General features: G+C 65.1%; 50 protein-coding genes (1 of these 50 running past the window's edge). 26 read left to right on the forward strand and 24 right to left on the reverse strand.

Annotation, left to right across the window (positions count from 1 at the left end):
• On the forward strand, positions 1–201 hold a 201-nt coding region (locus BI49514_RS08020; protein ID WP_145996179.1), incomplete at its 5' end, for a transposase.
• 172 nt (positions 202–373) lie between these two features.
• On the opposite strand, the gene BI49514_RS08025 is transcribed toward BI49514_RS08020, so the two are convergent.
• On the reverse strand, positions 374–1,045 hold the full coding sequence (locus BI49514_RS08025) for a metal-dependent transcriptional regulator (RefSeq protein ID WP_101545900.1): 672 nt from the start codon (positions 1,043–1,045) through the stop codon (positions 374–376).
• Positions 1,046–1,170: 125 nt separating this feature from the next.
• Here BI49514_RS08025 and BI49514_RS16310 point away from each other — a divergent pair, with 125 nt between their 5' ends.
• The 4 genes from BI49514_RS16310 (at position 1,171) to BI49514_RS08045 (ending at position 7,042) form a co-directional block, all read left to right on the forward strand.
• Positions 1,171–1,716 carry a hypothetical protein gene (locus BI49514_RS16310; protein ID WP_145996192.1) on the forward strand — a complete coding sequence of 182 codons (546 nt, stop codon included), beginning with the start codon at positions 1,171–1,173 and terminating at the stop codon, positions 1,714–1,716.
• Between the two features lie 175 nt (positions 1,717–1,891).
• Positions 1,892–4,150: a choline BCCT transporter BetT gene (betT, locus tag BI49514_RS08035; protein WP_101545904.1), complete on the forward strand. Its 2,259-nt coding sequence runs from the start codon at positions 1,892–1,894 to the stop codon at positions 4,148–4,150.
• 183 nt (positions 4,151–4,333) lie between these two features.
• Positions 4,334–5,452 (forward strand): hypothetical protein, encoded by a 1,119-nt coding sequence (locus tag BI49514_RS08040; protein WP_145996193.1) that lies wholly within the window; start codon positions 4,334–4,336, stop codon positions 5,450–5,452.
• A 3-nt stretch (positions 5,453–5,455) separates the two neighbouring features.
• On the forward strand, positions 5,456–7,042 hold the full coding sequence (locus BI49514_RS08045) for a lipase maturation factor family protein (RefSeq protein WP_101545908.1): 1,587 nt from the start codon (positions 5,456–5,458) through the stop codon (positions 7,040–7,042).
• A gap of 113 nt (positions 7,043–7,155) precedes the next feature.
• Here BI49514_RS08045 and BI49514_RS08050 read toward each other — a convergent pair whose 3' ends face one another.
• The gene (locus BI49514_RS08050; protein ID WP_244195306.1) at positions 7,156–8,424 is read right to left on the reverse strand and encodes an Nramp family divalent metal transporter; all 1,269 of its coding nucleotides are present in this window, start codon (positions 8,422–8,424) and stop codon (positions 7,156–7,158) included.
• Between the two features lie 85 nt (positions 8,425–8,509).
• Between BI49514_RS08050 and BI49514_RS08055 the strand changes: the two genes are divergently transcribed.
• The 7 genes from BI49514_RS08055 to BI49514_RS08085 all read left to right on the forward strand — a co-directional run bounded on the left by BI49514_RS08055 (position 8,510) and on the right by BI49514_RS08085 (position 15,097).
• Positions 8,510–9,163 carry a TetR/AcrR family transcriptional regulator gene (locus BI49514_RS08055; protein WP_101545912.1) on the forward strand — a complete coding sequence of 218 codons (654 nt, stop codon included), beginning with the start codon at positions 8,510–8,512 and terminating at the stop codon, positions 9,161–9,163.
• Positions 9,160–9,516: a DoxX family protein gene (locus tag BI49514_RS08060; RefSeq protein WP_101545914.1), complete on the forward strand. Its 357-nt coding sequence runs from the start codon at positions 9,160–9,162 to the stop codon at positions 9,514–9,516. Before BI49514_RS08055 ends, BI49514_RS08060 begins: the two co-directional genes overlap by 4 nt.
• Positions 9,517–9,686: 170 nt before the next feature.
• Positions 9,687–10,502, forward strand: a complete 816-nt coding sequence (locus BI49514_RS08065; protein ID WP_101545916.1) for a class I SAM-dependent methyltransferase — start codon at positions 9,687–9,689, stop codon at positions 10,500–10,502.
• 88 nt (positions 10,503–10,590) lie between these two features.
• Entirely contained in the window at positions 10,591–11,103 is a 513-nt protein-coding gene (locus tag BI49514_RS08070; protein WP_101545918.1) for a hypothetical protein, read from the forward strand.
• A 164-nt stretch (positions 11,104–11,267) separates the two neighbouring features.
• Complete coding sequence (locus BI49514_RS08075) at positions 11,268–12,449, forward strand: methyltransferase domain-containing protein (protein WP_180954366.1); 1,182 nt, start codon at positions 11,268–11,270, stop codon at positions 12,447–12,449.
• Between the two features lie 258 nt (positions 12,450–12,707).
• Positions 12,708–13,088: a VOC family protein gene (locus tag BI49514_RS08080; protein WP_101546056.1), complete on the forward strand. Its 381-nt coding sequence runs from the start codon at positions 12,708–12,710 to the stop codon at positions 13,086–13,088.
• Positions 13,089–13,582: 494 nt separating this feature from the next.
• Positions 13,583–15,097 carry a BCCT family transporter gene (locus tag BI49514_RS08085; protein ID WP_244195305.1) on the forward strand — a complete coding sequence of 505 codons (1,515 nt, stop codon included), beginning with the start codon at positions 13,583–13,585 and terminating at the stop codon, positions 15,095–15,097.
• Between the two features lie 49 nt (positions 15,098–15,146).
• Here the strand turns inward: BI49514_RS08085 and BI49514_RS08090 are convergent, their stop codons facing one another.
• The 6 genes from BI49514_RS08090 to hutU all read right to left on the reverse strand — a co-directional run bounded on the left by BI49514_RS08090 (position 15,147) and on the right by hutU (position 23,876).
• Positions 15,147–15,890, reverse strand: a complete 744-nt coding sequence (locus BI49514_RS08090; RefSeq protein ID WP_101545920.1) for an IclR family transcriptional regulator — start codon at positions 15,888–15,890, stop codon at positions 15,147–15,149.
• 3 nt (positions 15,891–15,893) lie between these two features.
• Positions 15,894–17,303 (reverse strand): formimidoylglutamate deiminase, encoded by a 1,410-nt coding sequence (locus tag BI49514_RS08095; protein ID WP_101545922.1) that lies wholly within the window; start codon positions 17,301–17,303, stop codon positions 15,894–15,896.
• Complete coding sequence (locus BI49514_RS08100) at positions 17,300–18,574, reverse strand: allantoate amidohydrolase (protein WP_101545924.1); 1,275 nt, start codon at positions 18,572–18,574, stop codon at positions 17,300–17,302. The genes BI49514_RS08095 and BI49514_RS08100 overlap by 4 nt, the downstream gene beginning before the upstream one ends.
• A 43-nt stretch (positions 18,575–18,617) precedes the next feature.
• The gene (hutH, locus tag BI49514_RS08105) at positions 18,618–20,294 is read right to left on the reverse strand and encodes a histidine ammonia-lyase (RefSeq protein ID WP_101545926.1); all 1,677 of its coding nucleotides are present in this window, start codon (positions 20,292–20,294) and stop codon (positions 18,618–18,620) included.
• A gap of 115 nt (positions 20,295–20,409) precedes the next feature.
• Positions 20,410–21,681, reverse strand: coding sequence for an imidazolonepropionase (gene hutI / locus BI49514_RS08110; RefSeq protein ID WP_101545927.1), 1,272 nt, complete (start codon positions 21,679–21,681; stop codon positions 20,410–20,412).
• Positions 21,682–22,154: 473 nt separating this feature from the next.
• The gene (gene hutU, locus BI49514_RS08115; RefSeq protein ID WP_101545929.1) at positions 22,155–23,876 is read right to left on the reverse strand and encodes a urocanate hydratase; all 1,722 of its coding nucleotides are present in this window, start codon (positions 23,874–23,876) and stop codon (positions 22,155–22,157) included.
• A 301-nt stretch (positions 23,877–24,177) separates the two neighbouring features.
• Between hutU and BI49514_RS08120 the strand changes: the two genes are divergently transcribed.
• The 6 genes from BI49514_RS08120 (at position 24,178) to BI49514_RS08145 (ending at position 32,832) form a co-directional block, all read left to right on the forward strand.
• A complete protein-coding gene (locus tag BI49514_RS08120; protein ID WP_101545931.1) occupies positions 24,178–25,071 on the forward strand; it encodes a LysR family transcriptional regulator in 894 nt (297 codons plus the stop codon).
• A gap of 268 nt (positions 25,072–25,339) precedes the next feature.
• On the forward strand, positions 25,340–26,563 hold the full coding sequence (locus BI49514_RS08125; RefSeq protein WP_101545933.1) for an acetyl-CoA C-acetyltransferase: 1,224 nt from the start codon (positions 25,340–25,342) through the stop codon (positions 26,561–26,563).
• Positions 26,564–26,797: 234 nt separating this feature from the next.
• Complete coding sequence (locus BI49514_RS08130; RefSeq protein WP_101545935.1) at positions 26,798–27,994, forward strand: CaiB/BaiF CoA transferase family protein; 1,197 nt, start codon at positions 26,798–26,800, stop codon at positions 27,992–27,994.
• Between the two features lie 93 nt (positions 27,995–28,087).
• Positions 28,088–29,224 carry an acyl-CoA dehydrogenase family protein gene (locus BI49514_RS08135; RefSeq protein WP_101545937.1) on the forward strand — a complete coding sequence of 379 codons (1,137 nt, stop codon included), beginning with the start codon at positions 28,088–28,090 and terminating at the stop codon, positions 29,222–29,224.
• A gap of 225 nt (positions 29,225–29,449) precedes the next feature.
• Positions 29,450–30,880, forward strand: a complete 1,431-nt coding sequence (locus BI49514_RS08140; protein ID WP_101545939.1) for a purine-cytosine permease family protein — start codon at positions 29,450–29,452, stop codon at positions 30,878–30,880.
• A 485-nt stretch (positions 30,881–31,365) separates the two neighbouring features.
• Positions 31,366–32,832 carry a lipase family protein gene (locus tag BI49514_RS08145; RefSeq protein WP_101545941.1) on the forward strand — a complete coding sequence of 489 codons (1,467 nt, stop codon included), beginning with the start codon at positions 31,366–31,368 and terminating at the stop codon, positions 32,830–32,832.
• Between the two features lie 216 nt (positions 32,833–33,048).
• Here BI49514_RS08145 and BI49514_RS08150 read toward each other — a convergent pair whose 3' ends face one another.
• The 6 genes from BI49514_RS08150 to BI49514_RS08175 all read right to left on the reverse strand — a co-directional run bounded on the left by BI49514_RS08150 (position 33,049) and on the right by BI49514_RS08175 (position 41,264).
• A complete protein-coding gene (locus BI49514_RS08150; RefSeq protein WP_101545943.1) occupies positions 33,049–34,389 on the reverse strand; it encodes an amidase in 1,341 nt (446 codons plus the stop codon).
• Positions 34,390–34,403: 14 nt separating this feature from the next.
• On the reverse strand, positions 34,404–35,738 hold the full coding sequence (locus BI49514_RS08155) for an MFS transporter (protein WP_101545945.1): 1,335 nt from the start codon (positions 35,736–35,738) through the stop codon (positions 34,404–34,406).
• A gap of 43 nt (positions 35,739–35,781) precedes the next feature.
• Positions 35,782–37,350, reverse strand: a complete 1,569-nt coding sequence (locus tag BI49514_RS08160; protein WP_101545947.1) for an amidase — start codon at positions 37,348–37,350, stop codon at positions 35,782–35,784.
• The gene (locus BI49514_RS08165) at positions 37,347–38,654 is read right to left on the reverse strand and encodes a M20 family metallo-hydrolase (RefSeq protein WP_101545949.1); all 1,308 of its coding nucleotides are present in this window, start codon (positions 38,652–38,654) and stop codon (positions 37,347–37,349) included. Before BI49514_RS08165 ends, BI49514_RS08160 begins: the two co-directional genes overlap by 4 nt.
• A gap of 159 nt (positions 38,655–38,813) precedes the next feature.
• On the reverse strand, positions 38,814–40,118 hold the full coding sequence (locus BI49514_RS08170; protein ID WP_244195304.1) for an MFS transporter: 1,305 nt from the start codon (positions 40,116–40,118) through the stop codon (positions 38,814–38,816).
• A gap of 234 nt (positions 40,119–40,352) precedes the next feature.
• The gene (locus tag BI49514_RS08175) at positions 40,353–41,264 is read right to left on the reverse strand and encodes a LysR family transcriptional regulator (RefSeq protein WP_101545950.1); all 912 of its coding nucleotides are present in this window, start codon (positions 41,262–41,264) and stop codon (positions 40,353–40,355) included.
• Between the two features lie 413 nt (positions 41,265–41,677).
• On the opposite strand from BI49514_RS08175, the gene BI49514_RS08180 reads away from it, so the two are divergent.
• From BI49514_RS08180 to BI49514_RS08190, 3 genes are all read left to right on the forward strand, one after another.
• On the forward strand, positions 41,678–43,945 hold the full coding sequence (locus tag BI49514_RS08180) for a DUF222 domain-containing protein (RefSeq protein WP_101545952.1): 2,268 nt from the start codon (positions 41,678–41,680) through the stop codon (positions 43,943–43,945).
• Between the two features lie 210 nt (positions 43,946–44,155).
• Entirely contained in the window at positions 44,156–45,076 is a 921-nt protein-coding gene (lgt, locus tag BI49514_RS08185) for a prolipoprotein diacylglyceryl transferase (RefSeq protein ID WP_167444003.1), read from the forward strand.
• 153 nt (positions 45,077–45,229) lie between these two features.
• Positions 45,230–45,772, forward strand: coding sequence for an acyl-CoA thioesterase (locus BI49514_RS08190; RefSeq protein WP_101545953.1), 543 nt, complete (start codon positions 45,230–45,232; stop codon positions 45,770–45,772).
• 147 nt (positions 45,773–45,919) lie between these two features.
• Here the strand turns inward: BI49514_RS08190 and BI49514_RS08195 are convergent, their stop codons facing one another.
• The 3 genes from BI49514_RS08195 to BI49514_RS08205 form a co-directional block, all read right to left on the reverse strand.
• Complete coding sequence (locus tag BI49514_RS08195; protein WP_101545955.1) at positions 45,920–47,119, reverse strand: pyridoxal phosphate-dependent aminotransferase; 1,200 nt, start codon at positions 47,117–47,119, stop codon at positions 45,920–45,922.
• A gap of 170 nt (positions 47,120–47,289) precedes the next feature.
• Entirely contained in the window at positions 47,290–47,838 is a 549-nt protein-coding gene (locus tag BI49514_RS08200; protein WP_145996194.1) for a hypothetical protein, read from the reverse strand.
• A 50-nt stretch (positions 47,839–47,888) separates the two neighbouring features.
• On the reverse strand, positions 47,889–48,137 hold the full coding sequence (locus tag BI49514_RS08205; RefSeq protein ID WP_145996195.1) for a hypothetical protein: 249 nt from the start codon (positions 48,135–48,137) through the stop codon (positions 47,889–47,891).
• Between the two features lie 179 nt (positions 48,138–48,316).
• On the opposite strand from BI49514_RS08205, the gene BI49514_RS08210 reads away from it, so the two are divergent.
• Together BI49514_RS08210 and BI49514_RS08215 are read left to right on the forward strand one after the other, a co-directional pair.
• Positions 48,317–49,771: an NAD(P)/FAD-dependent oxidoreductase gene (locus BI49514_RS08210; protein ID WP_101545960.1), complete on the forward strand. Its 1,455-nt coding sequence runs from the start codon at positions 48,317–48,319 to the stop codon at positions 49,769–49,771.
• Positions 49,772–49,973: 202 nt separating this feature from the next.
• Positions 49,974–51,164: a pyridoxal phosphate-dependent aminotransferase gene (locus tag BI49514_RS08215; protein ID WP_101545962.1), complete on the forward strand. Its 1,191-nt coding sequence runs from the start codon at positions 49,974–49,976 to the stop codon at positions 51,162–51,164.
• A 100-nt stretch (positions 51,165–51,264) separates the two neighbouring features.
• Here BI49514_RS08215 and BI49514_RS08220 read toward each other — a convergent pair whose 3' ends face one another.
• The 4 genes from BI49514_RS08220 to BI49514_RS16540 all read right to left on the reverse strand — a co-directional run bounded on the left by BI49514_RS08220 (position 51,265) and on the right by BI49514_RS16540 (position 53,006).
• Positions 51,265–51,915: a homing endonuclease associated repeat-containing protein gene (locus BI49514_RS08220; protein WP_244195303.1), complete on the reverse strand. Its 651-nt coding sequence runs from the start codon at positions 51,913–51,915 to the stop codon at positions 51,265–51,267.
• A gap of 93 nt (positions 51,916–52,008) precedes the next feature.
• Positions 52,009–52,446 carry a hypothetical protein gene (locus BI49514_RS08225; protein ID WP_244195302.1) on the reverse strand — a complete coding sequence of 146 codons (438 nt, stop codon included), beginning with the start codon at positions 52,444–52,446 and terminating at the stop codon, positions 52,009–52,011.
• The gene (locus tag BI49514_RS16905; RefSeq protein ID WP_244195301.1) at positions 52,443–52,679 is read right to left on the reverse strand and encodes a hypothetical protein; all 237 of its coding nucleotides are present in this window, start codon (positions 52,677–52,679) and stop codon (positions 52,443–52,445) included. The genes BI49514_RS08225 and BI49514_RS16905 overlap by 4 nt, the downstream gene beginning before the upstream one ends.
• Positions 52,680–52,856: 177 nt before the next feature.
• A complete protein-coding gene (locus tag BI49514_RS16540) occupies positions 52,857–53,006 on the reverse strand; it encodes a hypothetical protein (RefSeq protein WP_167444002.1) in 150 nt (49 codons plus the stop codon).
• 153 nt (positions 53,007–53,159) lie between these two features.
• Here BI49514_RS16540 and BI49514_RS08230 point away from each other — a divergent pair, with 153 nt between their 5' ends.
• Complete coding sequence (locus BI49514_RS08230) at positions 53,160–53,882, forward strand: haloacid dehalogenase type II (protein ID WP_208635000.1); 723 nt, start codon at positions 53,160–53,162, stop codon at positions 53,880–53,882.
• A gap of 54 nt (positions 53,883–53,936) precedes the next feature.
• Here BI49514_RS08230 and BI49514_RS08235 read toward each other — a convergent pair whose 3' ends face one another.
• Together BI49514_RS08235 and BI49514_RS16315 are read right to left on the reverse strand one after the other, a co-directional pair.
• Positions 53,937–54,152 (reverse strand): hypothetical protein, encoded by a 216-nt coding sequence (locus BI49514_RS08235; RefSeq protein ID WP_101545965.1) that lies wholly within the window; start codon positions 54,150–54,152, stop codon positions 53,937–53,939.
• A 54-nt stretch (positions 54,153–54,206) separates the two neighbouring features.
• A complete protein-coding gene (locus tag BI49514_RS16315) occupies positions 54,207–54,389 on the reverse strand; it encodes a hypothetical protein (protein WP_145996196.1) in 183 nt (60 codons plus the stop codon).
• Between the two features lie 371 nt (positions 54,390–54,760).
• Between BI49514_RS16315 and BI49514_RS08240 the strand changes: the two genes are divergently transcribed.
• Positions 54,761–55,225 carry an SRPBCC family protein gene (locus tag BI49514_RS08240; protein WP_101545967.1) on the forward strand — a complete coding sequence of 155 codons (465 nt, stop codon included), beginning with the start codon at positions 54,761–54,763 and terminating at the stop codon, positions 55,223–55,225.
• Positions 55,226–55,295: 70 nt separating this feature from the next.
• Here the strand turns inward: BI49514_RS08240 and BI49514_RS08245 are convergent, their stop codons facing one another.
• On the reverse strand, positions 55,296–55,595 hold the full coding sequence (locus BI49514_RS08245) for a biopolymer transporter Tol (protein ID WP_101545969.1): 300 nt from the start codon (positions 55,593–55,595) through the stop codon (positions 55,296–55,298).
• A gap of 72 nt (positions 55,596–55,667) precedes the next feature.
• On the opposite strand from BI49514_RS08245, the gene BI49514_RS08250 reads away from it, so the two are divergent.
• Positions 55,668–57,671: the 5' portion of a DEAD/DEAH box helicase gene (locus BI49514_RS08250; RefSeq protein WP_101545971.1), read on the forward strand. The gene runs 1,002 nt beyond the window's last position; only the first 2,004 of its 3,006 coding nucleotides appear in the window; the start codon lies at positions 55,668–55,670; the stop codon falls past the right edge of the window.

The raw sequence follows: 57,671 nt of genomic DNA on the forward strand, positions 1-57,671 counted from the left end.
ACGTTGAAGCGTCGAGCTGCTGATGTGCTCGCGTTCTTCACCCGACCGGGAACGTCGAACGGTCCCACTGAAGCGATCAACGGCAGACTCGAGCATCTACGCGGGTCCGCGCTGGGATTCCGCAACCTCACGCATTACATCGCGAGGTGTCTGCTCGAGTCCGGTGGCTTCAGACCGGTTCTACACTCTCAATTACGATGAGCCCCGAAACTCTTTCCCATACAACAGATGTTATCAACGGCAACGATCGGGGAATCCTGCTTTGCCGCAATACTTCATCAACACGAGAATTCTTTGCTCGCAATGGCCAGACGGGCCCATTGATCTCTTCAGAGGAGCCCGACATTGCAGCCCTGGCCGAGATCCGACTCGGTCAACTCGCCGAGGAAGCCGCGTCCAGATACACGGCCGCGGCGAGCGCGGAAGCGATCGTCTCCGGCTCCCCTCCGATGTCCACGGTCACGGCTTCGTCGGTGCGGTCGACGACGTCGAGCGCGACATCGGGCAGCACCCCCGCCTCGGCGAGCTTCCCGAGAACAACAGGATCGGCATCGGAGACCCGCAGCACCTGATAACGACCGGGACTCGCCTCGGCGAGCAGGGTGGGCGTGTGGGAATCCACGCGCCCGTCCGGTCCCGGGATCGGATCGCCGTGCGGGTCAGAAGTCGGGTGGCCGAGGAACGCGTCGATGCGGTCGATGAGCCGATCCGAGGCCGCATGCTCGAGGATCTCGGCCTCGTCATGAACCTCGTCCCAACCGTAGCCGAGCGACTTCACGAGGAACGTCTCGATGAGCCGGTGCCTGCGCACCATCGACAGGGCGATCGCCTTGCCCTGCTCGGTGAGCACCGGTGGCTTATATGGGACGCGAGTGATGAGACCGAGTTCGTCGAGACGCTTGAGCACCTCGGTGACATTGGCTTTCGTCGTGCCGAATCGGTTCGCGAGTTCGGTGGCCGTCATCGGGTCGCCGCCCCATTCCTGAGCCGACCAGATGGCCTTGAGGTAGTCCTGACTGACCTCGGAGACTTCACCTGCACGCATGCCCCCAGTATCCCATGGACGCGTCACCGCGCGTCGACACTTCACCCGAAGTCGGGCACAGATGTTCCCAAACGATTACGACCGACCCACCCCATCGCCGAGGCGGCCCTGCCAGAATCACATTCATGACCTCCCATTCCCTCCCCTCCGACTCGGTTCACCCAACCGACGACGCCGACCGACTGCGGTCTGCTCGCCCCGCCCTCCCCGACGACCCCTCCCCCACATGCGTCTGGTCCCCGTTCCGTGCGCTCCGCCGGTGGGCGAAGTCCCGCAAGCCGGCGTCCCGACCAACAGCACGGCGAGGGGCGCCCACCTCGGACGACCAGCAGGCACGATCAGGGAGCATCAACGCGGCAGGCTTGTTCCGCCCCGGAGAGATCGAGTACGCGCGGCTGCGGAGCCTGCCGCCGTTCGATACCGATCTGCTCATCCTCACCGACCAGCGGATCATGCGAGTGCGCACCGATGCTGGGGGCGCCGTCGCCCAGCTCTCAGAGGCGGCTGCTCGGCAGGTCGGCGCCGTCCGAGCAGAGGATTTCCGCGAACGCGCAACCGTGACTGTGGAGCTGCATGTCGGATCGTCGATGCGGTTGGAGGAGACCACCCCTACCGAGGCACAACGTTCCGTCGACACCCTCACCGATGTGGCCGCCCGCCTCCGTGCCTGACCGCACCCATGACCGACCCCGACCTCGCCCGTTCCCCAGGCGTGACTGGGCGACCCAGCGGCTTAGTCCGCTTCCTGAAAAGAGGGGGTACTGTCTTTGTGAAAATCCTCCAACCGTAGAATGGATCGGGCCCATTTTCGGGCCCAGTCCACTTTTGTCTACCGGAGGTCAATGCGTGCAGGATCCGAACGAAGAGACGTTGAAGCGCCCAGTCGTCGAACGCGAACGATTCGGCGGAACCGACCGGGCCACGAGAATCAGCAGGGACGTCGATCCTGAGAAGCGCGCTCCGATCGACAGCACAGAGATGAGCAAGGGCCCGGAGGAGCTCTCCGACGAACGCGGCTCCCGGGTCAATTGGCGAGTCTTCATCGTCGCCTCCCTCATCATCCTCGCGTTCTCCGTGTGGGCGATGATGATGCCCGACTCGGCTCAGTCGACGATGAAGACTGTCGTGGACTGGATTGCAGAGAACCTCGGCTGGTTCTATGTCGTCACCGTCACCGTCGTCATCGGCTTCGTCCTCTGGGTGGCGCTGTCCAAGGAAGGCAGCGTCAGGCTCGGCCCCGACCACTCTCGTCCGCAGTACAACCTCTTCACCTGGGTCGCCATGCTCTTCGCCGCGGGCGTGGGCATCGACATGCTCTTCTACTCGGTGACCGGACCGATCACCCAGTACCTCGAACCGGTCAACGCCACAGCCGAATCGGCCGCCGCCGCACAGGACGCCGTGGTGTGGACGATGTTCCACTACGGCATCGCCGGCTGGTCGATGTACTCGCTGCTGGGCATGGCCATGGGCTACTTCGCCTACCGGTGGGGCATGCCCCTGTCGATCCGTGCGGTCCTCTACCCGCTGCTGGGCAAGCGCGTGCGCGGAGCCACCGGTGATGTCATCGACATCTTCGCCCTCGTCGGCACCGTCTTCGGTGTGGCCACCTCGATGGGCATCGGCGTCGTCCTGCTCAACGTCGGGTTCGCCACTCTCTTCGGTCTCGAAACCGGACTGGCCCTGCAGATCGCGCTCGTCATCGTGGCCGTCGTCATGACTGTGGCCGCCTGCACCTCCGGCGTGGACAAGGGCATACGCCTCGTCTCCGAGCTCAACCTCTGGTCGTGTGCGGCGATGATGCTCTACATCCTCATCACCGGCAAGACCGCCTTCCTGCTCAACGCCATGGTCGAGAACATCGGCCGCTTCGTCTTCACCCTGCCCGAACGGACGCTGTCGACGTTCGCCTATGTCGACGGCGGATCCGAATGGATGGGCGGCTGGACCCTGTTCTTCTGGGCCTTCTGGCTCGCCTGGGGCCCCTTCGTCGGGCTGTTCCTCGCCCGCATCTCCCGCGGCCGCACGCTGCGTGAGTTCGTCATCGCTGCGATCACTGCCCCCGTGATCTGCGACTTCATCATCGTCTCGATCTTCGGCAACTCGGCGCTGTCCGAGGTCTTCAACGGCAACGACGAGTTCGCGAAGACGGCCATCGCCTCTCCGGAACAGGGCTGGTACGACCTGCTCGAGATGTTCCCGGGAGCGACGTTCCTCATCGGCCTGGCCACTCTGTCCGGACTGCTCTTCTACCTCACGAGCGCGAACTCCGGCGCCATGGTGATGTCGAACTTCTCCTCCTCGATTCCGAATCCGGAAGAGGACGGCGCCAAGTGGCTGCGCATCTTCTGGGCCCTGGTCACGGCGGTGCTCACGATCGCCATGCTCGTCGCCGGCGGCGTGACGACGATGGAGTACGCGACGTTGATCTTCGCCCTGCCGGTGACGATCATCGCCTATCTAGTCATGGCCTCGTTCTCGAAGGTGCTGCGCATGGAGCGCGCCGAACGCGAGGGCCGGATCCGTCGTCGCCGCACCACCGCCGCCCACGGCGGACGCGCTCCGGAGAAGACGTGGCGGCAGCGACTGGCGACCCTGCGTTCCTATCCGTCGAAGAAGTCCGTCGACCGTTTCGTCACCGAGGTGGTCGGACCGTCCCTGGAGGCCGTGGCCAACGAGTTCCGCGAACTCGGTTACACCGTCGAACACCTCCAGACGCTCGACGAGGACAACGAGATCATGTCGAACACGCTCAATGTCGACATGGGCGACCAACGCGACTTCCACTACGAGGCTGCGGCCGTCGAAGCGAATGTGCCCTCGTTCGGCGCCCGCAACGCCCCACGAGGTGACGACAAGTACTTCCGCATCGAGGTCTTCACACAGACCGGTTCGGAAGGCTACGACCTCATGGGTCTGAGCGCTCAGCAGATCATCGACGACGTGCTCGACCGGTATGAGAACCATCTGTCGTTCCTCGCCTACTCGCACGAGCACTCGTTCCAGTCGGTCGTCACTCCGCCGACTCCGCCGACCACGGATTCGATTCCGGCGGTGCCCACGGAAGCCGACGATGTCGAGAACATCGAGGAACCGAAGCACTGAGTGAAACCCCTCGCCGAGGCGGCCGTGCCCACCCGTGCACAGCCGCCTCGGTGACGGGGTGAGCACAGCGATCGAGGGAGCGGTGACCGATATGGTCACCGCTCCTTCTGCATTCATTCGGACGCAACGGATCCGGAACATCTCAGCGCCTTGTGTACGCAGAGTTCCTGCGAGGATGGAGGCATGACTAGGGACAGACGCTCCAGGGGCAGTACTACTCTCGTGTTCGGGATCGGGTTCGTCGTCTTCGCCTCGATTGCCTTCTTCTTGGCCAATGCAGGGATCAATCCGCTCCGCAACCACGTGTTCAGAGGCATCAATCCGGACCGGGCGCCGAGCATCGGGATACTGGTCCTGTTCTTCTTCTCTGCCATCGCGGCCTTCGCCTTCTACGAGGACGAACCGCTCGCCGGCAGCAGCGCCGCCCGTGCGCAACACGCCGCCGATCCTTATGGAGTGAAGCGCAGACAGCCGCCCACTGCCTTCGTCCGGAACCCATGGCCGCGGGTGTTCGCCGTCGGACCGGTGTGGGCCGTCTGCGGAGTCATCGCCGCATTCATCTGGCACGCCTTCGCGAAGGACTCCGGAATTCCGGGCACCGTCTGGGGCGGCCTGACATCGTCCCCTCTGCCGGCCATCGCTCTGCTGTTCGGGCTGTGGGCCACCGTCAACTTCAGCCTCGTACTCGGCGCGGTCGCCGATGCCTTCCACCGCACCCTTTGGGCGATCTTCCTCGTCGTCTCGGTGCTCATCGTGATTCTGGCAATCACCATCGGCGTCGTGGCCTCGAACATTCTCACGATGTCGCCGGTCGCGGCTCTGGCAGTGACCGCTGTCTGCCTCCTCATCGCCACCTCGGCCCTCTTCCCGGCCCGCCTGTTCGCCGTCGCTCGAGCCCGCGTCACCAACCGGATCGATGCCGCCCACGAAACTCGACTGCAGTCGCTGCTGACAGCCCTCGCCCCGGGTGAGAACCTCATGCTCCACTTCGCCGACAGGGAGAACCCGACCGGGCAGATCCTCGCCGCCACGAACCAGCGGCTCCTCCTGGCCGCGCCCACCAGCACCGGAACCAGACCCACCCGACCGGGGCAGGTCCGTATCCTTGACCAGGCTCATCCAGGACAGCTGCGCGGCGCCAGCACCAAGTTCCGCCCGACCGGACACACCACCTCGGTGCACTTCCGGGACCGCCCGGACATGGAACTCATCGGCGGGGACCCGAGCGAGGCAGACAAGTTCGCCGAGGCACTGACCTCTCTGGCCACAACCGGCCGTCTTCCGCAGGAGGAGGATACTTAAGCCATGGACCTCAGCCAGGTGGTCGCCCTGCTCACCGCCGACGACTACACGATCTCCCGCGAGATCATCCAACGCGGTACCGCGCTGCTCTTCCTCATCGCCTTCGCCTCCGCATTCAACCAGTTCCCGGCTCTCCTCGGCGAACGGGGACTCACCCCTGCTCCGCGGTTTATCGCTCTGACCTCGGCCCGGCAGGCACCGAGTCTCTTCCGGTGGAAGAGGTTTGCGTATTCGGACCGACGGCTGCGCCTCGTCTGCGTGGTCGGAATGGTGCTGGCCGCCTCGGCGATCATCGGTCTGCCCCAAGCCGGCCCCGCATGGGTGCCGATTCCGGTGTTCTTAGGCATGTGGGCGCTGTATTTCTCGATCGTGTCGATCGGGCAGCGCTTCTACGGATTCGGTTGGGAATCGCTGCTGCTCGAAGCCGGGTTCCTCATCGGCTTCCTCGGCTCCCACGATGTGGCCCCGACTCTGCCGATGATCCTGCTGCTGCGCTGGTTCGTCATCCGCGTCGAATTCGGTGCCGGAATGATCAAGATGCGCGGGGACTCGTCCTGGCGCGACCTCACCGCGATGGACTACCACCACCAGACCCAGCCGATGCCGAACCCTGTCTCCCGCCGCGCCCACCTCATGCCGGGCTGGTGGCACAAGAGTGAGACCTTGGGCAGCCATATCGTCCAACTCGCCGCACCGTGGCTTCTGTTCCTGCCCCAGCCGATCCCGTCGTTCGCCGCTGTCGCCATCATCATCACCCAACTCGCGCTCGTCATCAGCGGCAACTATGCGTGGCTGAACTGGGCGACGATCCTGCTCGCCTGCTCCGGAATCGGCGACACATTCTTCCGCTGGATCGTCGGCGGCCCGTTCCCAGACTGGGGATGGAATTCCGTGAACGCGGCGATCGCGAATCACACCAGCACCGAGGCGGCCGACTTCGTCGCTGTCCCCGATCCGGTCGAGGCGCTGCCGGTCTGGTGGCTGATCGTCGTCCTCGTATTCGTCGCGTGGCAGGCCTGGCTGAACGTGCCGGCGCTGCGCAACCTCTTCTCACCGAATCAGCTGATGAACGCGAGCTTCAATCGGCTCGGGCTCGGCAACGCCTACGGCGCTTTCGGATCGATGACCGAGACCCGGAACGAGATCATCATCGAAGGGTGGATCGACGACGGAGACGCCCCTGGCACAAGAGCCGACGATCCCGGCCACGATGACGCCGACGCAGGCTGGCGCGAGTATCGGTTCAAGGGCAAACCCGGTGACGTTCTTCGTCGCGGGCCCGTCGTCGCGCCCTATCATCTGCGCCTCGATTGGCTCATGTGGTTCGCCGCGCTAGGCGACTACCGGCAGACGTGGTTCACCGAGCTGCTGCGCGCGATCGGCTCCGGTGATCCGCAGATCCGCCGCCTCATGGGCCCCGACCCCTTCGACGGTGCCGCACCCGAGCTCATCCGCGTCCGCGTCTTCACCTACCGCTATGCCACCCGCACCGAACGGCAGGCCGCCGCCGCTGCCGGAGAACCGAAGCCGTGGTGGGTGCGCTCGGACCCGCGCATCCTCGTCCGCCCGATCGACCTGCGTCAGGGCTGAGGCCGCCCGGGAACGCGTCACCGTCACCCCCGACTGAACCGACCGACGATGTCCGCTTCCCAGGGAATCACCGCAGGGATTCTTCCCCGACCGACGACCCGCCCCGGCGAAGGTCAGTCCACGCCGAGCCCGAGCAGGACGATGAGGACGACGTTGAGGGCGATGATGAGCGCCGAGGCGGCCACCGCCATGATCGTGATCCACCGGGTGTTTGCGAATTCGCCCATGACCTTCCGGCTGCTGGTAAGCCTGACCAGGGGAATCATCGCGAACGGGATGCCGAGGCTGAGCACGACCTGGCTGAGCACGAGCGCCCAGGTGGGGTCGACTCCGATGGCGAGGACGACGAGTGCCGGGATCATCGTGAACGCGCGCTGCCACACGATCGGAAAGTTCACGCGCAGCAGTCCCTGCATGATCGACGCACCCGCATAGGATCCGACGGCGCTCGAAGCCAGCCCCGAGGCGAGGAGTCCGATGCCGAAGAAGAGGCCGACGACCTCGCCGAGGTTGGCCGTGACGACCGCGTGCGCACCTTCGATGGTGTCGGTGCCGGTCTGGCCGCGCAGTGCCGCGGCAGCCAGCAGCAGCATCGCGATATTCACGGAACCGGCGACGACGAGGGAGAGGACGACGTCCCAGCGGCTGGCGCGCAGCAGCTGCCCAGTCGTAGCGGTCGCATTGTCGCGATGCCGGTCCACCGACAGCGCTGAGTGGAGGTAGATCGCATGGGGCATGACGGTGGCGCCGAGCATGCTCGCGGCCAGGACCACGGAGTTCGTGCCCTCGAGCCGAGGCACGATTCCACCTGCGGCTTGCCCCCAATTCACATCCCCGACGAACAGGCCTGCTAGAAAGCCGATGGCGATGATGACCAGGAATCCGATGATGACGAACTCGAAGGGGCGCTGGCCGCGGGTGGATTGGATCGAGAGCAGGAACAGCGAGACGACGCCGACGATGACTCCGCCGAGCAGCAGCGGTAAGTCGAAGAGGATCTTCAGGGCAATCGCGCCGCCGATGACCTCGGCGAGGTCGGTGGCGATGGCGACGACTTCGGCCTGCCCCCAGTACGCCAGGCGGGACTTCGTGCGCAGACGATCGCCGAGGAGGCTCGGCAGCGACTGCCCGGATACGAGCCCGAGCTTCGAGGACAGGTATTGGACGAGAACGGCGATGAGATTCGCGGCCACGAGCACCCACACGAGCAGGTACCCGTATTCGGCCCCGGCCGTGAGGTTGGCCGCGACATTGCCGGGATCGACATAGGCGATGGCAGCGACGAAGGCCGGGCCGAGGAGCACTGCCGTGGAGATCTTCTTCCGGCCGTGCTTCTTCCGCCCGCGCTCGCGGGTGCGCACCGATGAGGAATCGACGTTCATAAAGTTAAGGTACATTAACTTTCCCGTTGCGGGCAACACGACACCGGGTCTGGAAAGTGAACACGGAAGGGCTTAGGGTTCGAGCATGGTCAGTGAACACGTTCAATCGAGGTCGGGAAAGCGCCAGAAGACCGAGGATCGGATCATCGGTGCCGCCGCCGAACTGTTCCTCGAACATGGTTTCAAGGCCACGACCATTCGGGCAGTCGCGAAAACTGCCGAGGTGTCGGTGGGCAGAGTGATGTCGGTCGGTGATAAGGACGTCATCCTCGTCCGGTGCTTCGATAGGTGGATCGGGCAGCTGCAGAACGGGACGTACACGCCACCGGCGCGACGCACGAGCCTGTCGCGTCGGGAAACGAACGCCGGCGCAACAACGGGCCCGCCCCGACCATCCTCGGCGGTGCAGCGTCACCTGCTCGAACTCTTCCTGCCCTTCCTCGAATTCTTCGCCGAACACGAAGACCTGTCCCGCGACTATGCGGCGGCGATGATGCGAGTCAAGGGCGAGCCCAAGGTGTTCAACGCTCTCGCCGTGGACCTGCAGAGCCGCCTGAGCGAGGCACTGGTCTCGATCGGGATCAATGAGGACCACGCACGGGCCAGCGCCGCGGCGCTCTACGACTCCTACCTGGGCATCCTCTTCCGGTGGGCGGCGACGACGATGGGTCTCGACGACGCCGTCGAGGCGATGCTCGCGAGCATCGTCTTCCATACGAGAGTCAGGAGCTCGCTGTGACGCTCCTGCCCGAACCGGTCTGGCCGGTTATCGTCCTCGCGGTCATCGTCTTCGGCGACGGCCTGCTCACCTTCCGTCCCCCGCGGGCGATCGCCGCCTGCCTCGACGGGGTCGGCTTCCCGCGGGAGTGGTGGTGGGTACTCGCCGTCGTGAAGTTCCTCGCCGCGGCCGGACTGGTGACGGGGATCTGGATTCCCGGGCTCGGCGCAGCAGCCGCGGCGGGCCTCGTCGTCTACTTCCTCTGCGCCGCTGCCGCTCACCTGCGAGCGAGGTATGTCGGTCGGGATTTCTGGCTCAATTGTCTGGGAATGCTCGTCGTCTGCATCGCGGTGCTCGTGTTCTGCTTCCTCTGAATATCCCATGTCTCAGTCCGGAGAATTCTTCTCCCACATCCCGCACCTCGGTCCCGTTTTGGCCTAGAGTCGAAGTACGGCACCGGCGCCTCCTTCGGCGCTGAGCCGTCCGGCAGAATTGCTGAACTGCTCGGCGATGGTGCCGAGCCTCCCGGCAGAGGAGTGTGGACATGCCCGAATATGCCGACAGCAGTCGCACGCGCGACGAGACTCCCCACGAACGCCATGAGCGATGGGCCTGGATCCATGAGACGGCGTCGATGACAGGGTGGGATTTCTCCCCGCTGTCCGGTCGCCTCGTCGCCGATGATCCGCCATGGGACTTCGATCAGATCTGCCTCGATGCGATGGCCGAGTCGAGCAGGTGCCTTGACATGGGCACGGGAGGCGGCGAGCGCCTCAGCGAACTCATCGACCGCCTCGACAAGGCTCGGCCGCCCGGCGAACCGACACCCGTGATCGCCGCGACCGAAGGGTGGGAGCCGAACGTCCCCTTAGCCACTTCGATGCTGGAGGACTACGCCGTGGAGGTCACCCGCTACGACAGTGATCACCACCCGGAGATGCCCTGGGGCGGCGGCGCGTTCGACCTCGTGATGAACCGTCACGAAAGCTACGACCTCGCCGAGGTGGCCCGTGTCCTCTCCCCGGGCGGGCTGTTCCTCACCCAGCAGGTCGACGGCACGGAGGCGCAGGAGTTCCGCGACCTCTTCGGCGGCGTGGTGGGCGATCTGCACCAGCAGCTCGAGCCGTGCGTCAGCGACGCCGAGAGTCAGGGCCTGTCGATCGAGGCGGCTCGCAAATGGCAGGGCACGATGCGCTTCACCGACGTCGAGGCGGTCATCGAGTACCTCGCCTATATTCCGTGGGACGTTCCCGGGTTCGCCGTCAGGTCCAACCTCGATGTCCTCAGACGCCTGGCCGAATCGAGTGAGCCGATCACCGTCACCCAGAAGAGATTCCTCATCGTCGCCCACAAGCCCTGACTCGCGCTGCCTGCAGGGTGGTTTTCCCGACCCCACTCTTGGGATAGCAGGGTGGGGCGCCGCCTTTCTGCGTCGATAGCGTCGAAGCATGACTTCGACGGACTTCTCGTACCCCCAGCCCACCGACGATGAGCTCGCGGCACAGCAGCCCCGAGTCCCCGCCCCTCCCGTCCATCCCGTCTATGCCTCGCCGCGGCCCGACGATCTGGCTGATACGCACAACGGCGTCAACACTCGAATGGATGGCGCCGCCTCGGTGAAGTCGCCGGCGTTGGGCAAGGTGGCCGTGGCGCTCTCGATCGTCGCCATGGCCCTGAGCCTGGCCGCCTCGGTGATCCTGGGCGTGACCGTCGGGCCGTCCGAGGCCGCGTCCGGCTACTACTTCACGGACACACCGGGTTGGTATCAGACCCTGGCGACCGTTCTCGTCGGAGTCCAGGGCTTGTGCACCTGCTTAGGTCTCACAGGCATCATCCTCGGCATCACGGCCGCGGTCACCGGGCGGGGCCGAACACCCGGCATCATCGCCATCGCGATTGCAGCGATCGCCCCGTTCGTCTCATTCGGCACATTCGTCGCCCTCGCCTTCATCGCCGCCTGATCTCCCGGCTCCGCCGAAAAACGGGCTGAGCGGCGACGCACGGGTGTGCGCGTGCGTTTCTCGACGCTCACCCCGTTTTTCGGCGATCTGTCCGAATTCCTCTACGGTGCCAGACGATCCGGGTCAACGATATTCCGGAGCCGATCGCGGAATAGAATGAGGGGATGACGACCTTGCCGCTGACCCCCGCCTCGGCGGATCATGGGCGCCTGCACTGCGGGTATTTCGAGCGCGGGGAATGCCGTTCCTGCGCGCTCATCGAGACGCCTTATGGGCAGCAGATCACGGACAAGGAGTCCTGGTGCCGGGAGACCCTCGCCGAGGCAGCGCCCCGGATTTGGCTGCCGACCTTCGCGGGCGGGGCACGGGATTTCAGAAATCGGGCGAAGCTCGCCGTCGGCGGGCCGGCCAGGCACGTCACCTTGGGCATCCTCGATCAGGAGTTCCACGGGGTCGATCTGCGTGATTGTGGAATTCAGGCCCCGGCGATCCGTGCGGTGATTCCGGTGCTTGCGGACTTCCTCGATGGCACCGGGCTCGAGCCCTACGATGTCTCTGCTCGCCGTGGGGAGCTGAAGTTCGTCCATGTCACGGCGGCGCCGTCGGGTGAGCTGATGATCCGGTTCGTCGTCCGCACTCAGCACGGTCTCGATGTGCTGCGGTCGCGGAAGGAATCATTCTTTGAACTCGTCCCCGATGCGTCCGTGGTGTCGGTGAATCTGCTGCCCGAGCACAAGGCCGTGCTCGAAGGCAGCCGCGAGGAAATGCTCCGTGGGGAATCGCTGCGGATGAACCTTGATCGGGTCGATCTGCATCTGCGGCCGCAGAGTTTCTTCCAGACCAATACCGCTGTCGCCGTCGGTCTCTACAACCAAGTGTCCGAGTGGGTGGATGCGGTGGAAGCGTCGAACCTGTGGGATCTCTACTGCGGTGTCGGCGGGTTCGCGCTCTACTGTGCGGGCCCGTCCCGTCGGGGCACCGGAGTAGAGGTCAGTGAGCAGGCGATCGAGTCCGCGAAGGTCAGCGCGGCCGAGCTCGGCATCGACGCCCGCTTCCTCGTCGGCGATGCCACGGAGTTCGCTGAGGAGAACTTGGCGGCATCAACCGGCGTCGAACGACCGGACTGCGTGATCGTCAACCCGCCTCGGCGAGGGATCGGTGCACGTCTGTCGGCAGCCCTGGAGAATTCCGGCGTCGAGCACATCGTCTATTCGAGCTGCAATCCCGTCTCTCTGGCGAAGGATCTCGCGCGGATGCCCGCATATGAGGTGGCTCAGGCACGGATCTTCGACATGTTCCCGCACACGAAGCATCTCGAGGTCGCGGTCCTGCTCCAGAGGCGGTGAGCACGCCTGCTCGTCGCTGGATTCTGCAAAAACGGTATCGCTTCGAGCCCGCAGGTTGTCGGCTCGTTGCCGATGACCGGACAGGCATATAGCCGCTCACGGATCGGTAACCCGGTCGACGGTTGAGCCGCAGAGGTCACGAGCGTTCTGCTCGCGGTCCTCCTCATGATGAAGTCATTTCTCAATTCTCAGTTCACCATGCCCGAAAACATCTCGGGCTATCAGCGAACCACCCTCCATCCGAAAAGGGACTTCATCATGTCAGCAACCTTCAACCACACCATCGTCGCCGCAGCCGATCCAGCCGCCTCGGCGCAGTTCTATGTCGATATTCTCGAAGCCGAGCACACCCAGTCCTGGGGACCGTTCGCCAACATCATGCTCTCCGGCAGGGTCATGCTCCAGTTCGCCTCGCCCCCTCCTGGATACGACATCCGGCCCGTGCACATTGCCTTCCTCTGCTCCGACGACCACTTCGATCGAGCTCTTGACCTGCTGAAACGGCGCGGGTTCGGCTTCTGGGCGGACCCACAGCGCACTCGCCCGCAGGAGACGAACACCGAGCACGGGGGCCGCGGGGTCTACTTCCTCGACCCGTCGGGAATGTATCTCGAACTCATCACCCGCCCCTACCTCTGAGCAGCTGCTGCCCCTCGCCGACCGATCGAGCCAGCGTCCACCGCTCGCCGCATAACTCGGCACAGCGACGACAACTCGAGCTGTCAGCGGGACCCACCAGCGTCAGTGCTCCACCGCGAGAAGACTCACACTCTGCCGTTTCTGCGCTCATACATGTGGCGATTCGGCGGCGAGCGCATAGACTCGTCAGTCGCACGGCCCCACGAACGACCCAGTTCGCGGGGCCTGTTGTGTAATCTGCCCGATCCCACCCGCTGAACCGACGATTGCTCATGCCCGCCACCGAGGCGGCTGCGAGTCCGGAGACCACGATGACGATGCTGAACTCACCCACCCCCGAACCCGCAAGCAGCATTGCAGGCGGTTCCGAACGCTCAACCGCGTCCGCTTCCTCGAGCGGGTCAGACGACCCTCCTCCTGCCGGCGGGGCCGGATCCGCACTTGATACGGCCGACTCCCCTACGGCACCCGATGCAGCCCCACACTCCAACCGAGTGGGGAAAGTCTTCGTATGCTCGGTCGCCGTCGTCATCGCCTTCATGGTGTGGGCGACGATCGCACCCGATGCGCTCTCTGACCTCATGACACGGGCGATGACGACGGTGTCCACCGGGTTCGGCTGGATCTACCTCGTCGTTCCGTTCGCCGCGATCGCGATGCTCGTGTGGTTCGCCGCCAGTCGATTCGGTCGCCTCCGCCTCGGCTCGCAGGACTCGCGTCCCGAATACCGCACGATCACCTGGCTCGCGATGATCCTCGCAGCTGTGATGGGAATCGGCCTGGTCAGCTACGGAGTGGCCGAACCGATGTCGCACTTCATGACCCCGCCCCACGGACTGGCCGAGCCGGAGACCATGGACGCGGCGATTCGCGCGATGCAGTTCTCCTACCTCGACTGGGGCTTCCAAGCCTGGGCGATCTTCGGCGTCTTCGGACTGGCGATTGGCTACTCCACCCACCGAAAGGGCCGACCGGCACTCGTATCCACGATGCTGCGCCCCGTCCTCGGCCGCTTCGTCGACGGCTGGGTCGGCAACGTCATCGACATCCTCACCATCATCGCCACACTCTTCGGGACGACGACGTCCCTGGGGCTCGGCGCCTCGCAGATCGGAGAGGGACTCAACACCGTCCTCGGCGTCGATTCCACCATCGTCATGCAGATCATCGTCATCACCGTGCTCACCCTCCTCTTCACCGGTTCGGCACTGACCGGAGTGAGCCGAGGCATCAAGTACATCTCGCAGATCACGCTGACCATGGCGACTCTGCTGGGGCTGTTCGTCTTCATCACCGGACCCAGCGGCTTTGTCTCCAACCTGTTCGTCCGGTCCGTCGGAGCCTTCGCCGGAGACTTCATCGAACTCAGCTTCATGACACCAACGAATGCCGAAGACAGCGAATGGATGCTCGGCTGGACCTACTTCATGATGGCGTGGTGGCTGTCCTGGAGCGCCTTCGTCGGCATCTTCCTGGCCAAGATCTCGAAGGGCCGGACCATCCGGGAGTTCGTCGCCGGCGTCCTGCTCGTGCCCAGTGCCGTGTTCTTCGTCTGGTTCACCGTCATGGGCGGTTCGGCGATCAAGTTCGACATGGACGGCGCCCGAATCGGTGACGCCACTCAGGACAACCTCGACACCGCGTTCTTCGGCCTCCTCGATCAGCTGCCGCTGTCCATGCTCGCCTCGGTCTTCACGATCATCATGGTCACCCTGTTCTTCGTCTCCTCCGCAGACTCGAACACCTTCGTGCTCAGCTCGCTGTCCTCACACGGGTCCTTCGCTCCCCGGCGTCCCGTGATCGCGACCTGGGGGTTCCTCACCGGAGGCTGCGCGGTGGTCCTGCTCCTCGTCGGTGGACTGCAGGCCCTGCAGCAGGCGGCGATGCTCTCGGCGGTGCCGTTCACCGTCATCGTGGTCGTCCTCGGCATCGCGCTGATCAAGGAGCTGCGCAGCGATCACCAGATCGTCGAGGAGGTCGCGCGCGAGCGACGAGTCCTCGGGCTCTGACGCTCGGCCCGACCGCGCCGAAAAGTCGGCGCAAGCGGACCGGACACATTCACCGCAGCTTGGCGGTCACCTCGGCGGCGGCGGCCTTGACCTGGTCGACGATCGGATCGGTGTCCTCGGGCAGGGTCTCGGTGACGAATGAGAGGCCGATGGCTGCGATCGGGCGACCCAGCACGTCGAACACCGGTGCCGCGAGCGTCGAGATGCCGGGGGTGACTTCGCCGTGTTCGATGGCGCAACCGGTCCGACGCTCCTGGGCGAGCACTGCATTGAGCGCCTTCACGGAGGTCGGTCCTTTGCCCGTACGGGTGACGAACTCGGTCTCGGACTGCAGCATCGCGAGCACTTCGGATTTCGGCAGCTGAGCAAGAATCGCCCGCCCCGTCGCCGTGAGATAACTGGGCATGCGCACCCCGGTGGCCGTGATGACGGCGACGGACTTCAGCGCCTGTTCTTTGAGCACATATTCCGTCTCCCAGCCGCGGATCACGGCGAGCTGCGCAGTCGTGGCAGTCTCCTCGGCGAGCTGGCGCACGATCGGCTGCGCCAGCCGCTGCAGAGGGTTCGTCCGCAGGTAGGACGCCCCGAGCTCATGCACACCGGCTCCGAGCACATACCCGGACTCCGTGCGCGCAACGAGCCCGAGCTCCTCCAGAACGCCGAGGATGTCGTAGGCACTCGACCGGGGAATCTCGAGCGACCGGACCAGGGCACCGGCCGAGATCGACCGATTCGACGAAGCCATATGCCGCAGTATCGCGATCGCCCGCCGCAGCGCAGGAACCTCAGCCACGGCTCAGTCCTCCATCTCCAAGGCGGCGAATGCCTGCCGGTAGAGGTCCGCGATATCGCCGAGCTCGGCATGCACTCCGTCGCGCACGCGGACCCTGCCGCCGCTGACGGTCAGGTGCACATCGCTCGCGCTGGCCGTGAGGATGATCTGCTCGTCCAATGACCCCAAAGTGCGCATACTGTCGGTGCGCAGGGCCACGAAATCGCAGGCCTTGCCGACCTCGAGGGCGCCGACCGGCAGGTCGAGGCTGTGCGCCCCGCCTGCGGTGAGGGCAGTGATGAGTTCAGCCGGAGAGAACCTTCCGCGCTGGCCGGAGCGCAGTCGCTCCCCCGCCTCGAGGCCCTGGGTTTCGCGGAGGGCATCGAGGACGACGTGCTGGTCGGAGCCGAGCGAGATCACAGCACCAGCATCGGCGAGCTCGCGGGCCGGGCCGATGCCGTCGGCAAGGTCCGCCTCGGTACAGGGACACATGACGATCGTCGACCGATTGCCGCCGAGGATCGCAATGTCCTCGTCGCTGAGATGAGTGGCATGGACGGCCGAGAGTCGTTCGTCGACGACTCCGGAGCGGGCGAGCACCTCGGTGGGGCTGGCGCCATAGGCCTCCTGGCACGCTTCGTTCTCTGCCGGCTGCTCGGACAGGTGCACGTGCACGGGTCCGGTCAGTTCGGCGAAACGCGGCAGATTCGCTGCCGGGACCGCGCGGATCGAATGGATCGCCGCTCCGACCTGGACGAAGCTCTCACCTGGAGCGTTGACGGGGAATTCCTCGGCGAACGTATCGATGAGGTCCGCGTGCCGGTCCATGTATCCGTCGATCGTGCCATCGCCGAATCGGGCCTGTTCGGCCGAGAGCTCAGCGTCGATGGCACCGGTGAGGTAGCACGTGTCGAGCAGTCGGATTCGGATCCCCGCCGAGGCGGCCGCCCGTGCCAGCGCCCGTTCCATCGCGTGAGCGCGAGAGGAATCGAGTACGCCGTCAGAAGCGTCTTCCGCGTCCCCGCAGGGACGCTCACTGCCGTACGGTGTCCCGTCCTGTGCGTGGTGGACATAGTGGAACTCGCCGACCGAGGTGTATCCGCCAGCGAGCATCTCGGCGAAGACGGCGCGGGCGACGGATTCGTACGATGCAGGATCGAGTTTCGCTGCGACGGAATACATGACTTCGCGCCACGTCCAGAACGTTCCGCCGTCACCGTGGGTGCGGCCGCGCAGCATGCGGTGGAAGGCATGGGAATGAGCATTGACCCCGCCGGGCAGGACGAAGCCAGGAACCGCCTCGGCGTCGGAGGGTGCGGTGTCGATTCCGGTTTCGACGGCGGTGAGTGTGCCGGTGTCGTCGGCGGTCAGCAGCACCCCGTGGGCGGTCGCCCCGTCGACCCAGGCGGATTCGCACCAATAGCGGGTGCTCATCGTGCACCCCCTGCCGTCGGACCACCTGCAGCGCTGGCGGCGAATGCCTCTTCGATGCGGAGTTCGCGGGCCAGCACCTTGGCCAGAGCCATGACCCCGGCGCGCTGGTCATCGGCTTCGCAGGCTTCTTCCGGAGCGTGCGAGACGCCGGTGGGGTTGCGCACGTAAAGCATCGCTGAGGGCACATGCGGGGCAAGGATTCCCGCATCGTGTCCGGCGCCCGAGGGCAGCAGCGGAGCATCCGGCAGCACCGAGGTCAGCCGTGAGTTGAGTTCAGCGGTGAACAGGGTCGTCGGCGAATAGGACTCTTGGGAGATGGTCACCTCGACCCCGGAGTCGGCGCTGTGCACTTCGGCGCGTTGGCTGATCGCCTCGAGCACCTGTTGGACGACGGCATCGTCGGGGTGGCGAATGTCGAGCCAGAAGCTCATGGCCGAGGCGATGACATTCGTTCCGCCCGGGTGGATGAGGGTGCGACCCACGGTCGCCACGGCACCCGCGTCAGTGGCGGCCGTTAGGGTCGGAATATCACCGATCACACGGGATGCGGCGACAACGGGGTCGGCGCGATGGCTCATCGGCGTCGTCCCCGCATGGTTGCCCTGGCCCGAGAACGCGAAGTGCCAGCGGCCGTGACCGATGATCGACGACCCGATGGCAACGGCCTGGTCAGTGTTGATCAGACCGATGCCCTGTTCGACATGGAGTTCGATGAAGGAACCGATTCCGGCCAGCCGAGACTGGTCACGCCCGATCCGTTCAGGGTCGAGGCCATAGCCACGGGCGACGTCGGCGAAGGTGTCGCCGGCAGCGTCCTTGAGCCCGAGCGCCCGGTCGACCTCGATGGCGCCGGTGAGCAGACGGGAGCCGAGGCAGGCGACGCCGAAGCGTGAGCCCTCTTCCTCGGGGAACACGGCCAGGGCCAGTGGCCGAGCGGCTTTCTCAAGAGCGCCCGATGCCTTGAGTTCATCGAAGGCCGCGAGCGCCGAGGCGACACCGAGGGGTCCATCGAACTCACCACCGCCGGGGACGGAGTCAAGGTGGGAGCCGGTGACGACGGCATCGTCTCCGGGCGGAGTGGCCCACGCCCAGGTGATGCCGTTGGCGTCGATCTCCGTGTCGAGGCCGCGGCGGGCCGCTTCGGCGAGGAACCAGTCACGCAGGTCCCGCTCGACGGCAGAGAATCCAGGCCGCTGGTAGCCGGGTCCGCGGGTATCGCGGCCGGTGCCCTCGATCTGGCGCAGCAGTGAGACGACACCGCTTGTGCTCATGTCACTCCGTTCACTCTCAAGTGGGACTGATCCCGAGCCGGATTCAGTTCTGGCGGGTGGTGGCGGCCGCGGTGCCCGAGGCTTCAGCGGCGGCGTCGAGGTTGCCCAGTGCCGTGAACTCGGGATCGTCGACGGCGGGTCCTCCGCCGACCGGCTGCCAGGTTCCGGCCGCCTCGGTGACGGTGTGGGTCAGCGGGGTGACCGACTCAGCGGCCGCGACGAGGGATCCGTCCTTGACCTTCGCGATGGTCTCGGCGAGTTCGGGCGAGAGGAAGCGGTCGGGGCCGGGCCCGGGCACGGTCTCACGGATGGCCGCGATCACGGCGCCGGTCACCGGCGCCGGGGCCGCCTCGCGCATATCGCAGGCGCGAGAGGCGGCGTAGAACTCGATGCCGATGACCGAAGCGAGGTTGTCGACGACCTTCCGCAGTTTGCGTGCCGCTGACCAGCCCATGGACACGTGGTCTTCCTGCATGGCGGAGGACGGGATCGAATCCACCGAGGCGGGGCTGGCGTTGCGCTTGGCCTCGGAGACCATGGCCGCCTGCGTGTAGTGGGCGATCATCAGTCCCGAATCGACGCCGGCATCATCGGCGAGGAATGGGGTGAGATTCTGATTGCGGGCGACATCCATCATCCGGTCGGTGCGGCGTTCGGACATCGAGGCGACGTCTGCGGCGACGATGGCGAGGAAGTCCAGGGCATGGGCCAGGGGCGCACCGTGGAAGTTGCCGTTCGAGGACACCATTCCGTTGGTGAGCACCACGGGGTTGTCGATGGCGGCACGCAGTTCGCGTTCGGCCACCTGGGTGGCGAAGGCGACGGCATCGCGAGCGGCACCGTTGACCTGCGGGGCACAGCGCATCGAATACGCGTCCTGAACGAGGTGGGTGGAGTCACGGTGGCTGGCGGTGATGTCCGAGTCCTTGAGCGAGGCGAGCATGTTCGCGGCCGAGGCGGCCTGACCGTCATGCGGGCGCAGTGCGTAGTGGAGCTCGGGGGCGAATACGGCGTCGGTGCCGAAGAGTCCTTCGATGCTCATGGCCGCCGACACGTCGACGGCAGTGAGCAGGTTCTCCAAGTCGGTCAGGGCCATGATGAGCATGCCGAGCATGCCGTCGGTGCCGTTGACGAGAGCGAGGCCTTCCTTCTCGGCCAATGTCACCGGGGTAATTCCGGCGGCAGCGAGGATCTCGTCGGCCGGCCCGGCCACTCCGTCGGGTCCTTCGGCCACGCCTTCGCCCATGACTACGAGTGCGCATGCCGACAGTGGTGCGAGGTCACCGGAGCAGCCGAGCGAGCCGTACTCGTGGACGACCGGAGTGATACCGGAGTTGAGCAGGTCGACGTAGGTCTGGAGGACTTCAGCGCGGACGCCGGCCCGACCGGTGGCCAGGGTGCGGGCGCGCAGCAGCATGAGGGCGCGCACGACCTCGCGTTCGACGGGTTCGCCGACGCCGGCGGCGTGGGAGCGGATGAGGGACTTCTGCAGCTGGGTGCGCTGTTCGGCGGGGATGTGGCGCTGCGCGAGCGCGCCGAATCCGGTCGAGACTCCGTAGACGGGCTTCTCCGCCTGAGCGAGGGCGTCAATGGCCTCGCGGTACTTGTTCACCCGGGCCAGGGTGGCTTCGGACAGGGAGACCTTCGCGTCGTTGCGGGCGACGTCGACCACCTCGGCGAAGGTCAGCGTATCGGGGTCGAGATCGATGAATGTGGTCATCGTGTGCCTTTCTGTAAGTGCGTCAGTGTGATGTCTGAGTCGTGGATGAAGTTCTCATACGCCGGCGCCGAGGTGGTTCCTCGCCGTCGACGCGCTGTGCTCGTGCGTAGGTGGTTCAGTCGCGGGGTCGATTGTCGACGATGAGCTCACCGCCGGAGTAGACGCGTTCGACCAGCTGCACACCGGGCCGGTAAGCCAGGTGGCGGTAGCTGGGTGCGTCGAGGATGGCCAGGTCGGCGCGGGCCCCCACTCCGAGGTGGCCGACATCGGTGCGCTGCAGGGCGTTGGCGCCGCCGGCTGTCGCTGCCCACACCGCCTGTTCGACGGTGAAGTGCATGTCCCGGACGCCGATGGCGATGACGAACGGCATGCTGTTGGAGAACCCTGACCCGGGATTGCAGTCGCTGGCGATCGCAAGCCGCACTCCCGCGTCGACGTAGCGGCGCGCATCCGGGTAGGGCTGGCGGGTGGAGAATTCGATGCTCGGCAGCAGGGTGACGACGGTGCCCGCCTCGGCGAGGACGGCGAGGTCCTCATCGGAGGCGAAGGTCGCATGGTCGACGGACACGCAGCCGAGTTCCGCGCCGAGCTTGAGCGCCCCGCCTTCGGTGAGCTGATTGGCGTGCAGCCGCGGTTTCATGCCAACGGCTCTGCCGGCTTCGATGATCCGCCGCGCCTGGTCCTCAGTGAAGGCACCGGTTTCGCAGAACACGTCGATCCACTTTGCCTTCCCGGCCGCGGCCGGGATGATCTCGTCGATGACGAGGTCGACGTAGCCTTCCGGGTTCTCTTTGAATTCAGGCGGGACGACGTGCGCGGCGATGAGGGTCGATTCCTCGGTGTGCCGGTTGATGATGTCGAGTGCCTGGATCTCGTCGGGCACGGTCAGCCCGTAGCCGGATTTGATCTCGAACGTCGTCGTTCCCTGCCGCTTGGCCTGATCGAGCAGGTGGACGAGGTTCGCCTCGAGTTCGGATTCCGTCGCTGCGCGGGTGGCGGCCACGGTAGTGGCGATGCCCCCGGCCGAGTACTTCTGCCCGGCCATCCGGGCCGCGAATTCCTCGGACCGATCACCGGCGAAGATGAGGTGGTTGTGGCTGTCGACGAAGCCGGGGATGACGGCTTTGCCGCCGAGGTCGATCGTTTCGAGTCCGCTGAGGTCATTCGCCGAGGTCACTTCCCCGTTGGCGATGTCATCGTCGTTCAGATTCGGTCCGGCACCCTCACCGAGGTAGTTCTGCACCGCCGTGTCCGCCTGTGCGGACGGCCCCGACCAGACGATCCGACCGTTGTCGATAAGCAGCGCGGCATCGGTGATGATGCCCAGCTCGCCGAGGGTGTCGAGGTCGTTGACGACGAGTTCGCTGATGCCGGTGATGAGCTGCATGGCGAGTCGGGCCTTTCCGATCGAGAATGATTCCCTCTCAGTATGGACCGCTCGGTGGAGGGGCAGAACCTCTCCCGCAGATAATTGTCCGATATTTCGGACAGTGGGTGAGGGCAGCTGCCTGGCACGAAGAGGTTCAACGCCACCGCACGCGATCTGCCGTCCGGCGCAACAGACCAGCGGTGCACGCGATCTGCCGACAAGCAGAGCGGCGGCGCACCTCGCGACTCGCGGTCGGCAACCGCCCGCGGCACACAAAAAGTCGAGCAGCACTGTTTCAAATCAGTGCTGCTCGACTTTTCTCGAGCTATTCGGCGCCCTTACTGCAGCGCGGATTCCACGTTTGGTACACCCTGTCCTGAAATGCCCACCGAGGAACGTGAGCAATTCAGAACAGCCCGTACCAAAGTGCCCGCTTCAGCCGCGACCGCGCCCGTCGACGCAGCGCCCGTCGACGCGACGCCGCAGACTGCTCACTGTGCGGCGGATTCCTCGTCACGCTTGTCGAGCTCGGGGATCATCGGCACGCGCTGACCGCGCTCCTCAGCCACCTCGGAGGCGCGCTCGTAACCGGCATCGACGTGGCGGATGACGCCCATGCCCGGGTCGTTCGTGAGCAAGCGTGCCAGTTTCTGAGCGGCCAGCTCGGTGCCGTCGGCCACGGAGACCTGTCCGGCGTGGATGGAGCGGCCGATGCCGACGCCGCCGCCGTGGTGGATCGACACCCAGGTCGCCCCCGAGGAGGTGTTGACCAGGGCGTTGAGCAGCGGCCAGTCGGCCACGGCATCTGTGCCGTCGAGCATCGATTCGGTCTCGCGGTAGGGGCTGGCGACGGAACCGGAGTCGAGGTGGTCACGGCCGATGACGATCGGGGCCGAGATCTTGCCTTCGGCCACGAGCTGGTTGAACAGCAGACCGGCCTGGTGGCGTTCCTTGTATCCGAGCCAGCAGATGCGGGCCGGCAGGCCTTCGAACTCGACGTATTCGTTGGCGGCGTCGAGCCAAGTGTGGAGGTGTTCGTTGTCGGGGAAGAGCTCTTTGAGAGCCTGGTCGGTGACCTCGATGTCCTTCGGGTCGCCCGACAGAGCCACCCAGCGGAACGGTCCGAGTCCCTCGCAGAAGAGGGGGCGGATATAGGCGGGGACGAAGCCCGGGAATTCGAAGGCACGGTCATAGCCGGCTTTGCGAGCTTCGTCGCGGATCGAGTTGCCGTAGTCGAAGACCTCGGCGCCGCGATCCTGGAATTCGACCATGGCCTTCACGTGCTTGGCCATGGATTCTTCGGCGCGGATGGTGAACTTCTCCGCATCCTGCTCGGCCTCTTCGTGCCAGTCGTCGACGCTCACGCCCACCGGCAGGTAGGACAGCGGGTCGTGGGCCGAGGTCTGGTCGGTGACGATGTCGACTTCAGCAGCCTCGGGGCGGTCGAGGATGAGCGGGAGGATCTCCGCGGCGTTTCCGACGAGTCCGACGGACAGGGCCTGCTTGTTCTTCTTCGCTTCGATGACCTTGGCAAGTGCGGTGTCGAGGTCGGTTTCGACTTCGTCGAGGTAGCGCTTGCCCTTGCGGCGATCGAGGCGGGTCTTGTCGACGTCGATGATGAGGCAGGCGCCGCCATTGAGGGTCACGGACAGCGGCTGGGCTCCGCCCATTCCGCCGCAGCCGGCGGTGATGGTCAGGGTTCCGGCGAGGGTGCCGTCGAAGCGCTTGCGGGCGATGGCGCCGAAGGTCTCGTAGGTGCCCTGGAGGATGCCTTGGGTGGCGATGTAGATCCAGGACCCGGCGGTCATCTGGCCGTACATCATCAGGCCTTCGGCTTCGAGCTCGCGGAAGTGCTCCCAGTTGGCCCAGTCTCCGACGAGGTTGGAGTTGGCGATGAGCACGCGCGGGGCCCATTCGTGGGTGCGCATGACGCCGACGGGCTTGCCCGACTGGATGAGCAGGGTCTCGTCGTCCTCGAGGTCGTCGAGGGTGCGCACGATCGCATCGTAGGCTTCCCAGGAGCGGGCGGCGCGACCGGTGCCGCCGTAGACGACGAGGTCCTCGGGACGTTCGGCGACCTCGGGGTCGAGGTTGTTCATGAGCATGCGCTTTGGTGCTTCGGTCTGCCAGGACTTCGCGGTGATCTCGGTTCCGCGGTCGGCACGGATGACGCGGGACGGGTCGTGCTGGGTGAACGACGGCTTGGTGGTCATGGGATTCTCCTTGTCGCTGTGTCCGACAACGCGGATACTGGTCTGCGGGTTCGGCAGGAAACCGACTATCGGCCCGTCCTGCGCTGTCTGCTCTGACTACACATCCCATTCTGGCGGCTGGAGAGGATCGCGGAAGTGGTCCGGATCAAGTTCTGTCCGATATTTCGGACGCGCTCGAGTATGCGCCGCACACCCCATTGCCGACCGCTATAAAACAGCTCAGGCATTGATTACCCAGCATGCAATAATGATGGCCACCCGCATGTCCGACCGCTCGAACGCCTGACGAGGGAGATCGTCCATGGAGCTGCAGCAGATCCGCGCCTTCGTCGCAGTCGCCGAGGAACTCCACTTCGGCCGCGCCGCCGAACGCCTCGGCATGGCCCAGCCCCCGCTGAGCCGCACCATCCGCTCTCTGGAGACCGACCTCGGCGCCTCCCTGTTCCAACGCACGACCCGCTCGGTCAGCCTCTCCCCCGCAGGCGAGGCCCTGCTCGAGCCGGCCAAACACATGCTCGCGACCCAGCAGGCCGCGATCGAATCCGTCCACCGCTCCTCCAGCGGTGAGGTCGGCCGGGTTCGCTTCGGGTATTCGCACCCGTCTTCCCGCGACCTGGCAGCCACCCTCGTGGCCGCCTCACACGAACGCAGTCCGGGAATCACCTTCCACCTCGAGTCGACCGTCTATGCCGACGAGGGTCTCGAGAGGATCATGGACGGCACGCTCGATCTCGCCCTTGTCCGTTGGCGCCGGCGGCCCCCGCTCATCGCCGGACGCCCCGTCGCGATCGAGCGCCCCTGCGTCGCCATGCCGAGTTCGCACCGACTGGCGAAGCGAAAGAAGATCGGCGTCGCCGAGCTCGCCGATGAGCCCTTCGTCCTCCTGCCCGCGCGGCCGAATTCGAACCTACGCGAGACCGCCATGCGCCTGTGCCTCGATGCCGGGTTCAGTCCGCGCACGGTCCAGGAAGCCCCCGACTCGCAGTCGATCTCCGCGCTCGTGGCCGCCGGGATGGGCGTGACGATCACGTTCGACTCCGTCGCCGCCGGCTACGATTCGCGGGTCTCCGCGGTGCCGCTCGACCTGCCGAATGAGGCCACCCAGCTGCACCTCGCGTACCGCCTCGACCAGCAGGATGCAGCCCTGAATACGGTCCTCGATGTCGCCGAGACGGTCCTGCCGACCGTCCGCTGAGCTCGGCCGGTCTCACCGCCGTTCGGAAAACCTCCACGTCCGTCGCCGACGCGACCGACCCCACCTTTGTTCGCCGCCCACGCGCCCGCCGACCATCTGATGCGCGTCCGGATACCCATTCATTGAGACGACCTCTTGTCTCGGGCGATCTATTCAGTTATGTTCATAAATCAGAATGTATTGATATCAGCATCGGCAGTGATGCCGAAGGGATCGATGCCCCACCGCCGCGGCAGGAGGGCTCGATCACAACCCAAAGGGAGACTCCGTGTCCGAAGACATCGTCATCTGCGAACCTCTCCGCTCCCCCGTGGGCGGATTCGGCGGACAGTTCAAGGACGTTCCACATGAGGAACTCGGCCGGCAGGTGCTCACCGCGCTGCTCGAGAAGACCTCCCTGCCCGGTGACGTCATCGATGATGTCGTCCTCGGCAACTGCTATCCGCACATGGAGACTCCGGCGATCGGCCGCGTCGTCGCCCTCAATGCGGGACTGCCGATCACCGTTCCCGGCCGCCAGGTCGACCGTCGCTGCGGCTCCGGCCTGCAGGCGATCGCCGACGCCCACGCGATGATCTCAACCGGCTTCGCCGACCTCGTCGTTGCCGGCGGCGTCGAGTCGATGAGCCGCGCACCGTTCTTCAACGAGGACATCCGGTGGGGTGTCAAGGGCGGCAACATCGAGCTCAAGGACGGTCTCGTCCGCGGCCGCCTCACCGCAGGCGGCAACGACTACCCGGTGCCCGGCGGAATGATCGAAACCGCGGAGAACCTGCGTCGGGAATACAAGATCTCACGCGAGGACCAGGACGCCTACGCGGTCGAATCGCATCGTCGGGCCGCCTCGGCGACGGAAGAAGGGAAGTTCGCCGACGAGATCGTGCCGATCACGCTGCCGGCCACCCGGAAGACCCCCGAACAGGTCATCACGACCGACGAACACATCCGCCCCGGCTCGACGGTCGAGAAGCTCGCGAAGCTCAAGCCGATGCTCGGGAAGTCCGACGATGAGTCCACGGTGACCGCGGGCAATGCCTCGGGCCAGAACGATGGTGCCGCCCTGTGCATCGTCACCACCGCGGCCAAGGCCGCCGAGCTGGGTCTGCGGGTCTTCGCCCGCATGCGCAGCTGGGCGGTGGCCGGAGTGCCGCCGAAGACGATGGGCATCGGTCCGGTCCCCGCGACCGCGAAGGCACTGCAGCGTGCGGGTCTCGAACTCGGCGATATCGACCTCATCGAACTCAACGAGGCATTCGCGGCGCAGGTGCTCGCCTGCACGACCGAATGGAAGCTGTCCGAATCCGACTTCGCCGAGCGTCTCAACGTCAACGGCTCGGGCATCTCACTGGGCCACCCGGTCGGCGCGACCGGTGGCCGCATCCTCGCCACCCTGCTGCGCGAGATGGATCGCCGCGAATCGCGCTACGGCCTCGAGACCATGTGCATCGGCGGCGGTCAGGGAATGGCCGCCGTCTTCGAACGCGTCGCCTGAGACTCACCCCTCCTGAGCCTGATCTTTTCAAGGCAGAACTGAGTTCCGGACGTTCCGTGCGGGAACAGACACCCATTTCCCGCACGGAACGTCCGGAACTCTCCTCGACTCCGGCGACCGAGACCGTCGCGACTCCAGCCCAGCCCAGACTGCGTACCCGTCCGTCCGACACCTCGGACGAATTCCGGGGAGACCCCGTTGTCTTCGCCCAGGTGAGCGCCGAGGATGAGGATCATGAACGCAACGAAGCAGCTGCTGACCGGGGTTCGGGTCGCCGATTTCTCCCGAGTCCTCGCCGGTCCCTACGCCACGGCGATGCTCGCCGACCAGGGCGCCGAGGTCATCAAGATCGAGATGCCCGGCCACGGAGACGATTCCCGACATCTCGGACCCTTCACCGATTCCGGGTCGACGTACTTCACCGGACTCAACCGCGGCAAGCGCTCGATCGAGGCCGATCTCAAGGACCCGGAAGACCACGCTCACCTGCTCGACCTCATCACGACCTGCGATGTCGTCGTGGAGAACTTCCGTCCCGGAGTCGCCGCAAAGCTCGGCTTGTCCTATGAGGACCTCAGGGCCGTGAAGCCCGATATCGTCTACGCGTCGATCTCCGGCTTCGGGCAGGCCGGCAGCCAGGCGGGACGTCCCGCCTACGACACGGTCATCCAGGCCCTTAGCGGCCTCATGGCCTCGACCGGCTTCCCCGACGGCTCCCCCACCCGAGTCGGAGAATCGATCGCCGACGTCTCCGCCGGAGTCTTCGCCGCCTTCGGCATCTCGTCGGCGCTCTTCCACCGGAAGATGACCGGCGAAGGCGCCCATATCGACATCCCGATGCTCGACGTCATGCTCGCCATGCAGCCGACGAACGCCTCCATCCACTCCGCCGGATCCGCTCCCACCCGGGTCGGCAACCGCCACCCGGTCTCGGCGCCCTTCGACACCTACCGCGCAGCCGATGGGCTGCTCGTGATCGCTGTGGCCAACGACCGACTCTTCGGCACGCTTGCCCGCACCCTCGGCAAACCGGAACTGGCCACCGATCCGCACTTCGCCACCGACGGGCAGCGGTCGGAGCACGCCGAAGCGCTGCGCGTCGAGATCGAAGAGTTCACCCGCAGGCGCACCGTGACCGAGCTGTGCGAGATCTTCGATGCCGCCGGGATCCCGAATTCCCCCGTCCTCGACTACGCCGAGGCGGTCGACGGACCGATCGGCGCCGACCGCGGGCTCACCGCCGCCGACCCTCGCACCGGCCATGCCTACCTCGGCCATCCGCTCCTCGTCAACGGAGCGCGGCCCGCGTCCGTGCTTCCGGCGCCCCGCCTCGGCGAGCACAATGCAGACTTCGCCGAGGCGGGGCGGACGAAGCCGTCGGACCCAACGGATTCGACGGACTCGGCCGAACCGACCGAGTCGGCGAACTGAGCCGCGGGCCGAAGGATTCGGCTCCTCCCGCGGACGCCTCCCTCCACGCACATCCTCTTCACCTCACGATCACCCCACCTCCAAGGAGCACTCATGGCCTTCGACATCACCGCCGACGAACAGGAACTCGTCGACGCCGTCGCCCAGATCAGCAAGGACGTCCTCGCCCCGCAGGCGGCCTCCGCAGACGCGAACGAACGCGTCTCCGAGGAAACCCTGAAGACCCTCGCCGAGGTGGGGGTCATGGGGCTCAACCTGTCCGAGGAATTCGGCGGACCCGGAGTCGGATCGGTGGCGATGAGCCAGATGGTCGCCGCCATCACTGAGGCGTGCGCGTCGACAGCGTCGATCGTCACCGCGCAGTTCCTCGCCACCGATTCGATCCTCCTCGGCGGCACCGACGCCCAGCGCGAAGCGTGGCTGCCGCGGGCCGCTGCCGGCGAGGTCATCGGAGCTTTCGGACTCACCGAGCCGGGAGCCGGGTCCAACCCGGCAGAGATGTCGACGAAGGCCACACGGGTCGACGGCGGTTGGCACCTCAAGGGCACGAAGTGCTTCATCACCAACGCCGGCTTCGCGGACTTCATCATCGTCTACGCGAAGACCGACGTCGATGCCGGCCACAAGGGAATCAGCGCATTCATCGTCGACACCGCGGCCGCCTGGGCGGGGTTGGACTTCAATCCCCCGGAGAAGACGATGGGTCTGCGGGGAAGTCCAGTCTACGAGTTCGTCATCGACACGATCGTGCCCGAGGACGCCCTCCTCGGGGACGCAGGTGAGGGCTTCACCACAGCCATGCGCGTGCTCGACCGTGGTCGCATCGAGGTGGCTGCGATGAGCCTGGGAATCGGCAAGGCCGCCCTCGACGCCGCCGTGGCGTGGGCGGGCGAGCGCAAGATCAGCGGGAAGCCGCTGGGCCGCCTGCAGGGCATCGCATTCAAGCTCGCGGACATGTACACGAAGTACCGGTCGGCGTGGCTGCTGACGATGGATGCCGCCGAACAACGCGACGCCGGAGTGGACTTCACCCGCTCCTCGGCGACGGCGAAGCTCGCCGCCTCCGAAGCCGCGGCCTTCATCGCCGACGAAGCCCTGCAGATCCATGGCGGCTACGGCTTCACCAGGGACTTCCCGCTGGAGCGCTATGTCCGCGATGCCCGGATCTACCGCATTTACGAAGGCTCCTCGGAGATCCAGCGGACGATCATCGCGCGCTCTCTGTCCTAACCAGTCGGTTGAAACAAGCCGGAGAATCCAGCGAAACAGAACAGAAATCCGTCCGAGATTACGATCGGGGCGGGGCTGAGGGGCAATTCACTCGCCGTTGAGCCCCGCCGTTCATTCCACCCCGCAGATGTTCCGAAATATCGGACAGAATATGTGATTCGGGTCTCGTCTCTCATCGCCTTGGGGTGTTGACTGAGTCTGATTCATCACTCAAAGGAGAAAATCATGGCAAGTACGACCAGTTCGGGGATCGAGAAGCGGTCCATCGAGATGGTGCCTGACGCCGAGCGTCACGGAACGCCACGGTCCCAGTTCACCCTGTGGTTCGGTGCGAACACCCAGATCACCGCCATCGTCGACGGGGCTCTGGCCGTCGTCTTCGGCGCCGATGCACTGTGGGCCATCATTGGCCTGCTCATCGGCAACATCATCGGCGGCATCGTCATGGCTCTGCACTCGGCGCAGGGGCCGCAGCTGGGTCTGCCGCAGATGATCTCCTCGCGTGCGCAGTTCGGCATCATCGGCGCGATCATCCCGCTCGTGCTCGTCGTGCTCATGTACATCGGCTTCGCCTCGACCGGCGCGGTGTTGTCCGGTCAGGCCGTCAACCTCATCATCGGCGCGCAGACCCCGTGGATCGGCATCGTCATCTTCGGCGCGCTCACCGCTCTGGTGGCTCTTCTGGGGTACAAGTACATCCACGTGCTCGGACGGATCTCGTCGGTCACGGGCCTGCTCGGATTCCTGTTCATCACGTACTGCGTGATCACTCAGGTCGACGTCCCCGGACTGATCTCAAATTCCTCGTTCGCCTTCCCCGCCTTCCTCTCCGCGATCGCTCTGTCCGTGGGCTGGCAGCTGACCTACGGCCCCTACGTCGCCGACTATTCGCGGTATCTGCCGCGCTCGACCCCGGCAGCGAAGACCTTCTGGTTCACCTTCGGCGGTTCGGTCATCGGTTCGCAGTGGTCGATGACCCTCGGCGCGCTCATCGGTGCGGCCGCCATGACGGAGTCCGGCAACGAATTCGTCGAGAACCAGGTCGCCTACGTCGGTGACATCGTCGGCGGCGGCGTGTTCGCATTCCTCATCTTCATCGTCATCCTCCTGGGCAAGCTCACCGTCAACACCCTCAACGCCTACGGTGCGTTCATGTGCACGCTGACGATCCTCACCTCCTTCGGCAACAAGGCGACCATCCGCCGCTGGACCCGCGCCGTCTTCGTCATCGGCATCGTCGCGCTCACCGTGCTGGTGGCGCTGGCGGCCTCAGCGGACTTCCTCGCGAACTTCAAGAACTTCGTGCTCGCACTGCTCATGGTCTTCACCCCGTGGAGCGTCATCAACCTCACCGACTACTACCTGATCTCGAAGGACCGCTTCGACATCCCCGCATTCTATGACCGCCATGGTCGCTACGGTGCATGGAACTGGCGCGCGCTGGTCGCCTACGGAGTCGGCGTCGTCGTCCAGATCCCGTTCCTCGCGCAGTCCTTCTACACCGGTCCGCTGGTCGCGAAGCTCGGCGGCGCGGACATCTCGTGGCTCGTGGGCATCGTGGTCACCTTCGTGCTCTACTTCCTGCTCATCCGCAACCACGGAGTCGCCCCGAAGGAGACGATCTACCCCAGCCTCGAGGAACTCGAGCGCAAGTGAGCCCCACCCTCACCGAGGCAATCCTGCCCTCCGCGGGAGGGTGAACTTGGCGGGTGGTCCGGTTCCCGCATCGGCGGGGGTCCTCCCCCCTCGGCGGGTGGTCCGACCTTCTCCCTCAACTGGGAGGACCAACCAGCTCAACGGCCGTCGGTCGACAGCGTGCTTCGCTGTCGACCAACGGCCGTCGGCGTGTCTCCTGCGGGTGCATCCGCCTCGATCTCAGCGCGGATTTCGAGGTGGATCCACCTGCAGGAGACATCACCCGCTCCGTCAGCCCGGCACTTAACTACCGCTCGGTCCTACTATCGAGTAGTGTGTGTGGTGCCCGTCACAATCAGGGCGTCCAACGGTGAACACTCTGGCCGGCGGCACCCCGTCGCGACGCTGCTCTCACCGTCACGCTGCACACCGCTGCGGTCTGCACCGACACCGCTGTCCCGCACCTTCTCATTGTCGAGAGACATGGCAGAACAGGACTACCGCCTATGAGCACGCCAACCACAGCACTGTCGACCACATCCGCCACCGGGCCGCGTCGCCGCATGCGCCGAACCGGTATCCTGAGCGCCGCAGCCATCGCCGGCTTTGCACTCACTTTGGGCACGACGACAGCTCCCGTCCAGGCCGCCGAACTCGTCCCGCAGACCGAATCCGAAGCCGAGCAGCTCATCGAAGACCGCGCGGCAGAGGACCCAGATGCCCTCGACCGCGACAGCGTTCCCGAAGGTGTCAGCGTCGAGCAGGCGAAGAAGGCCGTCGGGAAGACCGACGAGCTCACCGCTGCCGACGTCGAATACGCCGCTGCGCAGGAAGATCTGCCCGCATCAGGGGTCCCGGGTGACTTCTACAAGACTCCCGCCTCGCTGCCGGACGAGGACGGAGCACTGGTCAAGCAGGCTGACTCGGATTTCTATCTCGATCCCGTCAAGCTCATCAAGCATGACGCGAAGTCGACAACGTTCATGTACAAGACCACCGACGAGGCGGGCCAGGCGCGTGCCGCTACAGCCACTCTGCTGACTCCGAAAGGTGACAGCGGCGACGCTGACAATGCCGTCGTCATCGCGCCGGGGACCCAGGGCATCGCCGACCAGTGCGCGCCCAGCCGTCAGATGGGCATGGGCACCGAATACGAAGGCCTCTCCGTCGCATCTGCACTCGCATCAAAGCGCCCCGTGGTCATCGTCGACTATGTGGGCCTCGGCACCGAGGGCACCCACCACTTCGTCAATCGCGTCGAAGAGGGCCGGTCGGTCCTCGATGCGGCACGTGCCGTCCAGCAGGTCGATGGCAGCGAGATCGATGAGGACACCAAACTCCAGCTGCGCGGCTACTCGCAGGGTGGTCATGCCACGACGGCTGCCCTGGAACTCCAGAAGGAGTGGGCACCCGAGCTCAACATCGCCTCGGCTTCGGCCGGCGCAGTGCCGGTCGATCTGCACAAGACCGTGTCCGGGCTCTCGAGCGTCTACACGGCATTCGCGCTCTACGGTGTCGTCGGGTTCGCCGAGCAGGCCGACATCGATACAAGCGACTTCCTCAACGAGAAAGGGCAGAAGATGGTGGCCGAAACAGCGGACAAGTGCACCGTCGAAGCCCTGCTCTCGACAGCTTTCACAGATGGGAAATCGCTGACGAAGAACGGCGAGTCTTTCACCGACATCATCGACGAGCACTTCACGGACATCGTTGACCGGCAGCGGCTGGGCAAGGCCGAGGTGCCGGATGTTCCGCTCCTGGTCAACCACAGCCGCCTCGACGACGTCATCTCGTTCGATCAGGGCAAGGAACTCGCCTCGACGTGGTGCCGAGCCGGCCACAAGGTGGCGTTCGAGGACAACCTCGGGCCCACGCATGTCGGCGGCTACGTCGCCGCGCTCCCGCGCATCGAAACCTTCACCACCCGCACCTTCGCGGGCAAGGCTCCGCTCGACAGCTGCTGGAGGCTGTGATCTCCACCCTCACCGAGGAGGTCCACCCCGTTCCGGTCAGATGGCCGTGACGATGTGGATCCCCTCCCCGCGGATGCTCCAGCACAACACAGCGGCCCACCCTGAAAAGGGTGGGCCGCTGGTTGTTTGAACCCAGCTCGGCCGAGAGGCAGTTCAGCCCCGTCGGGAACCCGTTCAGTCCAACCGAGAATCAGTTCAATCTAACCGAACGGCAGTTCAGCCCAGCCGAGAGGCGAACGCGAGGAGAGCGCGATCCGCGCCGGGGCGTCCGACGAGCTGCACCGCCCGCGGTCTTTCCGCGGTTCTGGCATCGGATCCGTCATGCGCCGAGCCGCCCCGGGCAAACCCGCCGTTCGGCAGCGGGATCGTCAGCGCCGGCCAGCCCAGGACATTGAACGGCATCGAGTACCGCATGAACTTCGCTGCCGAACCGGAGTCGATCTCGTCCCACCGGATCACCGGTCCGTCGATGGCCGGAGTGAGCAGGAAGTCCGTGGTCGCGAAGATGCGCTGCGCCTGTTCGCGCAGGTCAGCAAGGGCGTTCAGCTGCTGCCGATAGTCTGCCTCGGTGAGGTTTCGGCCGGCTTCGATCTTCTTCGCCACGCCCGGCTGGTAGTCCGCGGCATGCGCGGCGAAAAGGTCCCGGTGCACCTGGAAAGCCTCGTACAGGCGGATGAATTCGTAGATCGGCGCACACGCGTCGAGGAGTTCGCTCAAGGCCTGACCGTTCACCGAGGTGACCGTAAGGTTGGGAACCTCAGTGAGCAGATCGAGCGCACGATTCGCCCGATCGCCGAGGAGGCTGACATCGATCGTCCGCCCCGTCCGCCCGATCCCGCTCGCAATGCCGTCCGGCACACCAGCTGCTGCATGCGCTTCCGATTCAGCCCCCGCAATCACGTCGAAAGCCGTGGCCAGCAGACCAAGATCTGAGGCAAAGAGCCCGACCGTATCGAAGGCTGGCGAGAGCGGGAAGACTCCGTCCACGGGCACTGTCCCGAAACTCGGCTTGAACCCGAACACACCCTGGCAGGCGGCGGGCACCCGCACGGATCCGGCTGTGTCCGTGCCCAACGCCAACGGCACTGCTCCGGCGGCCACGAGTGCCGCCGATCCGGAGCTCGACCCGGCTGTGCACAGCACTGGATCGACGGGGTTGATGACACGGCCGAAGGCGGATTCGTCGCCGAGGATTCCATAGGAGTACTCCTGGCAGTTCGTCTTCGCCACCGGGATCGCCCCGGCCTCTTCCAGCACGGTCACGGTCGGCGCCGAGGTGGCCGCCGCCTCGGCGAGGGACACTTTCGATCCCATCGTCGTCGGGTATCCGGCGACGTCGATGACGTCCTTGATGGCGAAGGGGATCCCTTCGAGCCGCCGCGGCGGCTGCCCGGAATCCGCGCGCTTCATCGACTCGGCGGTGAGGGCATTCGCGCGCTCATCGGTCATCGCTGTGACCGCGTTGAACTGCGTTCCGGCACGCGCCACCTCGGCAAGGGTGTGCTCGTCCATCCGATGCGCCTGTCCCGTCGTCGGCTGCGATTGCCCGTCCATCATGTGTCTGCTCCTGCTCACTGGCTCAGCGCCTTGTTCCTCGTATCGAAGAGGACGAAGATCCCTGCCAACAGGTTAGCCGCAGCGAGATAGAGCGCGACGGGCACCCACGAGTCGAATGTCGTGAAGAGGAGAACGGAAATCATCGGAGCTGGGGCGGAAGAGATCAGACCGCCCACCTGATAGGAGATCGAAGCACCGGTGTAGCGGACTTCAGGGTCGAAGAGCCCGGAGATGAAGCCCGAGGAGGTCGCGTAGACGATCGAATGTGCAATCGGGAAGGCGATGATCATCGCCAACACTGCGCCGAGGAAGGTTCCGGTGTTCATCGCCCAGAAGATCGGCAGCGCAGCGACAGCCGTGACTAGGCTGCCGACGAGCATCATCGTGCGTTTCCCATGACGGTCGGCGAAGATCGCCACGAGCGGGATGGCAATGACGTCGAAGGAGGCGCCGATCGCGATGGCCAGCAGCACCTCACCGCGAGTCAGTGCAGTCGCCTCTGGGGCATAGGAGAGGAGGTAGACGCTGGCGATGTAGAACAGGGTGTTCGAGCCGACGAGGCAGAAGATGCCGATGAGCAGGGACTTCTTCGAGGTCTTGAACAGTTCGAAGAAGGGCAGGCTCGCGACCTTCTTCTCTTCCTTGACCTCATTGAGTTCCGGGGATTCAGTCAGGCGCAGGCGGATGAACAGTCCGATGAGGACAAGGACGGCGGAGATGAGGAAGGGGATCCGCCAGCCCCACGACATGAACTTCTCGTCGGGCATGAGCTGGACGAGGAAGAACACGAGGCTCGAGAGCACGGAGCCGGCAGGCACTCCGGCCTGTGGCCACGCACCGTAGAACGCTTTCTTGTGCGGTGGAGCGTGTTCGACCGCCATCAGCACAGCCCCGCCCCATTCACCGCCGACGCCGAAGCCTTGGACCACGCGCAGCAGCACGAGGAGGACTGGAGCAGCCACGCCGATCGTGTCATAGCCGGGCAGAAGGCCGATGAGGAAGGTTGCTATACCCATCATGAGCAGGGACAGCACGAGCATCGATTTGCGGCTGAGCCGGTCGCCGAAGTGGCCGAAGATCACGCCGCCCAGAGGGCGAGCGACGAAGGCGACGGCGAAGGTCGACAGTGAGGCCAGCTGGCCAGCGAAGGGGTCGAGAGAGGGGAAGAACTGCTCGTTGAGCACGAGCACTGCAGCGGTGCCGAAGAGGAAGTAGTCGTACCATTCGACGGTTGTCCCGATGAAGCTCGCGAAGGCGACCTTGCCCGGATTGGTGCTGCTCGGATCGGCTGAATGCGTGGTGGTTCCGACGGGGTCGTCGAAGCGAACCGATTGTGGATCAGACGTCATTGTGGGTCCTTCTTGCTGTTTCAGGGGTTCCGAAGTCGGGTTCTCACTGTGGCGCGAGACCGGCCCATGGGCGCAGCGCTTCGATGGCGGCGGCGACATCGAAGGCGCGGGTGTCGTCGTACGGGTGAGCGACGACCTGGACGCCGGTGGGGATCCCGCAATCGGCCATGCCGGAGGGCACGTTGACGATCGGCACGCGGTTGCAGATGTTGAACGGCATCGTCATATGCGACTGCCAGTAGTGCTCGAGCCGGACGCCGTCCCCGCCGTCATTCCCGCTCGCACCACCTGACCTGGCATCTTCACGTCCGACGCCGTCGGCGCCGATCGTGATCCCGTCGAGGTAGCTGGCCCCAGCTTCCAATCCCGCCACCGCCGAGGTGGGCGCCAAGAGCACATCGAAACCGTCCATGGCTGCGGCGAGCTCCGCCTGGATCTGTGCTTCCATGGCGAGTCCGTCGTAGAAGGAGCGGCGGGAGGCGACCGCCTCGGCGTCGGCCATGAACCGCAGCGTGTATTCGGCCAGGGCGTCCTCGTGGCCGCGGGTGGCGGCGCGCATGGCGGGCGCGAGGAGATTCCCGAAGTGGGTGAACGCGGTCTCGAAGATCCGCTCGGCCGTCCACGGCAGTTCGACCTCCTCCACGTGTGCCCCGGCCGATTCCAGCGCCGAGGCGACCGCGCGGGTATTCGCTTCGATGTCCTTCCCGACGGGGAAGTCCCCCAACCGGACGCACAGCGCGACCCTGCGCCCGCGGAGTCGGTCGGCTGCCTCGGCGGGGTCGAAGTCATCGAGGAACCCGGGCGAGGCGATCGTCGCATGATCACTCGGATCGACCCCGACCATGACCTTCGCGAGCAGGGCGGCGTCGGCGACGGTGCGCGCCATCGGCCCGTCCCCGCGGTACCAGTCCGCGGCCAGAGGCTGGGCGCCGGGGATCCGGCCGTAGGGGGCTTTGTACCCGACGGTGCCGGTGAAGGCGGCGGGCAGCCGCGTGGATCCGGCGATGTCGGAGGCCGTGGCCAGGGGCGCGAACCCGGCTGCCAGCGCAGCACCGGACCCGCCGGAGGACCCGCCCGGTGAGAGGTCCGGGTTCCACGGATTGCGGGTCACGCCCCACATCGGCGAGTGCGTGATCGTCGCGCAGCTGAACTCCGGAGAGGTGGCGCGCGCATGGACGTAACCGCCGGCGGCGCGGATGCGGGCGATGATCGCGGCGTCATGGTCGGCGACGGTGTCGCGTTCGTGGAGCAGCCCTTGAGTGAGGCCGCGGCCGGCGAGCGCGTGCTTCTCCTTGGCGATCACGGGAAGTCCGAGCAGCGGACGGGTGACGGCCGCCTCGGCGAGGTCATCGCTGGTTGCGTTCGCGTAGAAGTCCTCGGCTTCCCGCGCCGAGGTGACCGCCTCCTCGACGACTTCGGTGACCGCATTGATGCGCTCATCTTCGGCGGTGATGCGGCCGATGAGGGAGCTCAGGTGGTCGACCGGGGACAGGTCCTTGGAGCGGAAAGCGGCGAGCACCTCGGTGGCGGACAGGGTCCAGGGTTCGGCTGTCGAACTGGTCGGGACTGCGGCCGAGGCGGCGACGCTGGGGCGCGGGTCGACGTTGCTCATGCGCGCACCTCGGCGACGGAGGAACCGACCCAGACGGCACCGTCACGGACATCGGCGAGTTCACCGCGGACGAGCTCGCGGGCCACCGAGGTGAGGACGCGGACGCCGCGGAGCATGTCGTCGTCGGTGGTGAATTCGCGTTCGCAGTGGGAGACGCCGTCGACGCTGGGCACGAACATCATCACGGCGGGCACGCGGTGATTCATCGCCACGGAATCGTGACCGGCCATCGTCTCCAGCCGGCGGATGCTCAGACCTTCGTTGGCGACGGCTTTCTCGGCGAGTTCGACGCCCTCGTTCGGGAAGTGGCGCTTGTCGCGGATGTCGAAATCCTCGACGTTGATGGTGATGTCGTGGGCGCGGGCGATCTCGGCGATCTGCGTCTTCAGCGAGCTGCGGGCGGCTTGGACGATGGCGGGATCGGAGGATCGGAGGTCGGCGACCATGTGGACGCGGCGGGGGACGACGATCGGCGAGTTCGGTTCGACGACGTGCTGCCCGACCGAGGACACGAGGGCTTCGTCATCGAACTCGCTGACCACCTCGGCGACGGCGAGGACGACCTTGGCCGCGGCGACGACCGCGTCGTGGCGGTCGGCCATGGCGGTCGCTCCGGTGTGGGACTGTTCGCCGAGGACGTCGATGTCGAGCTTCTGCGTGTACCAGCTGGACTCGACGACGCCGATGTCCGTGGCTTCGCGTTCGAGGATTCGGCCCTGTTCGATGTGGATCTCGGCGTAGGTGATCGCCTCGGGCGGGGTGTCGGTGCCGGCATAGCCGATGGCTCCCAGCGCCTCTGCGACGGTGGTGCCTTCGAGGTCGGCGACGGCGAGCATCTCATCGAGGTCGAAGAGCCCGGCGTAGACGGAGCTGCCCATGATCGACGGGGCGAAGCGACCGCCTTCTTCGTTGAACCAGTTGACGACTGCGAGGTTGAAGGTGGGTTTCAGGCCAGATTCGGCGAGTTCCTCTTTGACGCGCAGGGCCGCGAAGAGGGCGGCGATAACTCCGTAGGCGCCGTCGAAGCGACCGCCGAGCGGCTGCGAGTCGAGGTGGGAACCAACGAGGACGTACGGGGCATCGGGAACGAACTCGAGGCACGCGAACATGTTTCCGATCGCATCGACGCGCACGTCGAAGCCTTTGTCCGTCGCCCACCCGCGCATCCAGTCGCGCGCCTGCTTGTCTTCGGCCGTCAGCGCCTGCCGGTCGACGCCGTTGTTGTCGGTGGCACCGATGGTGGCGACGAAGTGGAAGTCTGCGAGGAAGGCCGCGTCGGAGGATGGGGGTGCCTGTTGGTTCATTGCTGATCGCTTCTCTCATGAGGGTGGGTAGTGGTTTGCATGGGTCTGGGGCGCGGGTGGGGCTCGCACATCGCTTTTCGTTCAGTTCATCGCTTTTCATCCCGATGATCTGTACAGAATGTGATGTGAAAGTGGACGAAACTCGATGTCAATGCAGGCTCACCCCAGCCGTCCGCGGGTCTCGGGGAGGCGCGTGACGAAGATGAGGACGAGGCACACGGCGGCCGCAGCAGCCATGTAATAGCCGGGCGCGGTGTTGACGCCGGTGATGTCGACGAGCCACGTGCCCACGAAAGGAGCGGTTCCGCCGAGCGCCGCGTAGGAGATGTTGTAGCTGATGGCCGCCGAGGTGAACCGCGTCTTCGTCGAGAAGCGCTCGCAGAAGAAGGTGTAGCAGCCGCCGCCGTAGCAGCAGAGCGCGAGGACGAAGATCGTCTGCCCGAGGAATGCGAGCCCCATATGTCCGCTGGTGACCAGCCCGAATGCCGGCACCGAGGTGACCGCGAGCAGGATCGCACCCGCGATGAGCATGGGCCGACGTCCGAATCGATCACCGAGGTGGCCGGCGATGGGCAGGAAGATCGTGTAGCTGGCCATAGCGATCGCGTTTGTCAGCAGCGACTGTTCGCGACTGAGGTCGCCGGTGGTCTGGATGTAGGTGACGAAGTACGCCGAGAGCATATAGAAGCCGAGCGCGGTGACGCCGAGGACGAAGAAGACCTGGAGCATTCCGACCCAGTTCTCGCGGAAGCTTTCGCGGATCGGGCTGAACTCCTTGGGCCGTTCGGCAGCGGTCTTCTTGAACAGCTCGGATTCGTCGGTCTTCGACCGGATCCACAGTCCGACGGCCGACAACGGCAGCGCCAGGAGGAACGGCACGCGCCAGCCCCATGAGTCGAATGAGGCGTCGCTCATCACCGTCGACAGCAGGAGGATGAGGCCGCCGGCGAACACCGAGGGCAGGGCGGTCGCAGCCAGAGTGATGTTGATCCACAGTCCGCGCTTGGCAATCGGAGCGTGCTCGTAGACGAAGGACGGTCCGCCGACGGATTCACCGCCGGCAGAGAAGCCCTGGCCGAGTCGGGCGAGGATGAGCAGGATCGGCGCGAACCACCCGACCGTGTCGAAACCGGGGAGGATGCCGATGAGGGCTGTGCAGGCTCCGACGAGGAAGATCGTGATGGTCAGGGTCTGTCGCCTGCCCACCTTGTCGCCGAGAGCTCCGAAGAAGAGTCCGCCGAGGGGGCGCATGACGAAGGCGACTCCGAAGGTCGCGAAGATGACCAGCAGACCGGTGATCCGGTCGCCGTCGGGGAAGAAGTACTCGGACAGGATCACCGCCGATAGACCGTACAACGTGAAGTCGTAGAACTCGACGAACTGGCCGATGCTGCCGCCCAGGAGCACCTTCCGCTGCATCTTCGTCGACGTGGTTCGCTGCTCGGTCGGGGCTGTGATGGACATCCGGGATCTCCTTAGGGCGCGGGGATGATTTCCACCATCTTTGCGATCCACAACACATTAGTCCAACAGATACTTTTGACACTGGTCATGAGGAAAATCGATGAGAAGCCGAGGTGGCACCTCTCCGCGTAAGCCCCTTACCTCGGCGGCGGACCGCTTCCCCACCGACCGCCTTCCCCAGCACCAGCGCAGTCCTCGGCCCGCGGTTCGGGTCCTTCTGTCCGCTTCAGCCGCCTAGGTCCCGAGGATCTCCAAGGTCAGCTCGCAGAAGGCTCGCGCACGCTTGCTCAGCCTCAGCTCTTTCGGCCAGACGATGGCAAGGTCGATGCTCGGGAAGTCGTCCAGCAGCGGAACGTCCACCGTCTTCGATCCGATGTACGTTCCCGAGGACACGCTCTGGCTCAGCAGCGAGTACCCGTGCCCCATCGCCACGAACGACCGCACGGTTTCGTAGCCAGCAAAGGTGTGCCGCACGATCGGCTCGACGCCCGCGATCCGGAAGAGCTCGTCATAGTATTGAGTGCTGAACGGCAGATCCAGTTGGATGTAGTTTTCATCTGCGAGCTCTCGCAGGTGGATTGGTCGCGGCCGTTTCCCACCCCCGCCGAGGTGGTGATCGAGTGAGACGAGGACGTGCGGCTTCACGACGTCAATGAGGAAGCGATCGAAGCGATCGGTCATTCCCAGCGTGTAAGTCAGTGCGAGATCGCAGTCGCCGGCGATGACAGCGGCTTGCAGCTCCTGAAGGTTCGCCTCGAGGTAGTTGATCCGAACATCCGGGTAGCGCTTCTCGAATTCGCTGTGGATGAGCGGCAGGCGGGTGGGCGCGATCGGCGAGAAGACTCCGACAGTGAGGTCTCCACTGAGACGACGTGAGAGGCCCAACGCAGTCTCGCCGAGGTTGTCGGAGGCTTCGAGGAAAGGTGTGACCTCTGAGAGGAATCGCTTCCCGGCAGGCGAGAGCACCACCGAACGATTGCGCTGTCGGATGAAAAGGTCGAGACCGATGGTCCGCTCGAGCTGGGCCATCGCCGTCGAGATCGCCGACTGAGTGACGTTGAGCTGCTTCGCCGCCTCGGTCATGTTCTCCCGCCTGGCGACCTCCTGGAAGTAGCGCAGCTGCACCAGGGTGAAATCAAGGGCCATAGCTTCCCATCATCTCACTCGCAGCGATCCGCGTGCAGATCCAACCGCGCCGAGGCGGTTCTGTTCGAGCACTACCGACCGACCGTTCCCAGACGGCAGGCTGCAACCCTTCCCAGAAGGCAGGCTAGAACTCTTCCCGGCCGGCAGGCATCGCACAGACCATCCACTTCTACCGGGTCGGATCCAGTTCCGAGAATTCTCCCGACACTTCAGTCGTCACCGATCCCGAGTCAATGCCGACGAGTAAAGTGCCCTGAAACTGATCGAACTCCCAATAAACCACTCAAAAGCGTCCTTCACATTCAGCATGTCATTTCCAGTCGAATCTTTTTCGAAGATTCTATTGTCTTCTATTCTCTGACTGCCTACAATTGAGCTAAGAGACCTTCAATGACGAACGGAACTCAACAGCGATGACCTTCACCCCCGACCGCAAGCGACGCAAGTCAGGAAAGCGCGACCGCCGCGCCGCCGCTGACTCGCGCGGTGGGGCGAGCAGAAGACCGCCGACGAACATCACACCGGCAGACCTCGTGGGCACCTCTTCTCAGAATGCCCACGCACCCGAGGACACCGCGCAAGCACAACCCGAAGAAACATCGGACCCCGCAACACTGGCCGAACAACTCAAGGCGGCCGGGCTCGACCTCAGCGGCCACCACTTCGCCGAGGTGTTCGAGGCCCTTGACCCAGTTTCGACCGACGATGACGCAGCCATTGACAATGCGCCGATAGCCGACGACGAACAAATGGACGAAGACACGTCGGCTCTCGATGCCGGACAACCAAGCAAAACCGTCACGACCGCCAGCAGAGATAATTCGAGAGATACCGTCGATCCGGCGAAATCCACAGGGCTCGATCCGAACGCCAAGACTGACTCGACCGCACATGCAGACCCGACCTCATTGTTCGAAACAACCGAGCAGATCAGCTCAACCACGCAGCCCGCCTCCGCTGATCCTGCCAGCCCGGCCAACACAAGCGCCTCTGTCGCCGCTCAGCCTGAGGCTGGAACTGATTCTCAACGACCAACCTCGCTGCACCCGATCCTCACCGACGCCGCCTGGAACGACCAGGTTGCGAGCGCTCCCGAAATCACCGACTCGATCGCCTCCCTGACCGGACTGGTCGGAGGTCTTCGTGCATTCGACCGGCCGATGGGACCGAACGAGGCCCTGCAGGTTATCGATGGGGCCGAGGCGCTGCGTCGACTCAGTGAATCTCTGTCCACCCTGGCACTGGCCGTCTACGAACGCGTCGGCACGCCTAAGGACAGTGGTGCCAAGTCGACCAAGGCGCTCATCCAGGAACGCCTCAACCTCTCAGGGCGAGAAGCGAACCGCCGGGCAAGGTTAGCAGAGAATCTCGGCGGACGAGTCGCACTCGACGGACAACCGCTTGAGCCCGAACATCCGCTCGTCGCCGAGCAGCTCCACCTCGGCACCCTGCCCGCGGAGCACCTCACCGTCATCGAAGACTGCCTCAAGGCACTGCCCGCGTGGGTGGGCCACGAGACGAAGTCCCGTGTGGAGGCCGACCTCGTGAAGTACGCGAAATCGGTGACTGTGAGCGAGCTCCGCGACATCTTCCGTCGGATGCTCGCTCTCATCGACCCCGACGGTGCCGAGCCGCTCGACCCCAGCGATCGTTCCGCCTACTTCATCACTGCCCGGCCCAAGCGCAATGGAGACTGGAGACTGGAAGGCATCCTCGATCCCGTGGCGGGATCCGAACTGCACGGACTGCTGACCTCCAGGATTCAATCCGCGAAAGGCACCACATCGACAATCGCAGAACCCACCGACTCCGAGGCGGACGAAGGCGAGCGCGAAGACGCTCCCTCACTCGCCCCAAACGCCGGGCCAGACCAGACTCCCGGTAGTGGCGGCCTCGGCCAGACCTTCGACGAGCAACGGTTCGAACCTCTCGATGCCGTCCTTACCGGAGATCGTTTCGATGCACCTCCATGGGCTGTCATCGAGGCCACCGGAGACAACGAAGCCGAATCCGCGGATCCCGGTGCCAACCGTCCCGTTCCTGCCGGTCACGGGGTCCGCGCCAATGGTTCGGCCGTCGATCTCATGAGCGAGCAGCCCAGTGCGAAGGCCTGGATCTACGAACGTTTCGCCACTCTCATTTCGCGCATCAGCATGAAGGAAGCCGCCAAAGGTTCGCCTTACGCCCTGGTCGTCACAGCAAAAGCGTCCGACATTGCCAACGGCATCGGCGAAGCCACCACAGGCTCCGGCGACCGCTTCCCGATGGGCGACGTCGCTCGGCGCGGCCTCGATGGCACCGTCTTCTTCCACCTGATGGATGAAAAGGCTCGCACGGTGGAAGTCTGCACGGAACAGCGCTTCGCAAACAAGAAGCAGACCGCAATCGTCACCGCCAGGGATCGCGGATGCGTGTTCCCCGGTTGCGATGCACCGGCGGGGTGGTGCGACGTGAACCATGTTGTGCCGCACGCCCTGGGCGGCAAGACCGACATCAACAACATGTGTCTGCTGTGTTCCTTCCACCACCACCTTATGGACCGCTCCGACTGGGAAGTCTTCATGCTCGGCGACGGACGGCCGGCATGGCGACCGCCCGAAAGCACCGACCCTGCTCGCATCCCGATCCTGCACTCACGATTCATCACAGACGACATCATCGACGGCCTCTTCGAAACGTAGCGGCGCATGGCCATTCAATGGCGCCGCTGTGCCTCCATTCTGAAGTGAGCGCGAGTGGCCTTGTCGCGGCTGCCTTCACCCCACCGGACTCGTGCTTACGCGCTGGTCAGAGCGCAGGCGGCACGGCGATCGGCCCGAAAACGGTCCTCGCCGGTCAGAGACCAGACGCGGCATAAAGGATTCTCAGACGGGTGCAAATAGACTGGCCCCATGCACCTCGGCCCAGTGACTTCCAGCGCGACCGCGATTCCGCACGACATCTCGGCGGCAATCCCCAGTCCTTCCATCTCTAGCTTCCAACTCGGACCGCTGACGATCCACTTCTATGCGCTGTGCATCCTGGTGGGCATCATCATCGCCATTGTGCTGACGAACCGCCGCCTGACCAAGCGCGGTGTCGAGGACTGGCAGGTGCTCGACATCGCGACTCTGGCCGTACCGATGGCCATCGTCTTCGCCCGCATCTACCACGTCATCACGCACTACACCGATTACTTCGGCCCCGGCCGCAACCCGTGGAACCCGTTCGAACCCGGCTCGGTATGGGCGATCTGGGAGGGCGGCATCGCGATCTTCGGTTCGCTCATCGGCGGCACGCTGGGCGCGTGGATCATGTGCCGCCGCCTCGGCCTCAAACTCATCACTCTGCTCGATGCCCTGGCACCGGGTCTCATCCTCGCTCAGGCCTGCGGGCGCTTCGGCAACTGGTTCAATCAGGAGCTCTTCGGCCTGCCCACCACGTTGCCTTGGGGACTCGAGATCGATCCCGGCAACCCGGCAATCCCACTGGGCACTCCCCCCGGCACCCTCTTCCATCCGACGTTCCTCTACGAGGTCATCTGGAACAGCCTCGGCGCTCTTGTCCTGCTCTACCTCGGCCGCAAGGTCTTCTTCCAGTGGGGACGCCTCTTCGCTGTCTATCTCATGTGGTACGGCGCCGGTCGCATCGTCTGGGAGTCAATCCGCCTCGACCCGAGCTTCGTCATCCTCGGTCTGCGCACCAACGTGTGGGGCGCGATCGGCGCCGTCGCTCTCGGTGTGGCGATCATGCTCATCCAGTGGAAGCGCCACCCCGAGCCCGAAGAATCAGCGTTCATCCCCGGCCGCGAACCCGAACCCGCGAAGGACTGACAACCACCCTCGCCGAGGCGACTCCCCAGGTCCGTGGATGCGCACCCTTCCGTGGGCGCATTCGCCGTCGGGTCCACGTTCATCAATCAGAGCCCCATTCACCCGGCAGGGTTATGGTCGCCCAGTAAACTACTGTCAAGTAACATAGATTGCATGCACTTCTTCCGCATGATCCTGCACCTGCTGAGGTCCCACCGACGTTCCGCGCGCGACATCTGGGACACCTACTCCCTCCCCATGCGCGTCCACCTGGGTGAGATCGACATATTCATGCATCTCAACAACGGCAAGTACCTCTCGATCATGGACCTGGGACGACTCGACATGATGGTGCGCAGCGGAGCATGGCAGGCGATGCGTGAGCGCGGGTGGACCGGCGTCGTCAGCGCCGAGACCATCAGCTTCCGCAAATCACTGAAACTCTGGCAGCGCTACAACCTCGAGACCAAGGTCTGCGGAATCGACGAGCGCACCGTGTTCTTCGAACAGCGCATGGTCGTCGACGGCGAGATCTTCGCCCGAGCCTATGTCGCCACTCGCCTGATCTCCGATGACCGGCCGCTCACCAGGGACGACCTCATCGAGGCCTTCGGGATGCCGGAGAACGAACCCGAACTGCCCGACTGGATCCACGATTGGCGCCGTGACAACGCGCTGCCGAGCACCCGCCGGCCTGCCTGGAGCAGCTGGACATAACAGAGCTGTCGTCTGGGCCGAGCTGTGGTCAGCACTGCACCGTGGTCCGCGTTGAGTTGCGGTCGGCACTGGACCGTGGCCCGAACAGAGCCGTGGCCGGGACGGCGCCGCAGCTCGACACCACTGCGAGCAACCCCGCCGCACGAACTACCGCCCCGCCTCGATCCACTCCTTGAGGCGGCCGAGACCGGTCGTGATCGCGGTTTCGTCGATACCCGAATAGGCCAGTCGAATGTACGACCGTTCCTCACCGGGCTGCGGTGAACCGAAGTGCTCGCGAGTGCAGAATGAGACACCAGTGGCATGCAGTGCCTCGGTGGTGAAGTCCGCCAGGGTCGCGATTCCCTTCGCCTCCATCGCCTCGGTGACATCGGGGAAGACGTAGAACGTCGAGCCCGGTGTCGCCACGGACATACCGGGAATCTCGTTGAGGAGCCGGCAGGTGGCATCACGCCTCTTGCGCAGCACCTCCAGCATCTGGCCGACCGGCCCCTGCGGTCCGCGCAACGCAGCGATCCCTGCCCACTGCACGTACTGGTTCGTGCAGGATTCGTCGTTGGTGTTCATCAGCGAGATCGCCTCGGCGACCTCCTTCGGTGCCACCGCGCAGCCGAGCCGCGAACCTGTCATCGCGTACTTTTTCGAGAACGTGTAGAGGATCACGGTGCGGTCCCGCATTCCCGGCAGCGCGGCGATCGACTGGGACTTCCCGCGATAGCGCATCTCGAAGTACGCCTCGTCGGAGAGCACCCACAGGTCGAATTCCTGCGCGATCGCGGCAATGGCTTCACGCTCGCCCGGAGTCGATTCGGCCGAGATCGGGTTCTGCAGATCGTTGTAGATGATGGCAGTGGTGGTCTCGTCGATCGATGCCCGCAGGTGGTCGAGGTCGATGGCGAAACCGTCGGAGGTCGGAGCATATCGGTAGGGCAGGGCCGTACCGCCGAGATATTCGATCTGGGATTCGTAGATCGGGAAGCCCGGATTCGGGTAGAGCACGCCTTCACCGGGGTTCATCACGGCTTGGAGGAATTTCGTGATCACGGGCTTGCCTCCGGTGGTCACGACCACCTCGGCGGGGTCGATCGTCATTCCGCGCCGCGAGCCGATGTCATCGGCGAGCGCCTCCCGCAGTTCGGGGATCCCCGGTCCCGGGCAGTAGCCGGTCTTGCCGTCGCGGATGGCCTGCTCCATCGCCTCGACGATATGCCCGGCCAAGGGGAAGTTCAGGTCGCCGAGGTGGAACGGGAAGACCTCGTTGCCCTTCGCCTTCCAATCGGCGGCGGCCTGGGCCACGCGGAAAGCGGTCTCGGTGCCGAGGTTGTCCAAGCGGCGAGCAGTCTTCATCGTCGACTCCTTCTTCGGGGCCCATCTCTTCGAGGGCAATACTGAGGTGTCCGTGCTGGGGTGTCCATGCGTGCTGCGCAACGCGGGACGAAACCGTCCCCGGACCACGGTGCGCACCGGTTCACTCACGATAGAGCACCTCACCAGGGATTGTCAGCGGTGTCCGAGATTCATCCGACGGCGAGCGCGCTGCGTCCGGCGAGCAGACACCACAGACCGATGCCCAGGAACACCGGAGCGCCGAGGATGCCGCACCAGAAACTCGGCGCCGCGGTCCCGCGCGGCAGGATGAACGCGACCACCGCGACGATGGTCAGCAGCAACCCCGCCAGATGAAGGACGGGCTGGCCGAAGACGACGGCGAGCGCGAAGAAGTGGATGCCGACGATCGCTAGGATGAGCGGAGCGATGTTCTCGGTCTGGCCGGCGCGGATGAGGAAGAAGCTCACCACCGCGGCGATGACGACCTCGGCCCAGAACACGATGAGGTAGAGCGTGAAGGCGACGGTCCCGGTGGTGAAAGCGCTGGGTTCCGACCAGTTGCCGATGGCGGTGAGAATACTCGGCACTGCGAGTGTGAGGCCCGCGACTCCGAGACCGGCGAGCACGAGCCGCCAGACCAGTGCTCTGGGCGGTGCTTCCTGTGCCCAGCCTGACCAGATGAACGCGGCGAGGCCGAAGATCGCGCCGATCATGACGAGGTCGCGCGAGTATGCCACGTCGATCATCCTCGATCCCTTTCGTCCGTGCGGGCCGTCTTCGACACTACTCAACAAAGAGGATCCGCGCCCATGACGTTTTCCCGACTCCCTCGGCTCTGCGCGCCGCCGATGGTGCCGAGTTCGGCGAGTCTCGTCGTCACACTCGCCTCCCCCGCCGAGGATGTCGCCCCTTCCAGCCTCACCGATCCAACCGCGTCGGGCCCTCCCGCCGAGGCGGGCGAGACCTTCTGCCAGTCCTCGATCGGTTCGTGGCTGAGTGGGAATTCGTGGGTGTCGATCGGCTCCATTGCGCTCATGCGAACAGTGCAATCAGTCAGTCCGCTCATGTACGGCCGTGACGAGGAAATCAGTAGGCTGTCGAGGTTGTTTCAGCAATAAATACAAATCGGCACAACTATTTACTTCACCTTGAGCGTGAGATAGAACTGTTTTCGTAGGCGACCGCATGGTCCGCCTCGAGTTCAGGAGATGATCTGTGTCCTACTTCAATGGTGAAGCCTCACACTGGCTGGCGGCCTCCCCCGCCGAAACCCACGACCCCGCACCGCTGCCACGAGAGAAACAAGATCTCGTCATCGTCGGCGGCGGACTGACCGGCCTGTGGTCGGCTTATTACGCCAGGCAGGCCCACCCCGATTGGGCGATCACTATTATCGAGGCCCGCCACATCGGCTACGGCGCCTCCGGCCGCAACGGAGGGTGGCTCTCGACCCTGCTGCCGGGCAATCGCACCAAGTTCGCCGAGGCGGTCGACCGTGCCCGGAAGAACGATCCCTCCGGGCCGGTCGGCTCGGCAGGGCTCGACGCCGTGGCCAGCGTCAGCGCTTTCCAATCCGCGCTCTTCGACTCCATCGACGAAGTCCTCGACGTCTGCGAGGCCGAGGGCATCGATGCCCACCAGGTGCGCGGCGGCCATATCGACATCGCTCAGTCGGAGGCCGGGCTGTCCCGGCTGCGCGACCTTGAGGCCGGCAACGAGCAGTTCGGATATGGGCCCGAGGATATGCAGTTCCTCGACGCCGAGGCGACTCGTGCCCGCATCAACGTCGACGGGGCGCTCGGCAGCCTCTACTTCCCCGGTACCGCCGCCATCGATCCTGCACTGCTCACCCGGGGACTCGGCCACGTGCTCAGGGAACAGGGCGTGACCATCTGTGAGGCCACCTCGGCGAGGCATATCCGAAAGAATTCGGTCGCCACGGACCGCGGGCCGGTGCACGCGGACACGATCTTCGTGTGTCTCGAGGGGTATTCGGACACGGTCGGCGGCGACCTGCCGGGCCTGCAGGGACGGCAGGTCATCCCGGTGTTCTCGTCGATGATCGCAACCGAGCCGCTGCCGGGCGACGCGTGGGCGTCGATCGGCTGGGAGGGGCGCGAATGCCTCGGCGACACGGCGCACACGTTCATCTATGCCCAGCGCACAGCTGATGGCCGGATCGCGCTCGGCGGCCGTGGGGCGCCTTATGCTTTCCGGTCGGGCCTGCCCGGTGACGGTGAGGTCCCCGCCGAGGTGGTCGACCTGTTGGCCGGGCGCCTGTCCTCGCTCTTCCCGGACCTCGAGTTCGAGGTTGCGCATGCCTGGCGCGGTGCGCTCGGGGTGACCAGAGACTGGTGCGCCGGCATCTTCTTCGACCCGACACAGCGCATCGGGGTGGCCCGCGGCTATGCCGGGCACGGGGTGACGGCGACTCATCTGGCGGCGAAGACCCTGCTCGATCGGGCCGCCGGGGCATCGACGCCCTTGACCGGGCTGCCGTGGAACGACCACTTCTCCGGACAGTGGGAGCCCGAACCGATTCGCTGGTTGGGCATCCGGTCGATGTACAAGATCTTCGGCATTGCCGATGCGTGGGAGTCAGCGACCGGGGCGAAGAAGACGAGCCTGCTCGCCCGGTTCGGTTCTCGGCTGGCTGGCCTGTACGAGTAGACGGGGCGGGGCTCCACCAGTCCTACCAGCTCCACCAGCTCGGTGAAACTGCATCAGCTCGGTGCAGGGACCAAGCCGGCGCAGTTTCACCAAGCTGGGTATCGAAGCAATGTGGAGCAGCGCATAGTGAACGCACGGCCGCCCCGGTCTCGCCTCGTGACCGGCTCATAACGCACCCGAACGACAGGAGGACACTGACAGCATGACGGACACGCACCCTCGCATCTCCCCCATGGCCGCTTCCTACCCCGCCTCGAGCATCCGCAAGATGTTCAACCTCGCCCTTGACTTCCCCGAGGCCGTGAAGCTCACCGTCGGCGAGCCGGACTTCACCACTCCGGAGCACATCAAGGCCGCCGGCATCCGAGCGATCGAGAACGATAACACCCGCTACGTCGCCAATGCAGGCATCCCCGAACTGCGGCAGGCGATCGCCCGGAAGTACTCGAATCGGTGGAATCGCAGCATCGCCCCCGAGAACGTCATGGTCTCCTTCGGCGCGATGGAAGCGCTCACCTTCGCCCTCGACGTCACTGTCACCCCAGGGGATGAGGTCATCATTCCCGATCCGAGCTTCCCCAACTACATGGGTCAGGTGCACCGCCTTGGCGGGGTCGCCGTGTCTGTGCCCGTCACCGAGGACAACGATTTCAAACTCCGCGCCGAGGATGTCCGCTCAGCGATCACGGACAGGACCGCTGCGGTGATCATCAACAGTCCGTCGAACCCTTTGGGTTCGGTCATGGATCGGGCCGACCTCGAGCAGATCGCTGCGCTGGCCGATGAGCACGGGTTCACCGTCATCTCCGATGAGGTCTATGACGAGATGGTCTTCGACGATGCCGTCTTCACATCCATCGCCGAGGTGAAACCATCCACCGCCGAGGCGGGGGCTGAGTTCGATCGATTCCTGGCCATCGGCAGCTTCTCGAAGACCTATGCCATGACCGGCTGGCGGTGCGGTTTTGTCATCGGCTCCGAAGATTTCATCGCCCCGATGGCACTGCTGCAGGAGGGGCTGACCTCGAGTCTGCCCGGATTCGTCCAGGAGGCCGCCGTCGCCGCGATTGAGGGGCCGCAGACCGCCGTCGAGGAGATGGTCGCCTCGTATGCCAGGCGGCGTGAGCTCATGGTCGAACGCATCAACGCCATCGAGGGCTTGAACCTGCTGCGCCCTGCGGCGACGTTCTATGCCTGGGTGAACGTGTCCGAGTGGGGGCTGGACTCATGGGAGCTGGCGACACAGCTGCTCGAGAAGCACAATCTCGCGACGGTCCCCGGTTCGGCCTTCGGCCCGGCCGGCGAAGGCTACCTGCGTCTGACCTTCGCGGTGTCGGACGAGACCATCAACACCGCGTGCGACCGGCTGGAGGCCTTCGCCGCTGGCCGGTGATGCCAGGAGTGTTGAGCCACCGAGCGCTCAAGTTACCGTCGACCGCGCATCGCATAGCGTGAGCGGTCGGAGGGAAGATGCACGGTCGCTGATCCGCACCTCACTCCACCGCGGCGAGCGCTGAATTCCAGCTTCCGTAGAACTTCCGGACGGCCGCGGCCGAGGGCACCTCGCCCTTATGCTCGGCGGCGTATTCGGTGTAAGCCTTGTAGGTCGCGGCGGTCCCGCGTGATTCGCAGTCGGCGAGGAATTCGGCAATCGCCTTGCCGTAGGCATCTGCGTCGAAGCGCAGCTGCCCCTTGGCTCGGCCGATTTTGTTCGTCGCCAGCCCCGCCGCCTTGAGCGCTTCGTTCCAGGACCCGAATCGCTGCACCGCGGTCTGACTGGTCGGCGGCCAGATGGTCGCCCCCTGCGCTGAGGTCGCTCCGAGGCCGTCGAGCACCGTTTTGCGCAGCTTGTCGTACCCGCTCGCGGTCAGACTTGGGACCTCCGCCCGGCCGCGGACGTACGCAACTGCTGCAGCCACCTCGGCGAGGGTGGAAGTCACGGACGTCCCTGAGTTCTCGAGTTGGACGGTCAGTGCGGACTCCACCTCCGCGAGGGTCTCCCGGTCGCTGGGACTGAGCTTCGCCGGGTCGGCGCTCGCGGGGATCCCCGGCGCGCCGGTGGAATCGAGGCTGCGGGCGGTGACGAATAGCAGCGCACCGAGCACGGCCAGCGACGAGGTGTGGGTTCTCCCGGTATCAGACATTCATCCCATTGTACGATCCCAGATCCACGATCGCGCCGACAAACGGAAGCGGATGCACCCGATCACGGACGATCTCTCCGCCGGCGCTCAGCCTCAGCCTCCAAGCAGGGCGAGCGAACCGGTGGCGATGAGCGTGGTCAGGGTCGTCCAGGCGATGATCGCGATGCCCTGCCACAGCAGGATCCACGAGGTCTTCACACCGGCACTGACGAGGATCGTCGAGGTGATCTGGGTGGGAATCGCCAGCGGCCCGAGCAGGCTCGCACCGGGAACGCCGAAGCGGGTGAGAAACCTCTTGAACTTGACCCGCCCCTTGGACTCGGGCTTCCCGCCTTCACCGAGGTGGCTCTCCGTCACCGTGACACCTGCGGTGGCAGCGGCGGGAGAATCAATCGACGATGGGCCGACGGGAGCATCGATCCCTGACCGATCGGCTGCAGCGGTCGACTGCGCAGGCTCAGCCGTCGCGGCGTCGGCGAACCCGCCTGCCCCGACGGCCGCGAGCTCTCGTTTTTCGCTCTGACGATTCACGACGGCGCGGCGGGCCCGAGCTCCGAGGAGCACGACGACGGTGACGCAGATGAAGTTGCCGACGGCCCGGCGATGCCGGCTAGTACGGGATTCATCCCGGCCCAGACTCCGATGATCGAGGAGATCTCACCTTCGATGAAGGGGATCGCCCCGGCAGCCGCGATGATGAATGGCTGAAACAGGTCAGGAACCTGAGCGGCGAGACCTTGGAAGAAATCGATGATGGGGTTCACGGTGTCCTCCTGAACGTGATCGGCAGATCCCGGCCCGGAAGAACCGGATCTGATGGTTGATACGTTCAGTACAGACTGTGTTCTCAGAACAGGGTCAAGCCCTCATCGTCTGACCCAGCGAATCCTCAGTTATCTTCCCCAGCCGTTGTATTCGTCTCTCCGCCTCAGCCCCCTGCCTCAGCCCTCTTCCGCCGCGGCAACGTCCTTGATGAAGGCGATGAACCGCTCACGGTCGGCGTCCGGGATATCGAGATTCGGGAAGACAAAGATGAAGGAATCGTATTGACCGTGGTTCCGGTCAGACGCGCCAATTCGCTCGTGCTCCATCCCACGGTCAGGTCCTTCCGCCGATGCCGTGTGGTCCAGTGTCGATGAGGTCCTCGTCGACTCCCAACACCGCTCAGTCTAAGCGGACGGACTGACATGGCGAGCGGGAGAACCGACGTGGACGGTCCGATCCACGCGGACTACCGTGTAACCATGACAGCAGGATTCGATTCGGTCGAGGCCCTCGTCTTCGACATGTTCGGCACCGTCGTCGACTGGCGCAGCAGTGTGTCCGCCGAGGTGGCCGTGCACTTGCACGATCATGTTCCCGATTTCGTTCCACTTGAGTTCGCCGATGCCTGGCGCGCCGAATATCAGCCGTCGATGGAGCGGGTGCGCGATGGTGACCGGGAGTTCGTTCGTCTGGATGTGCTCCACCGGGAGAATCTCGAGACCGTGCTCAGGGGTCTCGACGTCGATCCGGACTCGATTCCCGCGCCGGTCCTCGACGAGACCAATCTTGCGTGGCACCGGCTCGATCCGTGGCCGGATGCGATCGCAGGATTGACCCGCTTGAAGGAGCAGTTCATCATCGCCCCGTTGTCGAATGCGAACATCCGGTTGGCTCTCGACGTCGCCAAACGTGCTGGTGTTCCCTGGGATGCGATCCTCGGCGCCGAGGTGGCGGGAGCCTATAAGCCGGACCCCGACGCGTATCTGCGGACCGCCGAAATCCTCGGTCTCGAACCGCATCAAGTCGCCATGGTCGCCGCGCACAACAGTGATCTCGCCGCAGCACAGTCCCTCGGGCTGCGCACGGCTTTCGTTCGTCGCCCCACCGAGCATGGACCCGATCAGACCATCGATCTCGAACCCACGGGGGACTGGGACATCATTGCCGAGGACTTCGAAGACCTCGCTGACCGGATCGTCTGACGCATCGCCTCGATCGGGTGCTGGGCCGGCAGTACCTGCAGAACGCCGATGCGCCTATTTCAACGGCTCCAACCCACACCACTCGGCGGTGAAGAGAGCGATGGTCTCCGTGATGTTGCGGACGGACTCAATGTGGACGCGCTCGTCGAAGGCATGGATGTCGAGGGATCGGGGGCCGTAGGTCAGAGTCGGCCTCGATCCGTAGTTCGTGTACACCCGGCCGTCGAGGTAGCCCGGCGTGGTGAACGACTGCAGGGGGAGGCCGAACACGTCCCGGTGGGCCGAGCCGAGGACGGCCTCAGCTTCTCCGCCTTCGTCGAGTCGCTATCCTGCGGTGAAGAAGCCGGTTCGCTCCAGATGTGGCAGGCGGCTGTCCTGACCGCGCCGGGCGATGCTCGCGTGCCGGACGTGCTCCTGGATCTCTTCCCACGCCTGTTCCGGGTCGAGTGTGCGCAGGTCGGCGATCACGTCATTTGTCGCGTCGAAGGCGTTGAAGCCCTTGCTCATCTCCCGGACATGACTCGGTTTCCCCTCGACACGAACGGCGAACCAGGTGACTCCGACGTTGGTTCGAGGGCGGAGCAGTCCAATTCTCCAAGGGTCCGGTCGGAACGACATCCACATGACCTTGCAGGATCAGCGATCGGGCCTTGCGAGACTGCCGGCCGATAGCTGCCTACGATGTTGAAGTCTTCGTCGTCGGGCACGTACCTCTGTCGGCTATTCTGCATTCCTCAACGAGGATCCGGAAGACAGCCACATTTGCTGTCCTTGGTTGCGCACCCCCTCCCCTCATTCGGAATCAGGGTATACCGTGGCCCACAGGGACGGGTCGACCGACCCGTACTCCATCCACCACCTGACGAAAGGTGACAGACATGAGTGACACGAGCATCAGCGCTTCGCGGACGATCGATGCCCCCGTAGAGGACATCTTCCGAGTCCTCTCCAATCCAGAGCGTCATGCCGAGATCGACGGCTCGGGAATGGTCCAGTCGGATGACAAGACCGATCGCATCTCCGAGACCGGCCAGGTGTTCACGATGAACATGCACTGGGACAAGATGGGCGGCGACTACAAGACCGACAATCACGTCATCGGCTTTGAGGAGAACAAGCTTCTCGCCTGGAAGACGGCACCGGCCGGTGAAGAGCCACCGGGTTGGGAGTGGGTCTGGGAGCTCAAGTCCCACAGCCATGACTCGACCGAGGTCTCCGTGACCTACGATTGGAGCGCTGTCACCGACAAGGAGGTGCTCAAGCAGGTCGACTTCCCGGCCGTCAGCGAAGAGGACCTCGAATCGTCCCTCGGCAACTTGGCAGCCGCGGTGTCCGGAGTCTGACGCCCCGCAGCAGCGCGTCCACCCGGGCTGCTCACGCCTGATGAGGCTGATGAGGCGACCCTGATCGAGCTCACCGCAGTTCGTTCAGGGCCGTCTCCGCGCGACGCCGGCGGTCTTCGACTGACATCTCCCACCAATATTCGCCGCGTTCGCCGAGGCCGTGCTTCGCGACATTCACCCTCCGTCTCGCCTCCGCGAGATCATTCTCAGCACCCCGCCTCTTCGCCTGCTTGACGGCATTCCTCGCAGCGCCGAGGTGGCTCTTGAGTTCCTCGATGACGCTGGGTTCCAGTGTTGGGTCGGTTCGTCGCCACCGGCGTCCCTTGACGATCAGCCACCGCTCGTCATCACTGTCGCTGTTCTCGCTCATGCGACGACTGTACCTCTCACCCCAGACGCAGCGCGTACGTCTCGTGGCACCGGCAGATGAGAGGATGGCCAGGTGCCTGACAACCGATCCGCCCTCCCCGCCGATTGGCGTGACGCCTTCGCTCCTCTCGCCGCGGCGGCTCCGCATTCGCACACGCCCGTGGCCTTGGGATTCGAGCTCGTCCAAGTCATCCCCCGCACTTGGTTCGAAGCTCAGCACTCCGTCCTCCTCGACAAGGACGACGTCACCCCGGGCGCGAATCCGAGCCTCGCGATCCGCCCGCTCATGCTCAGCGAGTCCGACAACTGGGTGAAGAAGACCCTGACCTGGCGCACCATCGACCGCATGGCCCGGCAGTTCGACATCGACCCGGCCCACCAGGAATGGTTCACCCAACTCGCGGGACTCCGCACCCGCGGGAAGACGGACTTCACGCCCGACGGTGCGCCGTACCACCTCGGCGATTTCCGCACTCCCCTGCTGTGGGATCACTTCACGCAGGGGAAGAAGCTCGGCATCGAATTCGTCGGCATCAATCCGGCCATGACCATCCGCTTCGGGCACAGCGCGAAGGCCGCAATCGACATCCGCCGCAGCCAGAACCGCCTGCAGGTGCAGACGCGGGCAACGATCGACGAACGCGAATATGCCCCCGGACTGATCAAACCGATCTGGACGCACGGCTTCTTCGGCATCGACGTCACCAGCGGTTTCACCGTCACCCTCGCCCCTGCGGAGACCCCGACGAACGAATCCGCGCTGCCCGTGCTCCAGTCCCCCGGGCCGATCACGATCCCCGCGGCCGAGGCCGAAGAGTTCTTCGAGGAGTACTACCCGCAGCTGCGCTCCAGCGCCGAGGTCATCAGCAGCGACGCCACCGTCGCCTTCCCCCAGTACGGGCACCCCCGCCTCGTCGTCTTCGCCGCCTTCGGCGCCGGCGACAAACTCTCCTTAAGCTGGTACTGGGAATACCAGGGACCCCGCCGCACCTTCCCCGTCATCGACCGATTGAGGCTCAGCGCCGCCTCGGCGAGGGAACATGCGGAGCAACGCGAACTCGACTTCGAAGATGCCGTCGTCGCTGAGGTCGACAAACTCCTCGCCGACACCCACGAAACCGGCTCCGCCCTGCCGACCATCAGAGACGTCGAACTCGACGACGCCGACACCGCGGATTTCGTCGTCAACGTCCTGCCCGGGCTCGAGGAGATCGAGCACGTCAAGGTCATCACGCGCGGGAAGAAGCAGCCGTACCGGGAGCTCGGCGGGGAGCCGAACGTGAAGATCACCTCGGTCGAGTCGGACAAGAACGACTGGTTCGACCTCGGCTTCCAGATCAGCATCGACGGCCACCCGGTCCCCTTCGTCAAGCTGTACAAGGCGTTGGCCGCCGGGACGAAGAAGATCAAGCTCTCCGACGACTCGTTCCTGTCGCTCAACAAGCCCATCTTCGAAAAACTCAAGGCCCTCCTCGCCGAGGCGGACCTCATCCCCGAATGGGAACCGGAGTCGCCGAAGATCTCCCGGATGCATGTGGGTCTGTGGTCGGATTTCGAGGACCTCGCCGACGAGTCCGAACCGGCCGCGACTTGGAGAGACTCGGTGCGCGCATTGGCCGACCTCGAACACCTGCCCGCCACCGAGGTGCCTGACCTGAATGGTGCGACACTGCGCCCGTATCAGGTGCAGGGATTCCGGTGGTTGGCACTGCTCTACCGGTGCCGCCTCGGCGGGATCCTCGCCGACGACATGGGCTTGGGTAAGACCCTGCAGACACTCGCGCTCATCAAGCATGCGAAGGCGAGCGCCCCCTTCCTCGTCGTCGCTCCCACCTCAGTGGTGCCGAATTGGGTGAAGGAGGCGACCGCGTTCGCCCCTGATCTCGATGTCCGTGTCGTGGCCGAGTCGACGCGGGCGCGTGGGGTCGACCTCGCCGAGGTGGCCTGTGGCGCCGATGTCATCGTCATGTCGTATGCGATGTTGAGGCTCGAGGAGACCCCGCTCTCGCGGATGGAGTGGGCGGGGCTCATCCTCGACGAGGCGCAGTTCGTCAAGAATTCGTCGGCGCAGACGCAC

It is taken from the genome of Brevibacterium iodinum ATCC 49514, from assembly GCF_900169265.1.
Taxonomy (GTDB): Bacteria; Actinomycetota; Actinomycetes; order Actinomycetales; family Brevibacteriaceae; genus Brevibacterium; species Brevibacterium iodinum.

What these genes read in the sequence shown, in the direction of transcription:
- BI49514_RS08025 (WP_101545900.1), bottom strand. Translation starts at nt 1,045, where the DNA reads ATGCGTGCAGGTGAAGTCTCCGAGGTCAGTCAGGACTACCTCAAGGCC.
- BI49514_RS16310 (WP_145996192.1), top strand. Translation starts at nt 1,171, where the DNA reads ATGACCTCCCATTCCCTCCCCTCCGACTCGGTTCACCCAACCGACGAC.
- BI49514_RS08040 (WP_145996193.1), top strand. Translation starts at nt 4,334, where the DNA reads ATGACTAGGGACAGACGCTCCAGGGGCAGTACTACTCTCGTGTTCGGG.
- BI49514_RS08045 (WP_101545908.1), top strand. Translation starts at nt 5,456, where the DNA reads ATGGACCTCAGCCAGGTGGTCGCCCTGCTCACCGCCGACGACTACACG.
- BI49514_RS08050 (WP_244195306.1), bottom strand. Translation starts at nt 8,424, where the DNA reads ATGAACGTCGATTCCTCATCGGTGCGCACCCGCGAGCGCGGGCGGAAG.
- BI49514_RS08055 (WP_101545912.1), top strand. Translation starts at nt 8,510, where the DNA reads ATGGTCAGTGAACACGTTCAATCGAGGTCGGGAAAGCGCCAGAAGACC.
- BI49514_RS08065 (WP_101545916.1), top strand. Translation starts at nt 9,687, where the DNA reads ATGCCCGAATATGCCGACAGCAGTCGCACGCGCGACGAGACTCCCCAC.
- BI49514_RS08070 (WP_101545918.1), top strand. Translation starts at nt 10,591, where the DNA reads ATGACTTCGACGGACTTCTCGTACCCCCAGCCCACCGACGATGAGCTC.
- BI49514_RS08075 (WP_180954366.1), top strand. Translation starts at nt 11,268, where the DNA reads ATGACGACCTTGCCGCTGACCCCCGCCTCGGCGGATCATGGGCGCCTG.
- BI49514_RS08080 (WP_101546056.1), top strand. Translation starts at nt 12,708, where the DNA reads ATGTCAGCAACCTTCAACCACACCATCGTCGCCGCAGCCGATCCAGCC.
- BI49514_RS08095 (WP_101545922.1), bottom strand. Translation starts at nt 17,303, where the DNA reads ATGAGCACCCGCTATTGGTGCGAATCCGCCTGGGTCGACGGGGCGACC.
- BI49514_RS08100 (WP_101545924.1), bottom strand. Translation starts at nt 18,574, where the DNA reads ATGAGCACAAGCGGTGTCGTCTCACTGCTGCGCCAGATCGAGGGCACC.
- hutH (WP_101545926.1), bottom strand. Translation starts at nt 20,294, where the DNA reads ATGACCACATTCATCGATCTCGACCCCGATACGCTGACCTTCGCCGAG.
- hutI (WP_101545927.1), bottom strand. Translation starts at nt 21,681, where the DNA reads ATGCAGCTCATCACCGGCATCAGCGAACTCGTCGTCAACGACCTCGAC.
- hutU (WP_101545929.1), bottom strand. Translation starts at nt 23,876, where the DNA reads ATGACCACCAAGCCGTCGTTCACCCAGCACGACCCGTCCCGCGTCATC.
- BI49514_RS08120 (WP_101545931.1), top strand. Translation starts at nt 24,178, where the DNA reads ATGGAGCTGCAGCAGATCCGCGCCTTCGTCGCAGTCGCCGAGGAACTC.
- BI49514_RS08130 (WP_101545935.1), top strand. Translation starts at nt 26,798, where the DNA reads ATGAACGCAACGAAGCAGCTGCTGACCGGGGTTCGGGTCGCCGATTTC.
- BI49514_RS08135 (WP_101545937.1), top strand. Translation starts at nt 28,088, where the DNA reads ATGGCCTTCGACATCACCGCCGACGAACAGGAACTCGTCGACGCCGTC.
- BI49514_RS08140 (WP_101545939.1), top strand. Translation starts at nt 29,450, where the DNA reads ATGGCAAGTACGACCAGTTCGGGGATCGAGAAGCGGTCCATCGAGATG.
- BI49514_RS08145 (WP_101545941.1), top strand. Translation starts at nt 31,366, where the DNA reads ATGAGCACGCCAACCACAGCACTGTCGACCACATCCGCCACCGGGCCG.
- BI49514_RS08150 (WP_101545943.1), bottom strand. Translation starts at nt 34,389, where the DNA reads ATGATGGACGGGCAATCGCAGCCGACGACGGGACAGGCGCATCGGATG.
- BI49514_RS08155 (WP_101545945.1), bottom strand. Translation starts at nt 35,738, where the DNA reads ATGACGTCTGATCCACAATCGGTTCGCTTCGACGACCCCGTCGGAACC.
- BI49514_RS08160 (WP_101545947.1), bottom strand. Translation starts at nt 37,350, where the DNA reads ATGAGCAACGTCGACCCGCGCCCCAGCGTCGCCGCCTCGGCCGCAGTC.
- BI49514_RS08165 (WP_101545949.1), bottom strand. Translation starts at nt 38,654, where the DNA reads ATGAACCAACAGGCACCCCCATCCTCCGACGCGGCCTTCCTCGCAGAC.
- BI49514_RS08170 (WP_244195304.1), bottom strand. Translation starts at nt 40,118, where the DNA reads ATGTCCATCACAGCCCCGACCGAGCAGCGAACCACGTCGACGAAGATG.
- BI49514_RS08175 (WP_101545950.1), bottom strand. Translation starts at nt 41,264, where the DNA reads ATGGCCCTTGATTTCACCCTGGTGCAGCTGCGCTACTTCCAGGAGGTC.
- BI49514_RS08180 (WP_101545952.1), top strand. Translation starts at nt 41,678, where the DNA reads ATGACCTTCACCCCCGACCGCAAGCGACGCAAGTCAGGAAAGCGCGAC.
- lgt (WP_167444003.1), top strand. Translation starts at nt 44,156, where the DNA reads ATGCACCTCGGCCCAGTGACTTCCAGCGCGACCGCGATTCCGCACGAC.
- BI49514_RS08190 (WP_101545953.1), top strand. Translation starts at nt 45,230, where the DNA reads ATGCACTTCTTCCGCATGATCCTGCACCTGCTGAGGTCCCACCGACGT.
- BI49514_RS08195 (WP_101545955.1), bottom strand. Translation starts at nt 47,119, where the DNA reads ATGAAGACTGCTCGCCGCTTGGACAACCTCGGCACCGAGACCGCTTTC.
- BI49514_RS08205 (WP_145996195.1), bottom strand. Translation starts at nt 48,137, where the DNA reads ATGAGCGCAATGGAGCCGATCGACACCCACGAATTCCCACTCAGCCAC.
- BI49514_RS08215 (WP_101545962.1), top strand. Translation starts at nt 49,974, where the DNA reads ATGACGGACACGCACCCTCGCATCTCCCCCATGGCCGCTTCCTACCCC.
- BI49514_RS08220 (WP_244195303.1), bottom strand. Translation starts at nt 51,915, where the DNA reads ATGTCTGATACCGGGAGAACCCACACCTCGTCGCTGGCCGTGCTCGGT.
- BI49514_RS16540 (WP_167444002.1), bottom strand. Translation starts at nt 53,006, where the DNA reads ATGGAGCACGAGCGAATTGGCGCGTCTGACCGGAACCACGGTCAATAC.
- BI49514_RS08230 (WP_208635000.1), top strand. Translation starts at nt 53,160, where the DNA reads ATGACAGCAGGATTCGATTCGGTCGAGGCCCTCGTCTTCGACATGTTC.
- BI49514_RS16315 (WP_145996196.1), bottom strand. Translation starts at nt 54,389, where the DNA reads ATGAGCAAGGGCTTCAACGCCTTCGACGCGACAAATGACGTGATCGCC.
- BI49514_RS08240 (WP_101545967.1), top strand. Translation starts at nt 54,761, where the DNA reads ATGAGTGACACGAGCATCAGCGCTTCGCGGACGATCGATGCCCCCGTA.
- BI49514_RS08245 (WP_101545969.1), bottom strand. Translation starts at nt 55,595, where the DNA reads ATGAGCGAGAACAGCGACAGTGATGACGAGCGGTGGCTGATCGTCAAG.